Consider the following 56329-nt stretch of genomic DNA (forward strand, 5'->3'; position numbering starts at 1 on the left):
TCCGCGGTTACGCAAGCTCACCTTCACCGGGTCCACTCCGGTCGGTAAGAAGCTCGTGGAGCAGTCCGCGCACGGTCTGCTGCGCACCTCCATGGAGCTCGGCGGCAACGCACCCTTCGTGGTCTTCGACGATGCCGATATCGACGCGGCCGTACAGGGCGCGGTATTGGCCAAGCTGCGCAACGGCGGTGAGGCGTGCACCGCGGCCAATCGATTCCATGTGCACAACTCGGTGCGCGCGGAGTTCACCCGGAAACTGGTGTCCGCCATGGCCGAATACCAGCTCGGACCAGGCACCGATCCGGCCACGACGCTCGGCCCGCTCATCAATCAGGACCAGTTGGAGACCGTGACGGACCTCGTCGACGACGCCGTTTCCGTGGGCGCGCGAATCGAATTGGGCGGCAAAGCACCTGGTGGACCCGGCTGGTTCTACCCGGCCACCGTGCTCACCGACCTCCCGCCGCAGGCCCGCATCCTGAGCGAAGAGGTGTTCGGCCCGGTCGCCCCGATCGTCGGTTTCGACACCGAGGAGGAGGGCCTGGCAGCCGCGAACGACACCGAATTCGGCCTGGTCGCATACGTTTACACGCAGAGCCTGGACCGCGCGCTGCGAGTCGCCGAGGGACTCGAGACCGGCATGGTCGGCGTCAATCGCGGTGTCATCTCCGATCCGGCCGCGCCCTTCGGCGGAGTGAAGGAATCCGGCTTCGGGCGCGAGGGCGGCTCCGAAGGCATCGAGGAGTACCTCAACACCAAGTACATCGCCCTGCCCTGACCCGGAAAATGAAGAACCGCCCCGGGGTATGACACCCGGGGCGGCCTCTTGGAAAGCTCGACTCGCTCGCACGAGTGTCGCGTGGTTTATGTGGTTGCCTGCTCGGCACACCGACCGTTGTATCGGCACGAGTGGTGCCCAGCGTTAGCACTAAGTGCCGAATTGGTGACTGAGCGGCGAATTCTCAGCGATACAGCTACGGAAACCCGCCCCCAAGCCCCAAGTTCGCGGCCCGCCCGGGTCTGGACTGACGGAGCGGGGGAGCGAAGCGGAGGAGCCGGGTAACAGGGCCGCGAACCCGCCGAAGCGGAGCGTAGGCCAATATTTCAGTGCCCGAGGCGGCCGCGGCCGAGGCGCAGCAGCAGCATGGCGAGGGTGTGACCCTCCTGGCCCAGCTCGCTGAAACGCTCCAGCACCTTCATCTCGCGAGAGTGCACGAGCTTGGTGCCGCCATTGGCCATGCGGGTCCGCCCGATGATCCGGGAGACCTCCGTACGGCGCTTGATTGCCGCGAGAATCTCGGCGTCGAGCTTGTCGATTTCCTTGCGCAGCTTGTCGATCTCCGCTTCCGAGGGCAGCGCACCCGTGGGGGCGGGCGCGGCTTCGGCGGGCTTGGCGGAGTCCGCTCCGGTGGCAGGCTCGGATTGCCCCGTCGTCGAGATGCTCATACTTTCAACTCCTCGTGGTCCAGAACGTCGATCGGCAGGCGGCCCCGACCCGTTACCGATCGGTTCTTCACCAAGAATGTGACCTCTTGCGCCCTACATTGTCCCCCGCGGGGCGCGCTCAGGTGTATTCAGTCGCCAAAGCGCCGGTCATGAGGCCAGTGTGCCACGTGGTGCGAGCAAACCAAAACATGATCGTTTGTGAATCTCCTGAGTTTTTCGGCCCCCGCGGTTCCCCTGAAGTTCGCCGCACCGGCACTTATCGGACACCTTCTGCCGCCGGACTGCGTACCTGTCGGTGGACGCCGGTAGCGTGGTTGGGCGATGAAGACGACGGTGGCGCAGGACGAGAAGAAGACCGAGCAATTGCTCGAGGGTTTGAATCCGCAACAGCGCGCGGCGGTGGTGCACACCGGAACTCCGCTGCTGATCGTGGCGGGCGCGGGATCCGGCAAAACGGCTGTCCTCACCCGCCGCATCGCCTACCTACTGGACGCCCGCGGCGTCCGTCCGGGCGAAATCCTGGCCATCACCTTCACCAACAAGGCCGCCGCCGAAATGCGGGAGCGCGTCGCCGGGTTGGTCGGCCAGCGCGCGGCCGGGATGTGGGTCTCCACCTTCCACTCCAGCTGCGTGCGCATTCTGCGCACCCAGGCGTCGCTGGTGGCCGGGCTCAACTCCAACTTCTCCATCTACGACGCCGACGACTCGCGCCGGCTGCTGGCCATGGTCAGTCGCGACTTCGATCTCGACGCCAAGAAGTACACGCCGCGCCTGCTCGCCACCGCTATCTCCAATCTCAAGAACGAGCTTGTCGATCCCGCCCAGGCCGCTGCCGACGCGGAGAGCGATGAGACCGAACTGCCGCGCCTGGTCGCCCGCGTCTACGACGAGTACCAGCGGCGGCTGCGCGCGGCCAATGCCATGGACTTCGACGACCTCATCGGCGAGACGGTGGGCATGCTGCAGCGGCATCCGCAGGTGGCCGAGTACTACCGGCGGCGGTTCCGGCACGTCCTCGTCGACGAGTACCAGGACACCAACCACGCGCAGTACACGCTCGTGCGGGAACTGGTCGGCCATCACCGGACCACGTGGGGTGACGACGACACCCTCACCCAGGATGCGGTGCCGCCCAGCGAGCTCTGTGTGGTCGGCGACGCGGACCAGTCCATCTATGCCTTCCGCGGCGCCACCATCCGCAATATCGAGGAGTTCGAGCGCGACTTCCCCGATGCGGAAACCATTCTGCTGGAACAGAACTACCGCTCCACCCAGCACATTCTGGCGGCCGCCAATGCGGTCATCGCGCGCAATGAGAACCGGCGCGACAAGAAGCTGTGGACCGATGCGGGTGACGGCGACCTGATCGTCGGCTACGTCGCCGACAACGAGCACGACGAAGCCTCGTTCGTGGCGCGCGAGATCGACCGGCTGGTGGACGCGGGCGACGCCAACTACAACGACATCGCGGTCTTCTACCGCACCAACAACAACTCCCGTGCGCTCGAAGAGATCTTCATTCGAATGGGGTTGCCGTACAAGGTTGTCGGCGGTGTCCGGTTCTACGAGCGCAAGGAGGTCCGCGATATCGTCGCCTACCTGCGTGTGCTGCAGAATCCGGACGATGCGGTGAGCCTGCGCCGCATTCTCAATACGCCGCGGCGGGGCATCGGTGATCGTGCCGAAGCCTGTGTCGCCGTGCACGCCGAACAGCGCAATATCGGCTTCGCACAGGCGCTTCGCGATGCCGCCGGCGGGACCGTGGCGCTGCTCAATACTCGCGCGCAACGGGCCATCGCCGGATTCGTGGAACTGCTCGACGATATTCGGGCCGCGGGCGTGCAGGACGATCTCGACTTCCCCGATGTCGGCAATGTTGTCGAAGCCGTGCTCGACCGCACCGGTTACCGCCGCGAACTCGAGGCCTCCGACGATCCGCAGGACGGCGCGCGGCTGGACAACCTCAATGAATTGGTCAGCGTGGCACGCGAGTTCAGCTCCGAGGCCCGCAATAATGTGGAGGCCGCCGCTGCCGAAGGCATCGTGCCCGAGCAGGCCGAGGGCGAACCCGACCCCGGAACGCTCGCCGCCTTCCTCGAACGCGTCTCCCTGGTCGCCGACAGCGACCAGATTCCGGACGAGGGCACCGGCGTGGTCACCATGATGACCCTGCACACCGCCAAGGGGCTGGAATTCCCCGTCGTCTTCGTCACCGGCTGGGAGGACGGCCAGTTCCCGCATATGCGCGCGCTCGGCGACCCCGCCGAACTCGCCGAGGAACGCCGCCTCGCGTACGTCGGCATCACCCGGGCCCGCCAGCGCCTCTACCTGACTCGCGCGGTGGTCCGCTCCGGCTGGGGCCAGCCCGTCTCCAACCCCGAATCCCGCTTCCTACAGGAAATCCCGGGCCACCTGATGGACTGGCGCCGCCTCGAACCCGTCGTCTCCCAAACCGGCCGCAGCATGCGCCGCCGCGGGGACGACGACGGCCTCGACCGCGACTGGACCCGCGGCGACGGCTGGGAACCCCGCCCCGGCGTCCGCGGCGAACGCCGCCCAGCCCCCTCCGCCGCGGGCGGCACCGGCAAACGCAATAACTCCGGCTTGGTCCTCGCCGTAGGCGACCGCGTCAGCGACGACAAATACGGCCTCGGCCGAGTTGTAGCGGCCGAAGGCTTCGGCGCCCTCGCCACCGTCACCATCGATTTCGGCACCGCCGGCAAAATCCGCCTCATCCCCAGCTACAGCCGCACCCTCGTCAAACTCTGAGTAGTGCACCGGAATACGGCCCTGCTGACTGAGAAGGCCGTCTGAAGCCGAGCGAGCCCGACTCCACCGGCGAAGCCATGCGCCGAGTTCGAGTTGCGCACATCGGCCGTGAGATCGGGCAGGCAACGCCCGTCGTCCCGGCATGCTTTTGGCCGGGATCCACACCGGCAGTGCTCCAGTGGGTTCAGTGGATCCCGGCCAAAAAAGGCGCCGGGATGACGAAGGGCCGCGCCCTGGAAACAGGAACTGCCCACCCGATCGAATTCGGATGGGCAGTTCGCTTATGCGTTGTCTCAGTCCCGCTCTACGCCGAGGGAGATGCCTCGGGAGGCGAGCCAGGGGAGGGGGTCGATTTTGTTGGAGCCATTGAGCCAGACTTCGAAGTGACAGTGCGGGCCGGTGGAGAAGCCGCGGTTGCCGACGGTGGCGATCTGGTCGCCTGCCATGACGCGCTGACCGACCGAGACGACGGCCGTGTCGACGTGGCCGTAGACGGTGATGGTGCCGTCATCGTGCAGGAGCCGGACCCACATGCCGAAGCCGGAGGCCGGACCGGCGTCGATGACATTGGCGTCGGCTACGGCGTAGATGGGGGTGCCGATGGGGGCGGCCACGTCCACTCCGAGATGTTCTACGCCCCAGCGGGTACCGAAGCCGGAGGTGAAGGTGCCGCTCGCGAATTTGGTGAACAGCGGGCGGAGTTTGGAGTCCGCGGCCGCGGTCAGGTCGGCCGCGTACTTCTGGCCCTTCTGCAGAATGTCGTTGAACTGGTTGACATCCGCCGCGGTGCCGACATTCAGGACCTGCGGGGCGCCGCTCGGCGCGTCGGAGGCGAGGTTCTGGGTCGCGGCGAGATCGCGAACCTGGGCGGCAGCCTGATATTCGACATTGTCGGCGTGCGGTGCGCTGGTCTCCAGACCGCTCTGCCCGGCGGCGACAACCGCGCCGGCGGCCACCGCCACCACTGCGGCGCGACCCTTGAGCGAGTGCGGCGGGCTGGGAACACGGTGCGTACCGGCCGCGCGGCGGCGACCGCCGGAGCGGGCCGGGGTCGGCTCGGCCGAATCGTTCTCGGACTCAGGCTGATCGACGCGGGCGCCGTCACCGGAGAAGTCGAGGCGGGCGCCTGAGGCGGTGCGGAAGCTGTAGACCGGCCGGTAATCGGCGGAGGGCGCCGGATCGGCGGGCGCATCCCAATCGGTGCGCGACTGCCCGGCCCATTCGCCCGGATCGGGCGCGGCCCAGCCGTCGGCGGCGGGAGTCGACCAGTTGTCGGCGCCGCGGGTGTCGGCGCTCGGCTCCCACTTGGCTTGCGCGGCCTGCCAATCAGGCTGGGGGTGCCGGGCCACCGCAGGCGCGTGCCAGGAGCGGGTGGCCTCCCAGTCGCCGTGCGAGACCTGCCCGCGTGTGGCCTGGGGTGCATCGAAATGTGTTGCGCCGCCGACGTTCTCGGCCTCATCGCGATAGCGGTGGCCGTGTTTGGCGCGCAGAGTTTCGGGGAATGGACCGTCGTTCATCGGAGTTGGTCCTGGTGAAGCCGCGGTGCTGACGGAGTGCCTGCGGAGCGAAGCTCTACCTGCGGAGCGCTGTGCTGCGTCAAGCCTGCCGTCCTCCTGTCGTGACCGGGTTGTGACATCGACCGCATCGACGGTAACGAAACGATTGCGGCTCAGCAAGCGATGGACATGGTTCGGCGCGCGTGTGTGACATTCATCACCTTGCCGTCAAGTATTTCCGCACTGTGCTGGGGGTAACCGAGTGCGTCTTGTCAACGACGACACGTAGTACCCCCTGTCACTCTCCAGGATTCGAGTGTCCTACCTGGCGCCCCGTCAACAAGCTACTCGCGAGTAGCATTGACAAGGCGTTTTGTAGGCACAGAGACAGTACCGTGACCTGCGCCACTTAGGCTGTATGCGGCTGATTTCGGCTTCGTGTGACTGATTAGAGTCCGACCCGACCCCCTGACCCTTTCGAGTGACCTGCAAGCAATCACTACGAGCCCTTTCGAGTGACACGCAAGCAGTCGCTACGGGCCGACCACGGGCCACCAACACAGACGTTGTCACAACAACGCAGACGAGACGGTGAGTACATGGATCTCTTCGAATATCAGGCGAAGGAACTCTTCGTGAAGCACGGAGTGCCTTCGTCGGAGGGCCGCGTCACCGACACGGCAGAGGAAGCGCGCTCGATCGCGGAAGAAATCGGCAAGCCTGTGATGATCAAGGCGCAGGTCAAGGCCGGTGGACGCGGCAAGGCCGGTGGCGTGAAGTACGCCGCCACCCCCGATGACGCCTTCACCCACGCCACGAACATCCTGGGCCTGGACATCAAGGGACACATCACCAAGAAGGTCCTGGTCGCCGAGGCCAAGGACATCGCTTCGGAGTACTACATCTCCTTCCTGCTCGATCGTTCCAACCGCAGCTACCTGGCCATGTGCTCGGTCGAGGGCGGCATGGAGATCGAAGAGGTCGCCGTCGAGAAGCCCGAGATGCTGGCCAAGATTCCGGTCGACGCCGTCAAGGGCGTGGATCTGGCCTTCGCTCGCTCCATCGCCGAGCAGGGCCACCTGCCCGCCGACATCCTCGATGCCGCGGCCGTGACCATCCAGGCGCTGTGGGAGGTCTTCGTCAAGGAAGACGCCACCCTGGTCGAGGTCAACCCGCTGGTCCGCACCCCGGACAACCAGATCCTGGCCCTCGACGGCAAGGTCACGCTGGACGAGAACGCCGAGTTCCGCCACCCCGACCATGCGGAGTTCGCGGATATCGACGCGACCGATCCGCTGGAGCTCAAGGCCAAGCAGAACGACCTCAACTACGTGAAGCTCGACGGTGAGGTCGGCATCATCGGCAACGGCGCGGGTCTGGTCATGTCGACCCTCGACGTCGTCGCCTACGCCGGCGAGAACCACGGCGGCGTCAAGCCCGCCAACTTCCTCGACATCGGCGGCGGCGCTTCGGCTGCCGTGATGGCCGCCGGTCTGGACGTCATCCTGAACGACGCCCAGGTCAAGTCCGTGTTCGTGAACGTCTTCGGTGGCATCACCGCCTGTGACGCGGTCGCGAACGGCATTGTCGGCGCACTGAACACGCTGGGCGCCGAGGCCAACAAGCCGCTGGTCGTCCGCCTGGACGGCAACAAGGTCGAAGAGGGTCGCCAGATCCTCGCCGACTTCGCGCACCCACTGGTGACGCTTGCTCAGACCATGGACGAAGGCGCCGACAAGGCTGCCGAACTGGCCGCCGCCAAGTAAAGGACACGAACCCAAATGTCGATCTTCCTCAACAAGGACAACAAGGTCATCGTCCAGGGCATCACCGGCGGTGAGGGCACCAAGCACACCGCACTGATGCTGAAGGCCGGCACCCAGGTCGTCGGCGGCGTCAACGCCCGCAAGGCCGGCACCACCGTGTCGCACACCGACAAGGACGGCAACCCCGTCGAGCTGCCGGTCTTCGCGACCGTCGCCGAGGCCATCGAGAAGACCGGGGCCGACACCTCGATCGCCTTCGTGCCGCCCGCCTTCTCGAAGGACGCCATCCTCGAGGCCATCGACGCGGAGATCCCGCTGCTCGTGGTCATCACCGAGGGCATCCCCGTGCAGGACTCCGCGTACGCGTGGGCCTACAACGTGGAGAAGGGCAACAAGACCCGCATCATCGGCCCGAACTGCCCCGGCATCATCACCCCGGGTGAGTCGCTGGTCGGCATCACTCCGGCCACGATCGCGGGCAAGGGCCCGATCGGCCTGGTCTCCAAGTCGGGCACCCTGACCTACCAGATGATGTTCGAGCTGCGGGACTTCGGTTTCTCCACCGCCATCGGCATCGGCGGCGACCCGGTCATCGGCACCACCCACATCGACGCCATCGAGGCGTTCGAGAAGGACCCCGAGACCAAGCTCATCGTCATGATCGGCGAAATCGGCGGCGACGCCGAAGAGCGGGCCGCGGCCTACATCAAGGCCCATGTCACCAAGCCGGTCGTCGGCTACGTCGCCGGTTTCACCGCGCCCGAGGGCAAGACCATGGGCCACGCCGGCGCCATCGTCTCCGACGGTGCGGGCACCGCCCAGGGCAAGAAGGAAGCCCTCGAGGCCGCGGGCGTGAAGGTCGGCAAGACCCCGTCCGAGACCGCCGCCCTGGCGCGCGAAATCCTGGAGAAGGCAAGCATCACCGCCTGAGCTCGCTGTCCCGCCTCCCCGCATCTTCAGCGCCCGGCCTGGGAGCCGTTGGCGTTGGGGACGCGTGGTGCGGTTCGGGTGCGACACCGATTTCGTGGGTACCCGGGGAGTTACCCCGAACTCGCGAAATCAGTTGTCGCCATCGCTGTACGAGCCTCGAAGGCCGCCTCCCCGCTGGGGAGGCGGCCTTCGTCGTATTCGGGTCGTGGGGGCGGGCGGGGCCGAATCCGACTGTGCGCACAGGGAGTTTCGCCTATTGCGGAATGGGCACGGCCGGTGGTAGGTGGTGCTCTCGGCGATGGAGTGCAGTAGCGTCGGTGGGAGTTCGTGAACGACTCGATAGGAGACGACGACATGTCATACCCGACCGGGGGCTCGGGATACAACGGGCCCGCGCAGACGCCTTCCAACACGCCTGGATATGGCTCGCAGCCCACGGGTGGTCCCGCAGCAGGGTCGAGTACGACGGCCGCAACAGGCAAGGGGCTCCCCTTCTTTCTCACCGTCGGCATTGCCGCCCTCGGTGTCATCAACTTCCTGCTCGGGTTCGCGCCGTACGTCGGCAGCAAGCCGATCGATGTGGGCGGCCAGACGATCAGCAGCAGCGAAACCTTCAGTCTCTTCGCAAACGGCGGCGCGGCCCTGCTGGGCCTGACACTTTTTGCGGGCGTGCTCGCCGGTCTGTCGCTGCTGCCCAAGCAGGACTGGGTCGTGGTCGCAGCCGCGGCGGCGGTCACCGGTTTCCTGGCGATGCTGTTCCAGTCCTTCAGCCTCAACGACCACGAGTCGTTGAAGTGGGGCGGTTGGGTACTGGTCTTCCTGACCTTCGTGCAGGCGATCGTCGCCGCTGTGGCGGTGCTGTTGGAGATGGGCATCATCAAGCCGCCGGCGCCGAAGCCGGCTGCGCCGCAGCAGGGTTACGGCCAGCAGTTCGGTCAGGCAGGCGGGCAGTACCCGGGTTACGGACAGCAGGGTTACGGCCAGCCGGGTCAGCCGCCCGCGTTCGGTCAGCCGGCTCAGCCTGCTCAGCAGGGCGGCCAGCAGCCGGGCTACGGCACGGGTGGTCAGTACCCGCAGCAGCCGTCCTACGGGCAGCCGCCCGCAGGCTATGGCACCGGTTCGCAGCAGCAGCCGACCTACGGGCAGCCGCCCGCGGGCTACGGTCAGCCGCCGAGCGGTGGTTTCGGCCAGCAGCAGTACGGCCAGCAGCAGCCCGCCGGTGGCGACGCCGCCCCGACTCAGCACTTCGGCGCCCAGCCGGCCGCGCGTCCGGCGCAGCCGTTCGGCGGCGAGCAGGCCGCCGACCCGTCCGCGGACGCGACCCGTTCGTTCCGCCCGGGTCAGGACGACAAGCAGTAGCGCTCGACAGACGAATACGCGAACGGCCCCCGGTACACACCGGGGGCCGTTTCGCATCCCGCTCCCGAATCCCGTCGATCCGCGCCCGCACCCCCGTCGACCCTGCGTCCACCCCGTCGACCCTGCGTCCACCCTCGTCATCCCGGCATGCTTTTGGCCGGGATTCACGCTGACCCATTCGATTCCGGTGGATCCCGGCCAAAAGCGCGCCGGGATGACGGAATTCGTGCGTCGGCATGACCCGCTCGGGTCCTTGCTCAACTCCGATGTCGGATGCTCCCCTGGCCGATGGGGCACGGCTGACCTGCTATGACCGTGCGAGTTCTCCGGCGCGCCTGCCACTTTCCGTTAGTGAGAGCTGCCACGCTGGTTTTCCATGAGTGCCCCGAGAACTACCCTGGCTCGCGTGACTGACGATCTGCGGGATGCGCCGCGTGGTCCGGTCTCGGCGGGTGGGGGCGGGTTCGGGTCGCTCACACCCGAGCGGGCCCGGGTGTTGTTGTTCGTGGCGGCGCGTGCGTCGGCCATTACGCTGCTGCTGATTTTCGCGGTGGTGTTCGGGACGCTGCTGGCGGCGGGGAGTGGGCTGTCCGGGGCGTCCGGAGCCATTGCGGCGAGCTGGCTTGCGGTGCATCAGGTTCCGCTGACGATCGGCCGGACGGCCATCGGACTGTGGCCGCTGCTGCCCACCGGGTTGATGCTGTGGTTGGTGGCGCGGGAGTGTGCGCGTGCCGCCGATCACTGTGCCGCCGAGGGGGAGTGCACGCCGACCGATCTGGCCTGGATCGCGGGTGCGGCGGTCGGTGGTCCGCTGCTGGTGACCGCGGTGTGCCTGGCCGTGGCCGATGACGCGTCCGCGGTGGTGGCCTTGCAGCCGCCGAATACCTCCGTCGCTTTCGCCTGGGTGATCGCGCTGCATCTGCTGGCCGTGATCGCGGGTGTGGGCTTGCGGCACTGGCGGGATTTCACCGATCTGCTGCCGATTCCGCTGCCGCACTGGGTGGTTCCGGGCGTGCGGGCCGGGTTCCGCGCGGTGTGGCGGCTGCTGGCCGTCGCGGCGGTGCTCACGCTGGTGTCGTTCCTGGTGCACTGGCCGCGAATCGGCGACACCTATCACTATGCCGGAAACTTCTGGGGCGCACTGGGTTTGACGCTGCTGTCGCTGGCCTACCTGCCGAACGCCCTGATCGGCGCGGTGAGTGTGCTGCTCGGCGGCGAGATGCACATCGGCGCCGGATCGCTGGGCGTGTTCGGTATCGACGGTGCGCCCGTGCCCGCGGTGCCATTGCTCGCGGCCGTGCCGTCGGGACCGGTCGCCGTGTGGTGGTTCGTGCTGCTGGTGGCTCCTGCCGCGGTGGGCGTGCTCGGCGGCCTGGAATGCGGCCGGAACACCGGCGACAGCCCCCGCGCGCCCTGGGCGACGCTGACCTCCGCCGGCGTCGCCGCCGTGCTGCTCACCGTGCTCGGCCTACCGGCCGGGGGAGACCTGGGCACCTTCGGCTGGATCGGCCCGAACGTCGCCGTCGCCGCGGCCCTCGCCTTCCTGTGGCTCGCCGTGCCCGGCTATGTGGGCGTGGTCGGCGCCCGCTGGTTCGCGCCCGCACCGCCCGCCGAATACGACTACGACGACGACGCAGGCTACGACGTCGAGTACGAGGACGACGCGTACGACGACACCGAGTACGAAGAGGACTACTACGAGGACGACGACGAATACGACTACTACGACGACGACCCCGGCCAGGTGGTCGAGGTCGACGGCGAACTCCTCGACGACGACCCCGAACTCTTCCGCGAAGTACATCGGGCACCCGACGACGACTCCGAAATTCTCGACGCCGAAGTAGTAGAAGGCGACCACTGATTTCGTGAGGTCGGGGTAACTCCCGGGGTACCCCCAGAACTTTCGGTGCACCTGACCGCACCACGCGAATGGGACCGGGTGGGCTCTCAGCCCGGCGCCAAAGTTCCGGGGAGGCGGAACAGGCCGCTAAAGTTCCGGAGAGGCGGCACAGCTAGGCTCTAGGGCAGGCGGCTGCATCCCGCCGTTCCCTTTCCACCCCGATACACAGGGAGTAGTGCGCTGAGTTCCACGCCTGCCCAGCTGCTACCGCCGAGTGCGCCCGCGACGGTTGTCGTGCTCGCCTCCGGTACCGGTTCGCTGCTGCGTTCACTGCTCGAAGCCGCTCGGAAGCCGGATTATCCGGCCCGGGTCGTCGCCGTCGGACTGGATCGTGACTGCGCGGCCGCCGATCATGCCGAGGCCTTCGATATTTCGTCGTTCATGGTCGAGCTGAGCGATTTCGAGGATCGGGCGGCCTGGGATCAGGCGCTCACCGAGATCGTCGATGCCTTCGCACCGGATCTGGTGGTGTCCGCGGGTTTCATGAAGATCCTCGGCCCGCGCTTCCTGGAGCGTTTCGGCGGCCGCATTATCAATACCCATCCCGCGCTGCTGCCGGCTTTCCCGGGCGCGCACGGGGTGCGGGACGCGCTGGCGTACGGGGTCCGGGTCACCGGTTCGACCGTGCACCTCGTGGACTCGGGTATCGATACCGGTGCGATCCTCGCGCAGGAAGCGGTGGCGGTGCTGCCCTCCGATGACGAGGCCACCCTGCACGAGCGCATCAAGGTTGTGGAGCGACGGCTGCTGGCGGAGGTTGTCGCCGCTGTCGCGAACCGAGGCATTGTCTCCGATGGACGAAAGGCAGTTATCCCAGATGAGGTTCTCCGGTGAGTGAACGTAAGGCCATCAAGCGGGCTCTGGTCAGCGTCTACGACAAGACCGGTCTGATCGAACTGGCATCCGGCCTGCATGCCGCTGGTGTGGAGCTGGTGTCGACCGGCTCGACCGCGAGCAAGATCGCCGATGCCGGTATCCCGGTCACCAAAGTGGAAGACCTGACCGGCTTTCCGGAGACCCTGGACGGCCGGGTCAAGACCCTGCATCCGCGGGTGCACGCCGGCATCTTGGCCGACACCCGCAAGGATGAGCACCTCGATCAGCTCGTCGAGCTCGGTGTCGAGGCCTTCCAGCTCGTGGTGGTGAACCTGTACCCGTTCACTCAGACCGTCGCCAGTGGCGCGAGCATCGACGAGTCGGTCGAGCAGATCGATATCGGCGGGCCCTCCATGGTGCGCGCCGCCGCCAAGAACCACCCGTCGGTCGCGGTGGTCGTCGACACGCGTGAGTACGACCGCGTGCTGAAGTCGGTGCAGGACGGCGGCTTCACCTTCGCCGAGCGGACCACGCTGGCGGCCAAGGCTTTCCAGCACACCGCCACCTACGATGTGGCCGTCGCCAGCTGGATGACCAGTGTGGCCGTCCCGGCCGCGCAGGTTGCCGAGGGTGTGGAATCTGATGCGGCACAGCACTTCCCGGAATGGGTCGGCGCGACCTGGAACCGTGACTCGGTGCTGCGCTACGGCGAGAACCCGCACCAGGGCGCCGCGCTGTACACCAGCGAGGCGGGACCCGCGGGCCTGGCGCAGGCGGAGCAGTTGCACGGCAAGGAAATGTCGTACAACAACTACACCGATGCCGATGCCGCCTGGCGTGCCGCGTACGACTTCGACGAGCCCGCCGTGGCGATCATCAAGCACGCCAACCCGTGTGGGGTGGCCGTGGCCGCGGATATCGCCGAGGCGCACCGCAAGGCGCACGCCACCGATCCGGTCAGCGCGTACGGCGGCGTCATCGCGGCCAATCGCGAGGTGAGTGTGGAGATGGCCGAGCAGGTCGCCGAGATCTTCACCGAGGTCATCGTGGCGCCCGGCTATGCCAATGGTGCGGTGGAAGTGTTGCAGCGCAAGAAGAATGTGCGCGTGCTCGTCGCCACCCCCGCGCAGCGCCAAGGCGCGGAACTGCGTCCGATCAGCGGCGGCCTGCTGCTGCAGGATCGCGATATCCTGCACGCCGAGGGCGACAATGCGGCCACCTGGACGCTCGCGGCCGGTGAAGCCGCTGATGTGGAGACCCTGGCCGATCTCGAATTCGCTTGGCGCGCTTGCCGGGCCGTGAAGTCGAATGCCATTCTGCTGGCCCACGACGGCGCCGCCGTCGGTGTCGGTATGGGGCAGGTCAACCGCGTCGACTCGTGCAAGCTGGCGGTGGAGCGGGCCGGTGAGCGCGCCGCGGGTGCGGTCGCCGCGTCCGATGCGTTCTTCCCGTTCTCGGACGGTCCGCAGATTCTGGTGAGCGCGGGCGTGCGCGCCATCGTGCAGCCGGGCGGGTCGATTCGCGACAAGGACACCATCGAGCTGTGCCGTGAGGCCGGTGTCACGCTGTACCTGACGGGTTCGCGGCACTTCGCGCACTGAGGCACAAAGAATTTCGGAGCCGGTTGCCGGTCGCTGCTGCGATCGGCAACCGGCTCCGTTGTTTTCGGGACTACCGGTACGGAACTATTTGCCGCTCAATACTTTCCGGTCGGCCAGTGGGGCCTTGAGCTGGACTTCCAGGGTGCCGAAGACGGCGATCATGGTGCACATGCGGCCGACCGCGTCGGGGAGGGTGCCCGAGCGCAGGTTGACGGTGACGGTCTTGTCGGTCTCGTTGGTGGTGGCGTCCACGCCGTAGCACTCGGGGGAGCCGGTGGTGAAGTTGACCGCGATCTTGTTGTCCGCGACCCGGGTCCAGCTGTCGAACTGCAGGGCGTGCGGGTTCACAATGGTCGGATCGGCGGTGAAGGGGCGGCCCGGCTGGCCCTGCGGGGCTTCGGTGGGGTCTTGGACGGCCGAGGTCTCGGTGCTCGTTTTCGGCTGGTCGGCAGTCTTTCCGGTGTCTCCGCAGGCGGCCACGGTCACGCTCAGGAGTGCGGCCGTGGTGGTGGCGATCAGGGCGCGGCGGCCCCAGGTCCCGTACATGGCCACCACCCTAACGGTCCGACCGGTCGGGGCGGATATGTCCGCGTGGCGAACACCCAGCGACAGTGAGCCAAATTATCCGAGGACTCGGCGCGTAATCACCACGCGGACCGGGGGCGGACCAGTAACCTCGATACCAGATGTGCGAATGCACTTACGCGCCATCGACTTATCTAATGATCTCCCCTTCCGGAAAGGACACACCGTGGGCGACGCATTGAAGGTTGGCGAAGAACTCGGTCTCGGACAGTCGCTCAAGGGCGGCGCTTATTCCCTGACTCTGCAAGATGATGGCAACCTCGTGTTGTCGGACCCCAGCGGCAAGGTCGAGTGGGCCTCTGGCACCAACGGCAAGGGTGTCACCCGCGCCGCGCTGCAGGCCGACGGCAACTTCGTCCTGTACAAGGAAGACGGCGGCGCCGAGTGGTCCACCAGCACCGACGGCAAGGGCGTCGAGCGCCTCGTCGTCCAGCCGGACCGCAATGTTGTGCTGTACGGCTCTGACGGCAGCGGCGTCTGGTCGACCGGCACCAATACCGACAGCCCGATCCAGGCCGAGACCGAGACGGTCGCCGCCGCGATCGACGAGCCCGCGCCGGCTCCGGTCGAGGCTCCGCCGGCCGCGCAGACCTACACGGTCGAGCCGGGCGACACCCTGTGGGCCGTTGCCGAGCGCTTCTACGGCGACGGCAACCGCTACCAGGAGATCGCCAACGCCAGCGGTATCTCCAACCCCGACGCCATCGACGTCGGCCAGGTCCTGACCATCCCGTAAATCGCGGATGCGTCACACCAACTGAATGCGAGTCCCCGAGTGCGATGCACTCGGGGACTCGCTGATTCCGGGAGAAACAACTCTCGCCCCCGAACCCCGAACCCCGAACCTGCTGGGTCTCGCGCCCTGAAGTCCTCGGGGGCCTTGGCTTGCTTCCCGCATACAAGCGCCCCAGATGCGAAAGCATCTGGGGCGCTTCAATTTTCGTCCAGTGGACGGGCCGGTAGCTACCGGCTCGTGAACGGCAGCAATGCCATTTCGCGGGCGTTCTTCACCGCGATGGCGACCTGGCGCTGCTGCTGTGGGGTCAGGCCGGTCACGCGGCGGCTGCGGATCTTGCCGCGGTCGGAGATGAACGTGCGAAGCAGGTTCACGTCTTTGTAGTCGACGATTTCGATACCGGCCGCGATGAGGGGGTTCTTCTTGGGCTTGCGGCCCGCTTCGGCCCGGACCTTCTTCGACGGTGCTCGCTTCACTGCCATGTCAGCGGTTCCTTACTCACGAGATCTGTGGATGGTTACCAGCTCGATTTGTGTACACCGGGCAATTCCCCGCGGTGAGCCATCTCGCGTACGCGTATTCGTGAGAGGCCGAACTTCCGGAGATGACCACGGGGGCGACCGTCCGTGGCGTCCCGATTGCGCAATCGTACCGGACTGGCATCCCGCGGCTGCCGGGCCAGGGCGGCCTGTGCGGTGGCCCGATCCTCCGCTGAGCTGGTGGGTTTGCGGATGATCTCCTTCAGTTCCGCGCGCCGCTCGGCGTAGCGGGCGACAATCTCTTTGCGCTCTTCGTTTTTGGCGATCTTCGATTTCTTGGCCATGTCACCGGCCCTCGCGGAATTCGACGTGCTTACGGACGACGGGGTCGTACTTGCGCAGCGTCATGCGGTCCGGGTTGTTGCGCCGGTTCTTGCGGGTGACGTAGGTGTACCCGGTCCCCGCGGTGGATACGAGTTTGACGATCGGCCGGAGTTCGGTCGATTTCGATGCCATCGGTGTCTCCTCAGATCTTCTGGCCGCGAGCCCGCAGCCGGGCTACGACCGCCTCGATGCCGTCGCGGTCGATGGTTTTGATGCCCTTGGCGGAGACGTTGAGCGTGATGCGGCGGCCTTCGCTGGGCAGGTAGTAGGTCTTGCGCTGGATATTGGGGTCCCAGCGCCGGTTGGTCCGGGTGTGTGAGTGCGACACGGACTTGCCGAACCCCGGCTTGCGACCGGTGACCTGGCAGATGGCCGACATGGACGCCCCTTTCTGATGATGACAATCGTTTTCGACAACGGGTTTATTCCAATGTACGCTGGGCCCTCGGTAAATGAAAATCATTGTCGAAAGGGGTACCGGTGCCATCTCCCACACCCGTGCTGGTCATTGCGGGACTCCCCGGCCGGGCCACGGACGGCGTGCGGCATGCGGCCCGCCGGCTGGGCGCGGAGCCCGGCACCGTCGTGGTCCGTCACGATCTGACCGAACTGCGCGAAGGCGTGGTGCGCCGCACGGTGTGCCACAGCGGTCGTGAGGAGGTGACCGTGCTGGAGCTCGCACATGGCTGCGTCTCCTGCACGCTGCGCGCCGATCTGCTGCCCTACCTGTGCCTGCTCGCGCAGCGGGATTCGGTGCGGCGCATAGTGCTTGCGCTGGATCCGGCCTTCGAGGCCGAAGCCGTCTGCCAGGCCATTCGCGATGTGGTGGTCACCGGCGTGGCCGGCCGGGTCGACGGACCGGCCGCGCGCAATGTGCGTATCGAAGCCGTGCTCACCTGCCTGGACGCCCGCGACTGGCTCGCCGACGCCACCGGTGACGAAACCCTCGCCGAGCGCGGCCATGCCACCGTCGACGACGATCGCACCATGGCTCAGCTGGCGGTCGGCCAGGTCGAATTCGCCGATGCCCTACTGGGTTTCGACGGCGGTGCGGATCCGGGCGAGCGCCTGCGGACGGCCGCGGTACTGGCCCGCCTGGCGCCCGGCGCACCCATCGCCTGGCTGGATGAGCCCGCATCGCTCGGCGTGCACGCGCCCTCCGAAATGCTGCGTGCCGACGCGCTTTTCGGCCTGCTCGACCGGATCCCGTCGGATGCGCGCCGGGGCGCGGGCTTCGATCCACACACTTCCCTGCTGCGCGGCCAACCGCCGCTGGAGCCGGATTGCGGTGTGGCACTGCTGGAATTCGACACCGACCGCCCCTTCCATCCCGACCGCCTGCACTCGGCCATCGATGTGCTGCTGGACGGTGTGGTGAGCGCCCGCGGCCGCGTCTGGCTGGCCACCCAGCCCGACGATGTGGTGTGGCTGGAGTCGGCGGGCGGCGGCCTGCGGGTCGGCGGCGCCGGAAAGTGGCTGGCCGCCATGACTTCCGGGGAACGCGCCGAGGTCGATCCCGAACGCGATCTCATGGCCGCACTGCGCTGGAACGAGCATTTCGGCGACCGGCACACCTCGCTGGTGATCCTGGTCCACGAGGCCGATGCCGAGGAGATCCGCCATGCCCTGCACTGGGCACTGGTGGACGACGACGAACTGCGGCAGGTGCGTTTCGCGCCGGACCGCGTCGCCGGCTGGCCGGACCCGTTCGGGGAACAGCACGAGGAGCCTTGCGACACAACCCGATCCACGCCGGTGACCGGCGACGGCGGTTCCCGCCAGAACGAAAGGTGATGCGATGAAACAGGGAATCCACCCCGATTACCATCCGGTGGTCTTCGAGGACGCGAGTACCGGAAAGCGTTTCCTCACCCACTCGACCGCGACCTCCGACCGGTCGGTGGAATGGGAGGACGGCAATTCTTATCCGCACATGATCGTCGATGTGACTTCCGATTCGCATCCGTTCTGGACGGGTTCACAGCGAGCCCTCGATACGGCGGGCCGCGTGGAGAAGTTCGAACGCCGATACGGCAAACGCATACGCGGCGAAAGTAATTCGACCGCAGGACAGGAGAACTGATATGGCTGTTCCGAAGCGGCGGATGTCGCGTTCGAATACCCGTAGTCGCCGTGCACAATGGAAGGCCACTCCGCCCGATCTTGTTCCGGTCACGGTGGCCGGCGTAGTGCATCGCGTACCGCGCAAACTGGTGCGCGCGGTGCAGCGCGGATTGATCGATCTCGACAAGCTCTGAGTGGTCCCGCGCAGGGACAACGCGGAGGCGCCGGGTGTTCTCGCGAACATCCGGCGCCTCTGCGGCAGGGGTCAGCCTTCCTTGGCTGCCAGGTCCGCGAGGGTGGCGGCGAGCCGGAAGTACTTGTTCTTGGCCAGGTCGGCGATGGTCTTCACACCGAGGGCCTCGAGCAGTTGAACGTCGTGCTTCTCGGTGAGTCCGGCCAGCGCCGACGGCGGGGCCGCGAGGATCTCCGCGAGGGTCTTGCTTTCGTACGCCTTGTCGAGAGCTTTGTCGAGTACCACGTTGACGGCCACTTGAGCCTCCTTCGATAGAGCACGTTCGGACCCAGCCGACGATAGTGGGAATGTCGCTGCGCCACCATAGATCTGCTCATGTGTTGCGCGGGGGCAGCTTGCCTGCCTTTGTGCGGTGGGTCGAAAAAGTCTTCTCAAAGTTGTGAATTCGTGCTGTTGCGGCGGTATCCTCGTGGCCGAGGGCGGGTTCTTCTGACAACAGAAGAACCCGCTCATCGCCACTTTCCGGGGAGTTCACGCGCATTGCCTGCCGGAGAAATTCCGACAAATCAACCAATTCGGTTGTCCACTGTGGCAACAGGACTGGCCGCTGTGGTGGTTTGTCCGTTCTTGGGGCTTTCGCCCCATCCGGGCAGCGGCAGTGCCGGCAGCAGCTGTTCCAGTCGCGCCAGTTGATCCGCGACGGCCATGGCGGGCCCCTCGATGAGCGAGAGCGGGAAAGGCCAATGGCTACCGCCGGACAGCCGAACCACCTCACTGCTCAGCTCGTGGGTCGTCGCCTCCAGATCGCTGATCTCCGTGCGCAGTTCGTCGATCTTGGCGAGTGCGGCGGCCAGACCGTCCACCACGGTCTTGTGCCGGCCGGCCGGATCGTCACCGAGTTGCGGCCAGCCGGTCAGTCCGGGGCCGCGCAGCTGGGTTTGGATATCACGCAGTATTTGGTCCTGTTCGGGCGTCAAGTCCTGTTCCTCCGGTTCGAAGTCCCATTGGCCGAAATCCATGTGGTCGGTTTCGTTCACATCGCACTGCACGTCGGCGACCGTGACCTGCGCCCCGGTCTGCAGCAGCTGCGCACGTGGCTCCCGATTGCTGCCCGACCACGCCACCGTCTGCCAGGCCCAGGCCGCCGCCCCGGCGTCGAGTGCCCGGCTCACCGGCCAATACCCACCGTAGATACCGACATTCGCGGGCCCCAGCACGGTGGCGGCGCCCTGGAGATAGGCATTGATGGCGGCCTGCTGCGACGGCGAGGCGTCGAAGTCCGCGGAGAAGTAGATGGGCCGATCCGGCCGCCCGCCGCAGCGCAACACCACGGCCAGCCCGGCGCGCGCATCGGTGACACCCGCGCCGAAACCATCGAGCATGCGTGCGGCGGTGGTCTCCCAGTTGGCCACGATCGACACCTGGTTCGCGCGTAGATCGTCGGCCTCGGCGGGCATGAGCAGCTTGCCCGGCAGGGTGGGTCCGCCATCGGAGAGATAGCGGATGACGAAATCGAAACCGGCCGCCCGGATGGCGCTCGCGGGGGGCCGACCTGCGGCGTAATCCAGCCCGAAACGCATGACAGTCACTGTAATTCGCGGGACATGCCGTGGGTGCCGCATTCCCGAAGTCGGGGGTCATCGACCGGCCGAACTCTCTGAATTTGTCGAGACGGAGTGGTTGACTGGGTGCGGTTGTGTGAGCGGCGTCACGTCAGCCTTTTCGTTTGCACTTACAAATGTCTTTGCATTACTTCAGAAACGGAGATAACCGATGCCTGTTCGCAACGAGGCGTGGCCCCCGGGTACACCGTGCTGGGTCGACTGCCAGGTCGACGATCCGGCCAAGGCCGGTGAGTTCTACGCGGAACTGTTCGGCTGGGACGTACACGGCGGCGGGGAAGACACCGGGGGATATCTGATGGCCCTGCGGAAGGGGCAGGCCATCGCGGGCGTCGGCCCGAAACCCGAAGCGGGCGTGCCCTCGGTATGGACCACCTACTTCGCGGTCGAGGACGCCGATGCCAGTGCGGCGCGCGTCACCGCCGCGGGCGGGCGAATGCTGGTGCCGCCCTTCGACGTCATGGAATTCGGCCGCATGTTCGTCGCCGCCGACGTCTCCGGCGCACCCTTCGCGGTGTGGGAGGCGCAGGCGCACAATGGCGCGGCCGTGCACAACGAGCACGGAGCCTACGTCTGGAACGATCTGCACACCGGCGACTACGAGGCCGCGAAGACGTTCTACTCCAGTGTCTTCGGCTTCAGCGTCACCGAATTCGACGATGCGGCAATGCGTTACGGCACGCTGGTGCCGCCCGGGGCCGTCGCGCCGGTCGCCGGCATCAATGACGACACCGTCAACGGCGCCGCACCCGAGCAGCCGTACTGGCTCACCTGGTTCCAGTTCGACGGACTCGACGAGGGCTTGCGCCGCGCCGAGGAGCTGGGCGCGACCGTGCTTCTGCCCGCCCAGGACGGACCGTTCGGCCACATGGCGATTCTGGCCGCGCCGCAGGGAGAGTTGTTCGCACTGCTCGACCCGAACAAGACGGTGGGGGAGACGTCCGCTCCGGAGGGCTGAACCGCGCGGGGCCGCATACGCCTCGGGCCGGATCACCTCGTCGGAACGACGGCAGATGATCCGGCCCGAGAGACGGTAGTGGTCGGCGTCAGCGCGCGGACACCTTGGTGCGACCGCTCTTTCGTGACGAGACCGCCAGCGAGGCGCTGTGCGCCAGATCGATATCGGCCGTGATCGGCGCCTGCCGGGCTTCCCGCCGGTCCGGCGCGACGAGGATCGCGGTGATCGGAACGGCAAGCGACAGTGAGCCGATGATGAAGAACGGCACGAAGAAGTTGAAGAGGTCGTCACCCTTCGGCAGCGACGCGGTCGGATCCACGTGTACCTGCAATCCGGTGAGTCCGGCGTAGTGCATGCCGGTCACCAGAATGGCGTAGGCCAGCGACCCTGCCATGAGCACCGGCACCGACTTCGCCCACAGGCTGAACCACAGCAGCAGCGCCGACAGCAGTGCCGCGATCACGTACACCGCGACCACCGACACCAGGCTGCGGTCGGTGGTGCCCTGCACGCGCACCGCCGAAAGCAGCAGCAGGTGAACCGATCCCAGTCCGCCCGCCGTGACCAGCGAGGCGGCTGTCAGTCGCCACCAGTTCAGGACCTTGCCCGCGATCACCAGGCCCGCGAACACCGTCAAACCCGACAGCGCCGAGAACAGCGTGGTCAGCAGGCTGTCATAGCGGACTTGGCTGCCCTTCACGCTGAAGCCGAGCATCGATACGAACACCGGCATGGCCATGCCGACGCCGCCGATGGAACTGGCGGCCACGAACAGCCACAGCAACCGGAATCGGAGCGTGACCGATTTGGTGGACTGGCGAATACACGCCAGCCCACACGACGCACCGGCCACCGACACGATCAGTGCCAAGCCGATGACCCAGTAGCCCATTGAGAAATAGATCACCCGGAAACCCCTGCCTACCTACGTAATCTCCAGCTGCGAGCGTGAATGTCTAGCTGCGGCGCGCTGTTTCGCGCTGTGCGTTCATCAGCCGTTCGATCGCGTACTCGGTGACCGCCGCCAGTGTCCGCCGGACCTCACCCGCGTCCCGCGCGTCGATGTCGACAATCGGCACCCCCTCGCGCACGCTGAGGGCCTCTCGCAGTTCGGCGACCGGGAAGCGCGGCGCGTTCGGAAAGCGGTTCACCGCAATGAGGAACGGCAGCGACTTGGCCTCGAAGAAATCGACCGCGGCGAAGCTGTCCTCGATGCGACGGGTGTCGACCAGCACCACCGCGCCGATGGCGCCCTTGATGAGGTCGTCCCACATGAACCAGAACCGGCGCTGGCCGGGCGTGCCGAAGAGGTACAGCACCATATTGCCGGGCAGGATGATGCGCCCGAAATCCATGGCCACCGTGGTGGTTTCCTTGCCCGGCGTGGCAGCGAGGTCGTCGACCCCGTCCGACATGGCGGTCACCATGGCCTCGGTGCGCAGTGGCACGATCTCCGAGACCGCGCCGACGAAGGTGGTCTTGCCGGCGCCGAAGCCGCCCGCCACCACGATCTTGGTGGAGGCGACGGTCCGGAACTCCTCGCCCGGACGGGGCGGGTACTGCTGCTGCGCTACACCCGGATTCGCGAACTGCTGGCCGGGATACTGGGGCCCGCCGTTGGGGTACTGCGGCGCACCCCCGTTGTAGCTCCCGCCGTCAAAGGGCGCGGAGTCCATGCAGGGTCCTCTCCATCAAAGAGCGGCGCTCGTCGAAAGTCGCCTGATCGCTCAGAGTCGAATGCACGCGGAGGGTCCCGGCGACGACGAGATCACCGATCACCACCCGGACCATGCCCAGAGGTCGCTGCAGGTGCGCCGCGATCTCGGCGACCGACAGCCGGGCAGTGCCCAGCCGCAGGATCTCGGTGCGGATATCACCCGCGGGCCAGTCGAAATGAGCGGTGTAGGAAAGTGTTTCGACGACCGCCTCGAGCGGCAGATCAACTGCCGGCTCGGTGCGGCCGGAGGTCAACGCATAGGGCCGGACACGGCTGGTGGGCCGAGTGCCTCCGACTCCTCCGTTCGGAGTTGTCATCGGCGGCTCATCAGGCAGTTCGGGCAGTGGCCTGCACCACCGACCCGACCCGGTCGACCAGCAGCGCCATCTCGTAGCCGATTCGGCCGATGTCGTGCTGTTTATTGGCCAGCACCGCCAGGTGCGAGCCGTTGCCGACGGTCATGACGAGCAGGTAGCCGCGCTGCATTTCGACGATGGACTGCATGACCTTGCCACCGTCGAAAAGCTGTGCCGCACCGGCCGAGAGGCTGGCCAGACCGGCGGTGACCGCGGCGAGCTGTTCGCCCCGATCGGCCGGCAGATGCGGACTGGTCGCCTGCATAAGTCCGTCGGCCGAAACCAGGACCGCATGCGAGACACCGGGCACTTCGCGGGTGAAGCGGGTGACCAGCCAGTTCAGATTCTCATCGGTGGTGGTGCGCTGGGAGTCGGTCATGCATGCCCTCCGTCTGTGTACTGCGAGTCTGCGCGTCCAGAGCGAACGCCACTGAGGTGCCTCGTCAAGCTGTTACGGATCTCATCCGGATTGCGGGCGCCGGTCTCGTCCTCCTGCGCCACCGCGCCGGGCACCAACTGAGCTCCCGGCCGCCGGATCGGCAAACCGCCCTGTGTTGTGGAACTGGAGGTCGGATTGGCGGCTTCCGCGGCGGCGGCCCAGCCGGCATCCGAGGTCGACGACCATTCCGCACTATCGTCCTGGCCACCACCGGAGGCCGGTTCCACCAGCCACTCCGAGACCATGCGCTGATAGATCGGGCTCCCCGACATGACGGCGTCACCGGCCGGGCGCTGCGCGGGCTGCGGTTGCTGTTGCGGCTGCTGCTGTTGCGGCTGGGGCGCTTGCCCCCGCTGCGGGAGCGGGGCGGCCACGGGCTCATTGCCGAAACCGTGGCTGTTGCCGTTGCCGTTGCCGAAACTGTTCCCGAGGCCGTTCACAGTGGCGCCGTTGCCATTACCTGCCGTGTCGCGGTAGGTATCACCGCTGGTCAGCCCGTTTGCATTGGCCACGTTGCCATTCGGCTCGGTACCGGCCGGGCTGCCGCTGTCGTTCCCGAACGCGCTGTAACCGTTCGCGAAGTAGCTGCCCGTGTCCTCGTCGCCGGTGCTGCCGGCGTCGTAACCGTTCCCATTGCCGCCGTTGCCGTTACCGTCGTTGCCCACCGGTGCGGCCGGGCTCACGGGGGCAGCCGGCTCGGGCTGCTGTATCTCGTGCTGTCCGGTATCGCCCCAGAAGTCGACCGGCGGTTGCGTCTGCGGACCCACGACGCTGTAGGTCGCGGTGGGATCGCCGGCGCCCGCGAAGGCATCGACGAAATTGTCCGTATACGGCTTCTCGGCACCGAAACCGGTGATGACGGGCTGCTCGCCGGTATCGCCGGGCGTCTTGCGCTGCGGCAGTCCGGAGCTGGTGACCCCGAACCGGCCGGTGGTCACGACCTCCGGCGGATTCGGCACCGGCATCAGCCGCGGCGGTGCGATAACAGGCTGCGGTGCGGACGCCGGAGCTTGCGGCAGCGTCGAGACCGTGGCGCCCGGAGCCACCGCCCCGGGCGCCACGGGCAGTGCCGCGGTGACCGGGAACTGACCGGTATTGCCGGTATCGCCGCCACGTTCCGGCGCGGGCGAGACCAGGGTGCCCGGCAGATGCACGCTGGCGGTGATGCCCGGCTGCTGCACCATGGCCGAGGTGCGGCGCAGGCTCACGGTGATGTTGTGCCGCTTGGCGAGCCGGCCGACGACGAACAGACCCATGCGGCGGGCGGTCTCGACATTGACCTCACCACCGGAGGCGAGCCGGTCGTTGATGGACTGCAGGTCTTCGGCATTCATGCCGAGGCCCCGGTCGGTGATCTCGATGAGGTAGCCCCCGTCCACGGCGCGCGCCACGGACACCGCCACCGGAGTGGACGGCGGGGAGTAGCGCAGTGCGTTGTCGATCAACTCGGCCAGCAGGTGTTCGATATCGACGGCCGGTTCACCGGCGACGATGCCGTCGGGCACGGTGCCGATCTCCGCGCGCTGGTAGTCCTCGACCTGCGAGACCGAGGACCACAGCATGTCGGAAAGCGGCACCGGTGTGAGATGTCCACGGCGCAGCGCGGTTCCGGCCAGCACCAGCAGGTTGTCGCCGTTGCGGCGCATGCGGGTGGCGAGGTGATCGAGGCGGAACAGGCTCTGCAGGCGCTCGGAGTCGTCCTCGTCGCGCTCCAGCTCCTCGATCAGCGTCAGCTGCTGTTCGACGAGCGATTGGCTACGGCGGGACAGGGTCTCGAACATATTGCCGATCTGCAGTCGCAGCCGGGCCTGTTCGGCGGCGAGGTGCAGCGCCTGGGTGTGGATATCGTCGACGGCGCGGGCCAGCTGCCCGATCTCCTCGGTGGTGTGCACGTCGACCGGAGTGATCTCGGGGGTGGCGCCGCCATTGCGCACCACTTCGAGTTCCTGCGGCAGGTCGATGTGCGCGACCTGGAGGGCATCCCGGCGCAGGCGCCGGACCGGCACGACCAGTGAGCGCGCCACCACCAGGGCGAGCGCCAGACCGGCCAGCAGCATGCCGATAACGATGGAGGTATCGCGCAGCACCGTATTGCGGGCATCGGTGCTGAGCTGAGCGAGCTTGGCGTCCAGCGCGATTCCGATATCGGCCATAACCGAGTGGTAGCCGTTGAGGCTGGCATTGACCGCGTCGCTCATGGCCGGGACCGCGGACGGATCAGGCACGCCCTGAGCCAGGATGCCGATACGGACGTTCGCGGCGTCCCGGAGTCCGCCGTCGCCCTGCGCCGCATCCGGGTACAAGCTGTGATAGACCTCGAGCAGGGTGATCTCGGCGCCGATCGAGGTGAGCAGCCGGACCTTCAGAGCCTGATTGGTCGCGATCCCCGGGGTGGCCAGCATGGTGCGTTCCTGGGTGAGCAGGCGCCCGGCGGTCATCAGGGTGCCCTGCTGCAGGAACAGCTGCTGCACACGCAGATCCGAGACCGACTGCGAGGTCGAGAGCGCGGACTGGATCTTCTGCGAGACCGCCTCCGACTGGTCGGCCACCGCCTGCGCGGAGCCGCTGTGCCGGTTGTTGCGCATGGTCTTGGCCATGGTCATGGCCTGTTCCAGCTGCTGCACGATGGTGGCGTCCACCTTGGAGGCGCGTAGCAGCATATCGAGGTCCGCGGCGGCCTGATCGAACTTTCCGGCGGCGGCGTCGATGACAGGATCAGCGTCCGGGTTGCCCCAGCCGTCGATCGTCTGCACGGCGAGTTCCTGTGTTGCGGACTCGAATTTGATTGTTGGGCCCATTACGGCGGCCTGTTCCGTACCGGCGCTCAGGTTGTTGATCGTTTGCAGCTCGGAGTTGATGCGCAAGACCGCGAAGGTCGAGGCGAGCAACACCGGGAGCACCAGAACGATGCCGACCTTGCGTGTGACGGGCCAGTTGGACAGGCTGAATTGCCAGGACCGGGGTGTCGCTTCCATCCCGCTGCCGTCGCCTCCGCTTTTCACGAGTGACCCCCAGGTCGTATGCGGTTGTGCGGCGTAGGGCAGAACCCCGCGCGGAACCAACTAGAGGTCTTCTTTTCCGGCCTGCAACATACCGCGCGGGCTGTGTAACGGCAATTCGAGCAACTCGCTGTACACGACTCCGAATACAGCCGCGCGCAACGTTTTTCGAATACCGAAAGCCGGCCTCGTACCCCGCGTTCATCGGAGCCCCGTGAAACTCGCTGGTCACCGCCGGATCCTGTCCGGCGTGTCGAAGGGGCCCTTCTCAGTCACCTCTCAGTCGCTGTGGGCAGACTGGAGGCCATGCGGATTTTGGTAGTCGACGACGACCGCGCGGTCCGGGAGTCGCTGCGTCGCTCGCTGACCTTCAACGGCTACACCGTCGAGCTCGCGGTCGACGGTGTGGACGCACTCGAGAAGACCACCAGCTCGCGACCCGATGCTCTGGTACTCGACGTGATGATGCCCCGCATGGACGGGCTCGAGGTGTGCCGCCGGCTCCGCAGCACCGGCGATGATCTGCCGATTCTGGTACTCACGGCACGGGATTCGGTCTCCGAGCGGGTAGCCGGACTCGATGCCGGCGCCGACGACTATCTGCCCAAGCCGTTCGCCCTGGAAGAGCTGCTGGCCCGGCTGCGGGCGCTGCTGCGCCGCACCACCGTCGACCAGATGGAGGGGTCGGAGGCCATGCAGTTCGCCGACCTGTCGCTGGATCCGGTCACCCGCGAGGTGCTGCGCGGCGAACGGTCGATCAGCCTGACCCGCACCGAATTCTCGCTGCTGGAAATGCTGATGGCCAATCCGCGCCGGGTGCTCACCCGCAGCCGCATTCTCGAAGAGGTCTGGGGCTACGACTTTCCGACCTCCGGCAATGCGCTGGAGGTGTACATCGGGTATCTGCGCCGCAAAACCGAAGCCGAGGGTGAGCCGCGACTCATTCACACCGTGCGCGGCGTCGGGTACGTGCTGCGCGAGACCCCGCCGTAGGGGCCGGGTTAGTGGGCAGAAGTATTCCGCGGCGGCCGCTGGTCGCCGGACTCGGCAATTCGCCGGAACCCGATATGCGCCCGCCGATGCCGTTGACACGTTCGGTATCGCTGCGCTGGCGGGTGACGCTGCTGGCCGCCTCCGTGGTGGCCGTCGCCGTCGCCTTCACCTCCATTGCCGCCTATGCGATGGTGGCGCGCTCGCTGTACGCGGATGTGGATTCGCAACTGCGCGCACGGGCTTCGCTGATGATCGACAACAACTTCGATTCGCTCGGCTTCCAGTCGATCGTGCTGGCCGGGCTGTACTCGAATGATGTCGGTGTGGCGCTGATCTTCCCGGACCTGTCCCCGTATGTGCCGCCGCAGACCACGAATCCGCCGGTGGGCAAACAGGAATTGGCAGTGGCACGCGGGGAGATCGGCTTCTCGCTGCGCACCGTCGACAATCAGCGAGTACTGGCGCGGCGCACGCATTCCGGTTCCACCCTGGTGGTTTCGCAGCGACTGCAGCCCACTCGGGAGGTGCTGGATCGGCTGGCGTGGTTGCTGTTCGTGGTCGGCGGTTGCGGGGTCATGCTCGCCGCGGCCGCGGGAACAGCGGTGGGCCGCACGGGTTTGCGGCCTATCGCCCGGCTGACCGCAGCCACCGAACGAGTGGCCCGCACCGATGACCTGACTCCTATTCCGGTGACCGGTGATGATGAACTCGCCAGGCTCACTGAGAGTTTCAACACGATGTTGCGCGCGCTGACCGAATCTCGTGAGCGGCAGCGGCGTTTGGTGGCCGATGCCGGTCATGAGCTGAAGACGCCATTGACGTCTTTGCGCACGAATATGGAGTTGTTGATCGCTTCGTCGCGTCCGGGTGCGCCGAGTATTCCGGATGAGGACATGGTCGAGTTGCGTTCGGATGTGATGGCGCAGATCGAGGAGTTGTCCACGCTGGTGGGCGATCTGGTGGACCTGGCGCGCGAGGACGCCCCCGATCTCGTCTACGAGCAGGTCGATATCGGCGAAGTGGCCGAGCGCTCACTGGAACGGGCGCGGCGCCGGCGCAGCGGCGTCGAATTCGATGCCCAGCTGCTGCCCTGGTTCGTCTTCGGCCACGAGGCCGGGCTCGAGCGTGCCATCCTCAATGTGCTCGACAATGCCGCCAAATGGAGTCCGGCGGGCGGCACGGTGCGAGTCACCATGCGCGAGGCCGGGCGCGGACTGCTGGAGCTGGCCGTCGACGATGCCGGACCCGGCATTCCGCCGGCCGAGCGCGAGCTGGTGTTCGAACGCTTCTATCGGACCATGACCTCGCGCTCCATGCCCGGCTCCGGCCTGGGCCTGGCCATCGTGAAGCAGGTGGTGACCAAGCACGGCGGCACCATCAGCATCGATACTTCCGACCGCGGGGGCGCTTTGATCCGTATCGTGCTGCCTGGAGAAGGCACACCCTTCGCGGTCCCCGAGACCTGATTTCCGGAAAGCCTCCGGAAAAAACCAGCACGGTCTCAGTCCGCTCTCAGTCGTCACCGCCACTCTTGGCTACGAGACTCGAGGAGAAACGAGAAACATGACCGAGGATTCGAAGCGGGGCACCGAACCAGGCGCCTCCTCTGCGCAGCCCGACCACCGCGATGTGCAGCCCGACCCCCGCGATGCCGACCGGTCGTTCGTCGACCCGTCCGCCTCTCCCGCGTCCCCGGCTCATGGTGGCTCCGACTCCGGCACGTCCGCACCGTCCGCCGAATCGGCCACGCCGCTCGCCGCTCCCGCCGAGGGCGCCTCCGCAGAGCCTGCCGCGGCCCCCAGCGCACCGGCACAGCCCTATCAGGATTCGGCCTGGGCCCGCGGCGGCCAGAGCTCCGGTGCGCCCTACCCGGGCTACCAGGCGGGCCAATCCGCTCCCGGCTTCGGCGGCCCGAGCGGTTCCGGCTACGGACCCGGCCCGTCCGCACCCCAGGGCTACCCCGCCCCGGGCTTCGGCGGCCAGCCCTACGGCGCGGCTCCGGCCGGCTACGGCGGCGTGGATCCCTCGGGAGTGCATGCCACAGAACAGTTTCCGGCCTCCGGCACCGAACAGCTTCCGGTAGGCGCCTACGGACAGCCGTACGGTCCTGCCGGGTATGCGCAGGGCGGGCATCCGCCCACCGAGCCGATCTTCGGCGGCCCGATCGGCCCGGGTGGGCCGCCCAACGGTCCCGGCGCCGGATACCCCGGTGCACCCGGTGCGCCCGCACCCAAGCGGCCCTTCCGGACCGGCCTGGTGGTGGGCGCGGTGGCGCTGGCGCTGCTGAGCGGTGGCATCGGCGGGGCGGTCGGCTCGCTGGCCACTCGCGACAACAACGGCAACTCGCTGACCAATGCCCTGGACGGCCCGCAGCCGAAGGTGAACACGGTGGCCAATGCGCCCGCCGGTTCGGTACAGGCCGTCGCGCAGAAGGTGCTGCCGAGCGTCGTCATGATCAAGGTGGCCAGCAGTAAGGCCGAGGGGGAGGGGTCCGGCGTGATCCTGTCCACCGACGGCCTGATCCTGACCAACAATCACGTCGTCAGCGGTGCGGGGCCGAACGCGCAGATGCAGGTGGCCTTCAGCGACGGCAGCCTGGTCACCGCGAAACTGGTGGGCGCGGATCCGGTCTCGGATCTGGCGGTCGTCAAGGTCGACGGTAAGCAGGGCCTGACCCCCGTCGAACTCGGTGCGTCGGCGAGCCTGCAGGTCGGCCAGTCGGTAGTGGCGGTCGGTTCACCGCTCGGACTGGCGGGCACGGTGACCACGGGCATCGTCTCCTCGCTCAACCGGCCGGTATCGACCAGTGGTGAGCCGGGTTCGCAGGGCACGGTCATCGACGCCATTCAGACCGACGCCGCCATCAACCCGGGCAACTCCGGTGGTGCGCTGGTTGATATGAACGGCAAGCTGATCGGCATCAATACCGCCATCGCCACCCTCGGGACGTCGGAGGCCGCGGGTGCACAGAGCGGGTCCATCGGTCTCGGGTTCGCCATTCCGGTCGATACCGCGCGCCGGGTGGCCGATGAGCTGATCAAGAACGGCAAGGCCACCTACGCACAGATCGGTGTGAAGGTCCGCGCGCAGGACGACGCCAACGGGGCTCGCGTCCTCGAGGTGACCGCGGACGGTCCGGCCGCCAAGGCCGGTGTCCCCAACAATGTGATCGTCACGAAACTCGATGACCAGGTTATCGATTCGGGCAATGCACTGATCGCCGCGGTGCGCTCGCACCGGCCGGGCGACAAGGTCAAACTGACCTTCACCGATGATCAGGGCAAGAATGCCAAGACCGTCGATGTAACCCTCGGAGAGGCGGCATCCTGATGCAGCACGAGACCGGACAGACCCCGATGCCGGCGATTCGGGTCACCGCGGAAGGCGGCTGGGAGCTGTTGTCCGACAAGGGTGCTCTCTTGTCGGGCACGGGCGACGTGTTGTCGGGCGGGGACGCTACGGTGAGCACCATGGAAATCGATGCCGCTGTGGCGGGCCGTGCTCTTGTCGTGGTCGTCGACGACCGAACCGCCCACGGTGGCGAGGACTCTTTCGGTCCGCTGGTCACCGAACTACTCACCGAGGCGGGGTTCCTGGTCGATGCTTCGGTCTCCGTTCAGGCCGATGAGGTGGAGATTCGCAATGCGCTCAACACCGCGGTCATCGGTGGTGTCGATCTGGTGATCTCGGTCGGCGGCACGGGTATGTCGCCGCGCGATGTCACGCCCGAGGCCACCGAGGAGGTGCTGGACCGGTTGCTCCCGGGTATCAGCGAGGCGCTGCGCGCGTCCGGGCTGTCGTCGGGTTCGCTGGAGGCCGGCCTGTCGCGCGGTCTGGCCGGCGTCTCGGGCAGCACGCTGGTGGTGAACCTGCCGGGTTCGCGGGCCGCGATCCGCGACGGTATGGCGACCCTGGGCCCGCTGGCCAGCAAGGTCATCGACGAGCTCTCCGGTCTGGCGGAATGACCTCCGAGTCCGACCGTTCTTCCGACGAACCCCGCCCGGCAGCGCGCCGAGCGGGGTCTCGTCGTTTATCGGCGGCCGATGCCGCCAAGCTGGCGGCCGTCTTCGGTGATGCGCTGCCCACTACCACCGGTGACGAGCGCACGCCCGAACCGGATTCGGGTCAGTCGGGGGATGACTGGCTGCGTTCCCAGGTGCCCCCGCATCACGGCTGAGTTCGCTCAGCGCTGAGTTTGCTCACGGCTGAGTGCGCTCATAATCGCATTCGAAACTCTTTCCCGGCGGCCTCGCGCCGTTCGGCGGCATAAATCACATTTGCGACAAATCATCGCCGTATTCGCATGCCGCATCGGTGTTGCCAAATAGTAACCATTGTGGTTATTGTCTCCCGCAGGTCGATAAAACCACTAGTCCAAGACGTTTGAGCAGGCTGCTTGAGTTTTGCTCGCTCGGGAGATTGGGCGTTGTGGCGACCTCGTCGGCTTCGGTGGTCGGAGCTGACTGCGAGACAACCTGATGAGGGAAAGAATGAGCGAGAACCGCACCAGCGGTGTCCGTCGCGCCGTCCGCATCGCGGGCTTCGGCGCAGCCACCGCCGTAGCGCTCGGTCTGCTGTCGACCGGCGCCGCCAATGCCGACACCTTCGTACCGTTGCCGGACGGCACGAAGACGAGTCCGGCGGGCGTGACCATCACCCGGATCGGCGAGCACGCCGTCGTCTCGCCCTCGATGGCGGGCAATGGCGCCGGTCGTACCGCGTGGCTGTCGGGCAAGACCTTCGCCGACGTCACCGCGACCCCGGACGGCACCGTCGGCCCGAACAACGGCCCGGCCAATGGTCAGGGCAGCAACAACTCCTCCACCCACGGCGCCTCGCAGCTGAACACCGGCTATATCGTCGGCTGCCAGGTGAGTCTCGCCGACAATGCCGTTTCGGCCGGCGTCTCCGGTGGCGTGAATCTGTCCGGTGGCAGTCTGGGCGGTTCCGTCGGCCTGAATCTCGGCCCGGGCGAGGTCAAGATGGTTCAGATCAATGCCAAGGACATCCTGAAGCCGGGCACATACTCGGTCGAGTACCAGGACGTGCCGATCGAGATCCAGGGTTGCGCCGGTTATGCCCAGGCGCGCGCCTACTCCGTTGTCGAGATCATCGGCGACAACTACTCGAAGACCACCCTCTACGGGCAGCCGTTCAGCCTCGGCTGACGCTGCATGTCGCGGCACCGCGCCGTGAACGCCAATTCATTCCTCGCATAAGCGAATTCGACCCTAGAGGGAAAGAACGATGAACCTTCGAAAGACCATGGCCCGGGCCGCCGGTATCGGCGTCGCCGCTACCGCTGCCCTGGGTTTGCTGTCCACCGGCGCGGCCAATGCCGACACCTTCGTCCCGCTCGCGGGCGGCACTCTCACCCAGACCCTGTCCGACGGCACCGTGGTGACGGTCGACCTCGTCGGCGAATCCGCGAACATCAACCCGTCGATGGGTTCCACCCCGCTGCACCGCAATGCGTGGGTCACCGGTAGCGCGCAGGTCCGGCTGTCCGGCACCAACGGCGCCGTCGGCGGCAAGATCGTCCCCGGTTACGTGGTCGGTTGCCAGGTCAACATCGCAGGTGGCGGCGCCAATGGCGGCGCGACCGGCGGCGCCGACTTCGGCGCGAACGGACCGTCGGTGAACGGCGGCAACACCGGCGGCACCGCCGGTGGCAACCTGACGCTCGGCCCCGGTCAGTCGAAGGTGTACTACCTGCTCGATGAGGAAGCCCCCGACGACTACGGCAACGAAGATCACTACACCCGCAACAATTTCAAGGGTTCGAACGGCTCGGTGACCTGGTCCGACGAGACCATCAACCTCAACGGTTGCGGCGGATACGCTCAGGCCCGCGCCTTCGTCGCGGTGCAGATCGAGACCCCGAACGTCATTACCGCTGTCACCCTGTGGGGGCAGCCCTTCAGCCTCGGCTGATTCGTTCGTTTCAGCAGAACCCCCAGGGGCCCGGCGCGATTAGCGCCGGGCCCTTTTTGCTATCCATAGCATTCTCGGCATAGCGCCTCGATCTTGTGTTGTTGCACTGGATCCTCTTCTCTCACACCTCATAGCTCACAGCGGTGATGTAAAGTGCCCAGCGTCGCAGCATGAAAGAAATTGTTAGCAGTAACACAGCGGCAACAATGTGGCGACAAACTTACCGGGGTCCGCAAGGACCCACATGCTGGGTTCGAAAGAACCCTTTTCAGCCTCGGTGGTCGAGGCTGATCGCTAGAAACCTGATGAGGGGAAGTATGAGCGAGAACCGCACCCACGGTCTGCGTCGTGGTGCCCGCATTGCGGGTATCGGCGCGGCCGCGGCCGTGGCCATCGGCCTTTTTTCGACTGGGGCAGCTAATGCCGATACCTTCGCACCGTTGCCGGACGGTCAGAAGGTGTCCCCGAGTGGGACAGTTACCATCACCCGTACGGGTGAGCACGCCGTCATTTCGCCGTCGCTGGCGGCCAACGGCGCTGGTCGCGTTGTATGGGTCTCGGGCAACGCTGTTGCCGATGTGACCGATACCCCCGCCGGCACCGTCGGTCCGAACAACGGCCCGACGAACAACCCGGGGTCCAACAACTCCTCCACCCACGGCGCCTCACAGCTGAGCACCGGCTACATCGTCGGCTGCCAGGTGAGCATCGGCGAGGACGCCATCTCCGCCGGAATCTCCGGTGGCATCAGCCTCAACAGCGCGAACCTGGGTGGTTCCCTCGGTGTCAACCTCGGCCCTGGCCAGGTGGCGTTCGTTCAAATCGATTACAAGGACATCCTGAAGCCGGGTACCTACTCGGTCGAGTACCAGGATGCCGAAATCCAGGTTCAGGGTTGCGCGGGTTACGCCCAGGCGCGGTCGTACACAACCGTCGAGGTCATCGGCGATAACTACTCGAAGACCACCCTGTACGGCCAGCCGTTCAGCATCGGCTGATTGTGGTAACCCCCGCCAAAATCACTTCTCGCGCAAGCGAACTCAACCCTGAGGGACAACTGTTATGAACATCCGTAAGTCTGTGGCACGGGTGGTCGGTGTCGGTGCCGTCGCAACCGCCGCCTTCGGCCTGCTCTCCACCGGCGCCGCAAACGCCGATACCGTCGTGGAACTGCCGGGCGGAGAACTCACCAAGACGCTCTCCGACGGCACCGTAGTGAATGTCAAGCTGGTCGGCGAGTCCGCCAACATCAACCCGTCCTTGGGTGACACTCCGCTGCACCGCAATGCCTGGGTCTCCGCCTCGGCGCAGGTCCAGATCTCCGGCAACAACAGTGACGTGGGCGGCAGCATCTACCCCGGCTACGTTGTCGGTTGCCAGGTCACCATCGATGGCGGCAACACCAACGGCGGCGTCAGCGGTGGCGCTTCGTGGGACAGCTCGGGCAACGTCACCCCGAGCGCCGGCGCCACGGGCGGCGGCAACCTGACCCTCGGCCCCGGCCAGGCCAAGTCGTTCTACGTCCTCGACCGGGAAATGCCCGATGACTTCGGCAACCCGACTCACAAGACCAAGAACACCTTCAAGAATGGGGCCGGCTCGGTCACCTGGGCTGACGAGACCATCGGCCTGAACGGTTGCGCCGGCTACGCCCAGGCGCGTGCCTTCGTCAACGTCGAGATCGAGACCGACAATGTGATCACCTGGACCACGCTGTGGGGCGCACCGTTCAGCCTCGGCTGATCGGACTCAGCCTCGGCTGATCGGACTCAGCTTCGGCTGATCGTGCTCGACTGATTGCAAGACCGTAAGACGAACGGGCCCGGCGCATTTCGCGCCGGGCCCGCTTTCGTTTCAGTACACTTCCAATATCTCTGTGCAACTTCAGTTTTCGTGCTTGCCGCCGCCGGTGCCTTTACCACCCTCGGCGAGCAGGTCCCGAATCTGTACCAGCAGTTCGTTATCCGACAGCGGTGTCTCTTTGGCACCCCAGCGCGACTTGGCCCGGTTGGCCGGGATCACCAGGATGAAGTACAGCAGCGCCGCGATAATGACGAAATTGATCGCCGCCGTGATGATCGGCCCGATGGCGATGAAGGTCGCCGGTTTATCGGCGATCAGCTGGAAGCCGAGGCCGAGGTTGCCGGTGTTGCCGAACACCGCGAGCAATGGAGTGATGATGCCATCGCTGAAGGCGGTGACGATGGCGACGAATGCGGTACCCATGACAACGGCGACCGCCAGGTCGACAACATTGCCGCGAAGTAGAAAGTCCTTGAAACCCTTGAGCATTGCCGAAAACTCCTCTACGTGATTGGCCCACGCGAGCGCGGGCCGGATAGCGAGTCGGGCGGAGTTCATGCTGCGGTTCTTCATGAACGCGTGGTTATCCGGCGATGGTAGTTCATCGTTCCGCGAGGTCGTGGAACATCCGTATCGGTGTGGCACGAGGGGCGCCGGTCAGTGGAAAACCACGGTGAGCGCCGTGCGCAGCGAGGCGGCGGCCACCGCGGTCGCACGCCGGGAGTCCAGCGCCACCAGTACCAAGCGCTCGTCCCGGCCACGCACGGTGCTCGCGCCCGGAGCCAGGACGACCGCGGCGTCGGCGGCCAGTAGCCGGGCCGGACGCCCGCCGGCGCCCGGTTCCTCGGCGGCCACCACATCGACCCGGTCCCCGGCGCGCAGTATGTCGGCAAGGCCGTTGTCCGCCAGGCGGATCGGAACGATACGGGCATCGGGGGAGTGGGCGGCGACGGCCGCCAGCCGCGGGCCGACCACTCGCAGTTCGGTGAGTATCTCGCCCGCGGTCACCGCACCGGTGAGGGTGGCCCCGCGCAGTCGATCGGGTTCGCGTATCGCGCCGTCGGGCAGGGTGGCGCTCTCGCGCGGTGCGGCGCGCAGATCGTCGTCGCCGAGGACATGCCCGGGTGGCAGCTCCCGCGTGGCGACGAGGACCTCGGTGTGCCGGGCCGCCGGATCGCCGCGCACCGCGAGGACGGCGGCGAACACCAGTAGCGCCACCGCCGCGATGCGGCGCACCAGGGCGCCGTCGGCCCAGGGCGGGCGCAGGCGCGCAGCGAACTCGAAGCGGGAATCGTGGCCGAGATCGGCGTCCCGGCCGCCGACCGTGCGGAATCGCATCATGCGGTCAGACTATGGCCGCACAATGATCGGCCGACCCTGGAAAAGGGTCGGCTGTGGATAACGAAAACTATGTGGAAATCGCCTGGTGCAGAACGCGAATCAGGCGGCGGACGTGCTGTTCGACGTGCTCGACTTGGACGGGGTCGACGGCGTCGTGGTGCTCGCGGGCGTGCTCGCGGGAGTAGTGCCGCTGCCGGAGCCGTTCTCGCCGGACGGCGCCTTGGCGGGCTCGCTCGAGGTGGAGCCGTTGCGGCTGTCGGTGCGGTAGAAGCCGCTCCCCTTGAAGACGATGCCGACCGAGTTGAAGAGCTTGCGCAGCTTGCCGTTGCAGCGGTCGCAGGTGGTCAGCGCGTCATCGGAGAAGGACTGCACGATGTCGAACTTGTTGTCGCACTCGGTGCACGCATACGAGTAAGTAGGCATCGGGGTTATCCTCCACGCTCTTTGTCGAATTAGCACTCTACAGCTGGCAGTGCCAACGCTGCCAATCGGGTGTCAATTCCCGGCGGGTTCTTCCAGCTTGTACAGCCCGCCGAACGGAGTCAGCGCCCACCTCATTCGGTGGTCGTGTGGCTCCTCCGGCAAATGGTCCACGAGTTCATCGTCCCGCACGACTGCGACCAACCGTACATCCGATCGGGACGCGCCCAGACTGCGGTCGTAATAGCCCGCTCCGCGCCCCAATCGCACACCGCGCCGATCCACCGCCAAGGCCGGCACCAGAATCACCTCGGCCGACGCCAAAGCGTCCGGCACGATGTCTCCCGCCGGCTCCCGCAGTCCGAACCGCCCCCGCCGCAATCCCTCCGCCCCGGTGTACTCCGCCCACTCCAGCGGACCGAGCTCGCCGGTAACTGGCAGCAGCACCCGGGCCCCACCGGCCCGCAGCACGTCCAGCATGGCGAGCGACCCAGGTTCGCCTCCGACCGCCACGTAGGCGCACACCCACTCGCTCGCCCCGAGCTGCCGGACACCCTCGGCCAGCGCCGCGGCTTCCCGCGCCCGCACCTGGTCCGGCACCGCCTTCCGCCGCGCGAGAATCTCCTCCCGCCAAGCCCGCTTATCCCGCCCGCCGCTGTCGCTCACGCCTTCACGATAAGCGCCGCGACCAACGCGACTGCCCGTTCGGCACCTCGTCGCCCCGGCAAGCCGCTCGTCATCCCGGCATGCTTTTGGCCGGGATCCACACTCGGCGTTGCATCCCGGCCAAGAAGCGCGCCGGGATGACGAGGACGCTGCCTACCGATCAGAGCGGGGGCGGGTGAGGGTGAATGTGTCGATGGCCTTCAGCTCGCTGGTGGGGCCGGTGAGGGCGTAGTAGGTGGCGGTGATGGTGGTGTTGCCGCCGGGGTTGCCGGGGTCGACGTCGAAAGAGCAGAAGCCGTAAGGGTGTTCGGCGTCTTTGAAGGCGGACCAGGGTGCGTCCTCCATGACGTAGACGGGCGTCTTCTTGCCGGTGACGGGGTCGACATCGCCGACGGCGGTGATGACCCGGCACTTGTCGCCGGGGAAGAACAGCGCGTTGGACGGCGCCGAGGTGCCGCCGCCGCCGATCACCAGGTGCACGGTGCCCTCGGTGGTGTCGATGAGGTCCTTGCGGGTGTCGGCGGGCTTCGGTGTCAGCGTTTCGGTGCCGAGCGTGCCGCGGACGGGATGTGAACGCTCGTAATGGTGTTCGTGCCCGCACAGCACCAGGTCGACCTGGTACCTGTCGAACAGCGGCAGCCAGTCCTCACGGATGGCGCGGTCGGCGCCGTTGAATTTGTCGGCCGAGGAGATGGCGGTCTGGTGCATGAACACCACCACCCAGTCGATGCCGCGATCGTCGCGCGCCTTCGCCAGTTCGCTTTCCAGCCAGCGCTTCTGGGCGCCGCCGGAGTAGCCGCGAATGTAGCTGTTGCCCGCGTCCTGGTAGCAGATGTCGTCATTGGCGACCGCGATCACGCGCACGCCGCCGACGGTGAAGGAGTACCAGAGTCCCTTCGCGTGCTCCTCGCTGCCGGAGTCCGGCACGGTGAAGTACGTCTGGAAGGCCGCATAGCCGATGGGCCCGTTGCCGAGTTCGTTCTCGTGATTGCCGGGTGCGGGCATCCAGGGCCGGTAGCGGGCCGAGCGGGAGTTGTTGGCCCACCAGTCGTTCCAGGTGCGCAGCCGGTCGGTGGATAGGTTGGCGTAGCAGAGGTCGCCGTTGACGAGGTTGAACAGCGGTGCGAGCTGTTCGATCCCGCCGGTGACGTCACCGGCGAACGGTGAGCCCAGATTGTCGTTGAGCCACTGGCCGTTCACCACCTTGCCGACCGTCGGTGTGCCCTGATCGCCGAAGCTGGTGAACCGGAACTTCGCCCGTCCCCCGGGCGCGGTGCGCAGCGTGCCCAGCTCCGGCGGCGCACCGTCGTGCCCGGCCGCGTAGACGTAGTCGGTGTCCGGGCTCAGCCCGGTCAGCCGGGCATGGTGCGCCTGAATTTCGATGCCGGACTTGGCATCCCGATAGGTCCGCGTCTCGGCGTCCGCGGTCTTGCCGAAGCCGTCGGCGGCGGTCCCGTAGCGCACCACCGGTTTGCTGACCGAGCCGGCGGTGTGCCAGGACACCACGGCCTCGCGGGCGGCATCGGCGCCGTACTGCAGGTGCAGTCCCGAAACCCGGGGCGCGGCAGCCTGATCCGGCGCCGTCACCAATTCGGCCGAGCGCGGCCAGAGCTCGGCGGTGGATCCATTGCCGCGCAGGGCGACCGCCCCGCCCGCGCCGACCGCGAGCCCGGCCAATGCCGCACCCGCGGATGCGCCGAAGAGCCGGCGCCGGCTGACTCCGCCCGGCGTTGCGCCGGGAGTGTCACCGCCCTGGGGAGTGTCGGGGCCGCTGCTGTGGGAATCCTCACGCTCGCTCATGGCTGCCAGCTAACCTCGGCCGGGTTCGCGACAAGCCACGGCGCGGCGAACGATACGTGAACACGTCGGCAGGCCCGCGTATTCGGCGCCGGTGGCGGTGTACACGGTTTGCACTACCCCGCACCGGGTACGAACTGATAGCCCCGGTATCTCCGGGGTGTTCCGCACTTCACGCCGTTCGCACTGGTAGCAGCCGGTTCGCTGCGGCGTGACGGGCGCGCAGCCGTGGCCTCGGTCGAGCGTTCGGTGCGCTACCTGCGCTGCGGACCTTTAGGCTCTCGTGGATATCGGAGCGGTGTTCGGGCCGCTTCGATAGATGAGACGGATGGATAGGGTGAGTTCATGACAGCTAATGGCGGCGGAACCGAGTCGTGCTTCCGCACCGCGGTGGTGCCCGCGGCGGGACTCGGCACGAGGTTTCTGCCCGCGACCAAGACGGTCCCCAAGGAGCTGCTGCCGGTGGTCGACACCCCGGGCATCGAATTGGTCGCCGCCGAGGCCGCGGATTCCGGCGCCACTCGGCTGGTGATCGTCACCTCGCCCGGAAAAGACGGTGTGGTAGCGCATTTCGTCGAAGATCTGGTGCTGGAGGGCACGCTCGCGGAGCGCGGCAAGTTCCATCTGCTGGAGAAGGTGCGCAAGGCGCCGGGGTTGCTCGATGTGACCTCGGTGGTGCAGGAGGAGCCGCTCGGCCTGGGTCATGCGGTGGCACAGGCGGAATCGGTGCTGGACGCAGACGAGGACGCCATCGCGGTGCTGCTCCCCGATGATCTGGTGCTGCCCAGCGGTGTACTGACGGCGATGTCCCGCGTGCGGCAGATTTACGGCGGTTCGGTGCTGTGCGCCATCGACGTGCCGAAGGAACTTGTCAGCGCGTACGGCGTCTTCGATGTCGAGGTGCTGCCGGGCGCGTCCGCGGATGTGCTCAAGGTCAACGGCATGGTGGAGAAGCCCGCCCTGGACGAGGCGCCCTCCACTTTCGCGGCCGCCGGCCGATATCTGTTGGACCGCGCCGTTTTCGACGCACTGCGCCGGATCACGCCCGGCGCAGGTGGCGAATTGCAGTTGACGGACGCCATCGCGCTGCTGATCTCGGAAGGACATCCGGTGCACGTGGTTGTCCATCGCGGGTCGCGACACGATCTGGGCAACCCGGGCGGATATCTTCGTGCTGCGGTCGATTTCGCTTTGGAACGAGAAGAATACGGACCCGCCCTGCGCAAGTGGCTCGAGCAGCGGCTCAGCCCAGGCTGGAATCCGGAGCTCACCTCGTACGAGTGACTAATACCGTGACGAGGTGTGCAATGCGCGAGACCAGGGAAGGGCGGCATGCGCTCGGTTGAGGATCAGCAGATCAAGGTGACCGCGGCGGCTGTTGCGCCGCGGCCCGTCCGGGTCGCGATCTCGGAGGCCCAGGGACTGCTGTGTGCTGAGGACGTGGTGACCGAACGCCCGCTACCGGGTTTCGATCAGGCGGCCATCGACGGCTATGCCGTGCGCAGTGTGGATGTGTCCGGTGCGGGCGCGGATATTCGCGGTGAGGACGGCGAGCCCGTCGAGTTGACGCTGCCGGTGGTGGGTGAGGTGGCGGCCGGTTCCCGGCAGCCGATTCGCCTGCAACCGCGCCAGACGGTGCGGGTGGATACCGGTGCACCGCTGCCGACCCTCGCGGATGCCGTTCTGCCGCTTGACTTCACCGATGGCGGCCGGGCCCGGGTGAAGGTGTACGAGTCGGTGCGCTCAGGCGATTACGTGCGCCGCATCGGCGACGATGTGCAGCCGGGTGATCTGGCGGTGCGTGCGGGCACGATTATCGGCCCGGCCCAGGTCGGCCTGCTGGCGGCGGTCGGTCGCGACAAGGTGCTGGTGCATCCGCGGCCGCGACTGTCGGTGCTGTCGGTCGGCGGCGAGCTGGTCGATATCGACCGCACCCCCGGCCCGGGCCAGGTCTACGACGTGAACTCCTATGCTCTCGCCGCCGCGGCGCGCGATGCGGGCGCGGATGTGAACCGGGTCGGCATTGTCAGCGGTGACCCCAAGCGCCTGCGAGATGTGGTGGAGGGCCAGCTGGTTCGCTCCGAGGTCGTGGTGATCGCGGGTGCGGTCGGCGGCTGGGCGTCCGAGCAGATCCGGGAGGCCCTCGAGGGCCTGGGCGAGCTGGAGATCACCCGTGTCGGCATGCATCCGGGTTCGGTGCAGGGCTTCGGCCTGCTCGGCCGCGATGAGGTGCCGACCTTCCTGCTGCCGTCGAATCCCGTTGGCGCACTGGTGGTTTTCGAGGTCATGGTGCGGCCGCTGATTCGCATCGCACTGGGTCGCCGCCATCCCATGCGGCGGGTGGTGCGGGCCCGCACGATTCTGCCCATCGCCTCTATCCCGGGGCGGCGCGGCTATCTGCGCGCGCAACTCATGCGTGACGAGCAGACCGGTGACTATCTGGTGCAGCCCCTCGGCGGACCGAACGGGGCGTCCTCGCATCTATTGGCAACCATGGCGGAGGCGAACAGCCTCATCGTGATCGATCCCGATATCACCGAGGTACGCACCGGTGACGAGGTTCGGGTCGCCTTCCTCGCACAGCGAGGGTGAGGCGTTGGACATGAACGTATTCCGGGCGGCCCAGCATCCGGGCTGGCCCGCGCATCTCGGCCCGGTACGGGTCGGGGCCGGCATGGTCACCTTGCGGCCCATCAGATTGCGAGATGCCGGGGCGTGGAGCAAGATCCGCACCCGCGATCGGGAGTATCTGGAGAAGTGGGAGCCGACCGGCCGTGGGGCCTGGGAGGCGCGCAATCATGCCGGGAACTGGCCGTCGCTGTGGTCCAGCCTGAAGGCGGAAGCCCGTCGGGGCGCGATGATTCCGCTGGTCATCGAGGTGGACGGCTATTTCGCCGGACAGCTGACGATCGGCAATATCGTGCGTGGCGCACTGCGTTCGGCCTGGATCGGCTACTGGGTGTCGGAGAAGATCAGCGGTCAGGGCGTGGCCACGGCCGCACTGGCGCTGGGCCTGGACCACTGCTTCGGTGAGGTCGGGCTGCATCGGGTGGAGGCCACCGTGCGGCCGGAAAACCTTGCGAGCCAGGCGGTACTGCGCAATGTGGGGTTCCGTGAGGAGGGGCTGCTGCGCCGCTACCTGGATGTGGACGGGGCGTGGCGCGATCACCTGCTGGTGGCCCTGACAGTCGAAGAGGTGTCGGGCACCGTGGTGGACAAGTTGATTCGAGCGGGGCGCGCTTCTCAGACCTGAGGGGTGGCTGTGAGATCTGTATTGCTCGTGACTTGTGTGACTACTGTGGCAGGTGTTGACGGCGCGCCTGCCGGTGATCACTGAGGTGTCGAACTAGCCTACGGACGTCGGTGGTGCGTCCTCGTACCACCGGTAAGTGCTGAAGGGATGAGAGCCAGGCGGGGACGGAGGTGTAGAGCGCGATGCCGAATTCGATCTTGTGGATTGGTCTTGTCGTGCTCTGGGTATTCGTGCTGTTCCCGATGCTGGCCAACCGGCATCCGCGGGTTCGCCAGCACACCGACGCCGCCTTGGCCACGCGGGTACTGCATCGCGGGGATGCGGAGCCGCGCACCAGAAAAGGTCCGGCTTCCGGACACGACACCGATCCGGACTACGTGCCGGTTCGCAGGAAGCATCACCACGATGATCCGGAGGATCGGATGACCAGATCGGACGACAGCACCACAGCTGAATCGGACGACGAGGATTTCGACACCGACCGCGAACGCGATACGGCGAGCACCATGTCCGTGCCTGCGGACACCGACCTGAACGCCGAGACCGAGTCGAAGGCGGATCCGGTAGCCGCGGAGGAGAGTGTCGAAAAGCCTGTCGAGGCTGAATTCGATTCCGAGACAGTAGATTCCGGGCCAGCGGTAGAGCGTGCCGCCCCGCAGTCCGAGGATCGGCAGGCCGCTGCCGCCATCGACCCCGACGAGATGCCCGTGCAGGGCCGTCGCCGTCCCGAACCGGCGCAGCGCACCCGTGTCCCCGCACTCCGGGAGTGGGATGACGAACTCGACCCGGACGACCCGGATTTTGTGCCCTCCCGGCGTGGCCGTGGCGGCTACGACCCCGAGGCCGATGCCATTGCCCGTGCGGCCCGCTACACCTTCCGCCAGCGCGCGGTGCTGGGCCTGGTGCTGAGCGCGCTGATCTTCGCCGGTGGCGCGCTGGCAATTTCGGCCGCCATGTGGACGCTGTGTGCGCTCGCGGCCATAGTGCTGGTCGGCTATCTCGCGTACCTACGCCGCCAGGTCCGCCTGGAGGAGGACATTCGCCGCCGCCGGATGGCCCGGCTGTCCCGGTCGGACGAGGAGCAGGGCGATGCGGAATCGGCTCCGGAGCCCGAAAGCCCGCGCCCCGATCGGGAAGCCGCCCGTACGCAATTGCGCCGCGCGGTCCTGGTCGAACCGGATGACGAAGACCCAGTCTTCGAGAATCTCGAACTGTTCGATGCCGCGACCGCTCGTGCCGCCCGGGAACGCGCCGCCGGGCGGGTCCGCCGCGCAGTCGGCGAATAGCGGTCCGAAGACCGACGGAGTAGTCACACAGGAAGGGCCCGGCAGCTGCCGGGCCCTTCCTGTTCGAGTGAGCGAACCGCTAGTGGTTCGCAGGCATTCGCGGAGTTATCGGCAGCTGCTTCTCGATGAGTTCGGCGAGCGTGCGCAGCTTCGCCGCGAATTCGCGTGCGGCTATCGGATCACCGCTGGAACCCTGCACCACCTTCGGGGTGAGCGCGGCCAATCGCGATTCGGCGGTGCTGAATACATCGGGAACGTGCGGATTCTCTTCAGTCAGATCGCCGCGCATCCAGGACTGCAGTAGCTCGACGACCGCACTCCGGTCGTAGGCGGCGGGCAGCACCGCCACCGCCTCCCGGAGTTTGCCGGCCGTGACCTTCAGATCGGCGGCGAGGGTGGTGTACACGGTCACCGCCGCATCCTCCCCGTGCGCCGCCACGATGGGGAGCAGCTCGCGAATCTGCCCCTCGTTGATGGACGGCGCCAGTGGATGCAGCCGGGCGGCCAGCGGCCAGGCGCGGATCAGCTTGTGCGCGTACGACCGCTGCATATCCCAGCGCTTCTCCACATACTCGTCGAAGGTGGTGTGGTCGGCCCGATAGAGCCGGCCGTCGCGCACGATCTGCAGCGCCCGCCCGGCCACCCAGAACGCCACCCGCAGTGCGTCGATGGAGGACTCGCACAGATCGAGCTGTTCGAGCTCGCCCGCATTGAGCGGTCCATCGCCTGCTGCGGGCAGCGGCATGGTGAGCACGCTCGGCGAGGCGGTCGCCGCCCCGCGCAGCGTCGATCCCACGCTGCGCAGTGCCGGGTCGATGCCGCGCGGCGTGGGAGTGTGGACACGGGGCACATTCGTAGCCGGCGTGACGGTAACCGGTGGCTCCGGCATCGGGTCCGCCTCCACCACCGGCGCGTCCGCTACCGCCACCGCGATGGAACCCGCTGTGCCGCCATGCCATTCGGCATCGCGCAGTGGTGAGACCGGGGGAGTGTGTTCGGCTTCGTCCGCTAACGGATTGCGGGTCGGCGCGGCCGGTCCGCCGCCGATGGAACTCTTGCGTCGTTGCGGTGGCATCAGGCGGGCACCTCCAGTGCGCTGGGAAGAGTGGGGACGCGGTCGTTGTCGGCGGCGTCCAGGTACGGCCGGATGAGTTCCTCCCCGACCTGCCGGTATTCGGCGATGTCGGCGATGGGGTTCTCCGCGCCGTCGCCGACTTCGCCGTCGGCGGCTTCCCGGTACCACTTCCAGCCGCTCACATAGGACTCGAACACGTCGTATCCGGCGTCTTCGAGATTGCCGCGCTGCGAACGGTATTCGGTGGAGACATTGATGCCGTTCTTCATGGTGACCGGCACCTTGGTCATGAGTACGCGTACCCGAATGGCCCGCGAGCTTTCCGCCGCGGCTTCCTCGGCGGCGCGATAGGTACTGGGCACGCGTTTGACCTCGGAGGGGCTCACGCTGGTGACCAGGATCAGTTCATCACTCTCCGGTACGGCGGCCTTGAAGATATCGGCGGATTCGCCGCCGGCGTCGACGATGATGACGTCGAATTTCGCCGCATTGTCGGTAATGCAGTCGTTGACATGCCGGGACGGGAAGGCAATGAGCTCGAAGGGGATGTCGACATTCTCCTTCTGCAGCCGCCGATACCAGGAGTAGCCGGTCTGGCTCAGTGGGTCGGCATCGATGACGAGGACTCGAAGTTGGTGCACGGTGGCGAAATACGAGGCGAGGAAGAAGGCCGACGTCGTTTTACCCACGCCGCCTTTCAGATTCCCCAGGGTGACCACCAGCGGCTCGGGAAGTGGGGGCAGCGCAATGGAATCGGTCATGGACAATCCTCCGGATTATGAGGAGGGAGCTCGTGCGCCCAGTCTCACACGAGACGCTGTTCAGCCCCCGGATTGGTTCCGCTGTTTCGCGAAAACGGCGCGAAATCGACGCGAAAAAGGCGTGAAATCAGGCTGTGTCCAATTGGACTCAGAGGCTGATGTTTACAATTCCGTTATGAATAACACGCGTGTCATTCGATGCACCCGCGGTGATCGGGCGAACTATGCAATGTGGATCCACTCGCTGTACCGAGATGTTCGTGACGGAAACCGGATAGCTAACGCTTGATCGGAGGACCGCATCATGGAAAGTATCGGTGATAAACAGGTGGTTCGACCCCTTCTGCTGACGTGGAAGGGTTTGGCAACAGGCGTTCTCTGCGCAGCCGCCCTCGGCGCGGCCCTGCTGTACACAGCGGGTGAAGCAGACGCAACACCGGTGGACGTTCCCGGTATCGGGCAATTCGAGATCGCCGACGCACTCGCCGCGCAGCTCGGAATTCCCGCCGCCGCTCCGGAGCTCGCTCCCGCACTCGCTCCCGATCTCGTGCCGGCCGAATCTCCGGCCGCGGAGCAATCGGTGCTCGAGGCCTTCGAATTCCGTCCTGTGACGATTCCGGGTGTGCGTACCGCAGAGGTACCGGCCGTTATTGTCATTCCGCACGCGGCCGCTCCGGCCACGGTCCCGGAACTCCTTCAGGCCCCGGAGATTTCGGCCCCCGTTCCCGCGCCTGCCGCGGTTCCGGATTCCCGCCAGGTGACGCTGGCCGGTCTGGGCGATTTCTTCGTCCCGAACTTCCTGCCCCCACTCGCGGGCATTCCCGGCCTGACCGATGCCGCCGTTGCGCAGCCCGCACCCATGCCCGCCGCTATGCCGAAGAAGTCCGTCGGTCAGCGCGCAGTGGACGCGGCCCGCACGCGATTGGGCGCCGGCTACAGTTCCGGCGCGGTCGGACCCGACGCCTTCGACTGCTCGGGTCTGGTGCAGTGGTCCTACCGTCAGGCCGGTGTCGAAGTGCCGCGCACGAGTTATTCGCAGCTGTCGGCAGGCACCCCGGTCTCGGTGGATGAATTGGAGCCCGGCGATCTGGTGTCCTTCTACGGCGGCGGCCACTCCGCGCTGTATGTCGGTGACGGCCAGGTTATTCATGCCAGCACTTACGGCTCCGGCGTGAAGATCTCGCCCATGGACAATATGCCGGTGACGGGAGCACGCAGGTTCTGAATTGAACCTGTCGTGCGCGTGCTACGTCATAGGATGTAGGGCAATGCCCCCGGAATGCGGCGGGAGAATCTCGTTGTGCGGGAAGATGCGAGGTGAGAAATGAATAAGCGAAAATCAGCGGCGCTCGCGCTCGCGACGTTCACCTTCTCCGCCTTCTCGACGATCGCGGCCGCCCCCGCGAATGCCGCACCGGTCTGTCCGGGCGCGGGCCAGCCGACGATTCCGGCGGCCTCGGTGCCGGGTGCGGCGCTGGAGGGCATCACGGTCGACGGCGGCGGGCGCGCTTTCGTCACCGATCTGGTGAGTGGCCGGGTCTTCCGGATCGACGCACCCGGTGCGCCACCGATCGCGATCGCCACGGTGCCCAGTGGCGGCGGCGGTGCGCTGGCCTGGAGCACGGATGGAAAGCTGCTGGTCGGGTACGGCGCCGATGCCCGGGCGGTGGTCGACGATACGCTGCGGCAATCCGGAATCGTGAAGGTCGATCCGGATACCGGTGCGGTGCAGCCCTTCGCCGCCGGCTTGAGCGCGGCCGATGGCATGGATGTCGCTCATGACGGAACCGTCTACGCCACCAATGATTTCGGCAGCCTGGTGGGCCGCGTCTATCCGAACGGTGTGGTGCAGGCGGATTGGGGGAACTTCCCCAGTGCGAATGGTGCGGTGCTCAGCCGGGACAACGAGTTCCTCTATGTATCGCGGACATTCGTCAATCCCGGGGTGAGCCGGATACCCACGGCCGCCCCGTGGGCGCCGCAGTCCCTGCTCGATCTCGGCCCGCTCGATGCGCCGGACGGCCTGACGCTGGATTCCCTGGAGCGCCCGGTGGTTCCGTTCAATCCGTCCGGACAGGTGGTGCGGATCGATGCTCCCGGGCAGTACTGCGCACTGGGCTTCGGCCCGCAGCTGACCAGCGAGGTCATCTACGGCCGTGGTGGCCAGGGCTTTTCGGCCGGTCGGCTGTTCGGTATCACCTTCACCGGCCTGGTCTACGAGATCCCCGGTGGCTTCGACCCGAATGCCGTGACCCCGACACCGTGACCCGGAGTCGTATTCGGAACGGGGCGAACGCTACGTTGCGTTCGCAACCGGGGGTAATCGCCGAATGCACTCGGAAACTGGATAATACCAACGCAATTCGGTACACCTCCGCCAGTGGCGTTATATCCCAATGCAATTGGGTGGCCGCTGTGTTGCAATAACAGGGACGAAGGAGGTGTCCCGATGCCCGGAGGACGACTCACCCCGGATGACCGTCAGCGTATTGCCATGGGTCTGACGCAGGGGCTCGGGTATGCCGAGATCGCCCGCCAACTCGGCCGGCCCACCTCCACGGTGAGCCGTGAGGTGACGCGCAACGGCGGCCCGGGCAGCTATCGCGCGGAGGCGGCGCACGCTGCCACCGTGGTCCGCTCGCGACGCCGGGTGCCGCGCCCCAAACGGGTCGAAAAGCCGGTCGGCACAGATGAATACGGCCGCGCCCCCGAGCTGGTCGCCGAATTCAGCGCCCAGTTCGCCGAGCTCTTCGCCCGAACCGGCTTCCCGCGAATGCCCGCCGCCGTACTGGCTCGCCTGTACGCCGCGGATTCCGGCAGTGTGACCGCCGGTGAGCTGGTCCGTCATCTGCGCGTCAGCCCCGCCACGGTCTCCGCCGCCGTCGGTTACCTGGAGGACCAGGAGCTCATCCGCCGGGAACGGGACGGTGGCACGCGCCGCGACCGCTACTTCGTCGATGAATCGGCCTGGTACCGAACCACTCTCGCCGGAGCGCGGGCCAATGAGCTGCTCGCGGCGAAGGCCCGCGACGGCGCCGACTCCCTCGGTGCGACCACGCCTGCGGGGAGCCGGCTACTGGGCATGAGCGAGTACCTGGAGAAGGTCGGGCTCGATATGGTCCGTTCCGCCGAGCGCTGGCGGGCGCAGCTCCGCGGGTGACCGTCGCGGTGAATATCGCCGATATCATAGACATACATACGGTATGTATGTAAAAGTGGGGAGGTCCCACAGGCATTGGAGAAACGATGGCAACAAGCACATCACTCGGCCGTACCCACGAGGTGGAGCTGCCCGGCGGCCGCATCAGATACCACGAAACCGGGGAGGGGCCGCCGGTGGTTTTCGTCCACGGCCTGCTCGTCAACGCCGATCTCTGGCGCAAGGTGGTTCCGGAGATCGCGGCGGCGGGATACCGCTGCCTGGCCCCGGACTGGCCGCTCGGATCTCATGAAATCCCGGTTCCCGCAGCAGATCTGACACCGACGGGCGTAGCGGATCTGATCGCCGCCTTCCTGGAGCGGCTCGATCTGCACGATGTCACCCTGATCGCCAATGACACCGGCGGCGCGATCACCCAGGTGTTGCTGGCACGCAACCGTTCTCGCATCGGCCGCGTGGTGCTGACCTCGTGCGACAGCTACGAGGACTTCCTGCCGAAACCGCTGAACGCACTGCCGATTGTCGCGCGCATTCCCGGTTCTGTCCGATTGCTGACCGAGACCATGCGCATTCGCGCCCTGCACCGCCTGCCGATCGCCTTCGGCTGGGTCACCAAGCGCCCGGTGCCCCGGGAGTTCGTGGACTCCTACCTGCTGCCCAGCCGCAAGTCCGCCGCCATCCGCCAGGACCTGCGGCGTGTGCTGAAGACGCTGAACCGCAGCTACACCTTGGCAGCCGCCGAGCATTTCAGCGAGATCGACCTCCCGATACTCGTGGTCTGGGCCGCCGAGGACAAGATCTTCGCGGTCGCCAATGCCGAACGATTGGTCCGCGACCTCCCGAACGCGACGCTGCAGCTCATCGACGATTCCTACGCATTTCTCTCCGAAGACCAGCCCGAGTTGCTCTCCGCCGCGATCCTGGAGTTCACTCGGCTGCATGCCACGCCGTAGCCAGGAGGACCGTTCGCGCGCCACCAGGGCCGCGCTCGAGGAGGCCGGACGCCGGCTCTTCGCCGAGCGCGGCTTTGCCGGTACCTCGGCGGAGGATCTGGTCTCCGCCGCAGGAGTCACCCGGGGCGCGCTGCATCACCACTACGGTGACAAGCGCGGCTTGTTCCTGGTCGTACTCGAGCAGATCGAGAACGAGACCACGGACGAGATCGAGAGTTCGATCGCAACAGTCGATCCCGACAATATTCTGGGCGGAATGGCCGTCGGACTCAGTGTCTTCCTGGAGATTTGCCGTCGGCCCGCCATGTTGCAGATTGTGCTGACCGATGCTCCTACGGTGCTCGGGTGGAGTGCCTGGCGAGAGTTCGAAACGGCGCACAGTCTGGGGTTGATCACCGCACAGCTCGAGCGGGCCCGGGAGGCGGGGTTGATCGCCGAGGTCCCGATTCCGGTGTTGGCGCAGTTGCTCATCAGCGCCTTGAGTGAGGCGGCGCTGATTGTGGCTCATGCCGAGGACCCCGAGGTCGCTCGGGGGGAGGCTCAGGAGGCGTTGATGGTTTTGATCGGGGGGATTGTTCGCGGGTGAAAGACGAAAAACAAAGACGCCTGGACAAGAAGAAGAGAAACGACCAAAGAGCAAGACAAGAAAAGAACAAGGACGCCGAAAGAGGCTGGTCGGTCCGTCGGTCTGAATATCCTTATATCACAACCTATTTCGCCTTTCCGGGCCTGTTCTTCGGCGGTAAAATAGAGGCATGAATCCAGGGGGAGGAACCGCAACTGCTGTCAGTGCACACGCACTGACAGCAGCGGTCGATCACCTCCTGAACGCATCCCTGGTCCCGCTGCACGATGATGAATTCATTGCGGTGATGCGGGAAGTGGAAACCTGTAAGCGCAAGCTCCAAGCGGTCGAGACCCGGTATGTCATCGAGACCACCACCCGTGGTCTGGCCCAGCGTGGCGGGGTCGCGACTCCGAAAGTGTTTCTGCGCCAAACCCTGGGCATCTCCCGCGCCGACGCCGCATCCCGGGTGAACATCGCCGTGGAGACCGGTCCGCGCATCGTGTCCGGTGTCGAGCTGGAACCGACGTTGGCGCATGTGGCGGCCGCGCACCGCGAAGGTGTGATCGGGGTCGATCATGTGCGGCGCATCATGACGGTCATGAACCGCTTGCCCGGTTGTCTCGACGCGGACGTGCGCGAAGCCACCGAACTGCAGTTGACCGAGTTCGCCCCCACCGGGTACCCGGAAGGGTTGCCGGTCATGGGCGAAGTGTTGTTGGCGGGTCTGGATCCGGATGGCACGTTGAGTACCGATGCCGATCGGGAGCGGATGCGTGGGCTGACCCTCGGTGCCGAACGCGCCGACGGGATGTCCCCGTTCGTCGGGGAGATCAACCGGAAATTGAGGTCGGTGTTGGAGCCGATGTTCGCGAAGCTGGCCCGCCCGGGGATGTGCAACGCGAAGGACCCGCAGAGCCCGTGGGTGGCTGATCACAAACTCACCGTGCAGGAGTTGGCGGCGTGCGCAGAACGCGACACCCGTACCCCGGCGCAGCGCAATCATGATGCGTTGCTGGCGTTCCTGCGCCCGGAGTTCGGTGGCGCGAAGAAGCTCGGTAAGCATCGTGGCTTGCCGGTGTCGGCGATCGTCACCATGAGTGTGGCTGATCTGGAAGCGCGGGCGGGTGTGGCGACGATGGCGTCCGGTGGGATCGTGTCGATCCCGGAGGCTTTGGAGTTGGCTGCCAAGTCCAGCAAGTACCTGGCGGTGCTGAACCCGGTGGGTTTGCCGTTGTATCTGGGTCGCGGCGACCGCCGGGCCGACCTCGAACTCTCCCAGCGTTCACCCGACACCGATCGAGGCCCGCGCGCCTCTGGCACCGAGTGTGATACCGGGTCAGCGGTTCTCGGCGACGACGCTCGCCCCGACCATGGTCCGCGCCCCACCAGCCCCGACCGTGGTCCGGGTTCGGCCAGCTGTGCTCGGGAGCTGCGCTCATCCGGTACCGAGTGTGACACCGGGGCAGTAGCTCTCGGTGACGGTTCCCTCCTCGCCGGTCCCGAGCGTGGTCCGGGTTCGGCCAGCTGTGCCCGGGAGCTGCGCTCATCCGGTACCGAGTGTGACACCGGGGCAGTAGCTCTCGGTGACGCTTCCCTCCTCGCCAGCCCCGAGCGCGGTCCGCGTTCGGCCAGCCCCGAGCATGATGCACATTCACGCAGCTCCGAGAATGGTCCGGGTTCGGTCGTTTTCGACCAGGAGCCCCGGTTGGCCAGTCTCGCGCAACGACTGGCGCTCATCGCCTCGGAGAAGGGCTGTACCCGGCCCGGGTGTGACGCGCCTGCGACTATGTGCGCGGTGCACCACATTGTGGAGTGGGCCAAGGGCGGGCGGACCGATATCGACAACCTCACCCTGGTGTGCGACCACTGCCACGCCCAGGTCCACGACGGGCCCGGCGGATGGAAAACCGTTGTCATGGGACCGGATTCGCAGTTCCCCGGGCGGACCGGGTGGATCGGACCCCCGCACATCAACCCGACCGGGACACCGCAGGTGAACCACCTGCACCACCCTTTCGAGCAGAAGGCCGCTGCCCTGGCCCGCATCCAAGCCCGCAACGAGCGGGAACGGCAACGCTACCGCCAGTAGGTCCGCACCCACCCCTCGTAGACACTGTCAGGCTGGTCCTGACGGTGCTACAAGGCGTTGCCCACCAAGGTTTTCGTGGCCGTAAGGTTTTCGTGGCCATCGACACCGATCACCAGACCCGGGAACAGCGGCAGACGTGGGTCGATGCCCGCAAAACCACCCCGACCCCCACCCGCGAATAGGGAACCCCACCCCTCGTAGACACTGTCAGGCTGGTCCTGCCGGTGCTACAAGGCGTTGCCCGGCGTGGTTCTTCCGTTTCACCGCGCCCCTGCGGGACTGGTTTCGCCCCGCCGGCCCGTCATACCGCCGCCGCGATAAGAGGTTCCCCCGCCCCCGGTGCCACCGACAGCTTCGCCCCGCCGGTGCTACAACCGTTGCCCGGCTTGGTTTTCGGGTCTTGTTCGTTGGGTTCTTGCTCTTTTCGTTCTTCGTGTCCGGGCGTCTTTCGTCTTTCTCTTTTCGTCTTTTCGTGTCTCTGCAACCGGACCACAACCAGTCGACCGAGCTGGAACCGCAGATCCCTCCCCGACTGCGGGAGGTAAGCCGGGTACCCCTCCCGACGTCACCAGCACGGCCATCTCGGGCTCTGCCCGCACCCGGAGACCCAACACCCTCTTTCGACGCAAGCAACCCAGGTGCACCGACTTCTCGCGGCCTCGAATCCCCCCGAAGCGGGCACCGCACAGCCCTTCTCCCGCACCGCACAGCCGGTGTCCGTGCGGCACAGACCTGATAACCGTTGTGCCGCCGAGACACCCGCTGTGTCGTTCCCCGGCACCCCGATGGTTTCTATGCCGAAACGGTCGGTGCACCTGGGTTTCTTGCCTCGGGGGAAGGGTTGGTGTGGCAGGGGGTGCGAGCAAAGCTCGAGATGGCCGTGCTGGGCACGTTGGGAGAGGTACCCGGTTTACCTTCCGTTTACCTTCCGCAGTTGGGGGGAAACTTGCGGTACCGGCGGGGTCGACCGGCTGTGGTGCCGTTCTCGAGAACAAGACACGAAAGGCGAAGACTCACTTTGGTTTTCGGGAACGACAGACCTGTCGACAGTTGATGAAGCGGAAGCAGGTTCTGCCCGGTCAGCAGATTGCCGATCTCATTGCCCAGATCCAACGCGGGGTGATGACCTGGCCCGCCACCCAGCGCACCACGTCTCGGGCAGATAGATCTTGCCAGCCAGCGGAATACCCCGGGAGTTCACCATTTTGAACTTCTCGACCGTCCCGAGTTCGAAGTCGGCGCCGGAATCGGTTGCCGTACAACTGCCGTCGCGGGTCTCGAAGGGACGCTGCCGTCCGGATTGATACACGGGTACCGGAATTGCGCTTCCTGATACTGCGGATCGTCGTAGTTGTCGTCGAGCATCATGTCGGAGGTCGGCGATAGCACGAATTATCCTGCGGTGTCGTCGATCCCGCATTTGCCGTCATGATTCCAGTCCGGCTGATACGCGGGATTCGAGGGCAGGCCGAGATTGAACGGCGGCGTGTGACTCAGGGCGTCCTAGAGCTTCTGCGCGCCCGCCGGCACCTGGGATTGCCCATCGCTGGTGCCGTAGCTATCCGGTTCGGTCAGCTCCTGGAACGGCTGGGTGAGTTTGCCCGGCGAGGTGAATATGCCTGCCTTGACGAAGTAGTCGAGCATGCCGGGCTCGGTGGCGTCCTCGATGGTGCCCTGCAGCAGCGTGAGAATCGAGGTGAGCGGGTAGGTCGGATCGAGCGGTTGGGGTGTGGGATAGGGCTCGCCGGTGTTACGGCGGCGGGCCTGCCGGTGGGGCGCCCGCGATCCGGGGTATGGCAATTCCGGGGAAGCGGCGCTGAATTCGATCTACGCACCGGCGTACCACCGCCAGGTCGCCATTGATCGATTGCCGGATATCCGGTGTGCCGGCCGTCTGTAGTCTTCGGGCGAGAGTTACCGCATGCTTTTCCAGCTCTGACAAGAAGACTCTGGCCTGCGCCAATTCCGGATCATCGGCGGAATCGTAGCTATCGAACACGGTTTCCTCGGATCATGCGGTTCGGGAGGACCTTACGGCCGCTCGACCCCCTGGTCTGCATAGTGCCGAAGTATTCCACGCACATACCGTCCACGCTGCCCGAATGGTTGGCGTTCGCCCGGAAACCGCCGATCAGTCACGCGAGTTCTGTTGCAGGAACACATGTGCCGCCTCGAATACCCCGCGCGGATCTTCGAGCTGGGGCCAGTGGCCGATTTCGGGGAGGCTGACGATATCGGGATTGGGCACGATTTCGCGGTAGCGGGCGGCCATATGCGCTCCCGAGTTCGGGTCGAGCGGGCCGTTGATCATGCGCATCGGCACGGTCTCGTGCACCAGGGGTTCGGCCCAGCGGTCGCGGAAGGTGACGCGCTCGTCGATGAAGCGCCCGACCAGGTGTGAGACGAAGCGGCCGCGGTTGTAGAACAGGACCTCCAGCAGCACCCGCATCTCGTCATCGGTGGGTTTGGTGGCCGGGCCGAACATCTCCCGCACCGACGCCTTGACCAGACCGTCGGTCATGAGCGGTCCCGCGACATTGCCCAGCGGCGAGGTCAGCAGCTTCTGCACCAGCCTGGGCCGGTAGGCCTCCGCGAACAGTCCGCCATTGAGGAACACCACCCCGTCGATGCCGGGCGCCTCCGAGCCGTCGACGCGGCGGGCCAGCAACTCCTGTGCCACGCTGACGCCGAGGTCGTGCGCGAGCAGCAGCGTGTGCGGCACCTCCAGATGCCGCAGCAGCGCATCGTGCCGGGAGGCGTGTTCGAGCACGCTGTATCGGTGCCGGATCGGCTTGTCGGAGAAGCCCATGCCGAGCATGTCCGGGGCGATCACGTCGTAGTGCGCGGTGAGATCGGGCCAGATGCGGTGCCAATCATAGGAGTTGAACGGGTAACCGTGGATGAGCAGCAGCGTGGGTCCGCTGCCCTCGCGAATGTAGAAGGTGCGGTGCCCGTCGTGCTCGAAGTACCGGCCGCGTGCCAGCCAATCCGTCAGTTCGGGTCTCATGGCCATCTCCTACTGCTGCGGTCGAGGCAGGGTGTACTCCAAGAACGGACATATCGATCTTGCCTCATCCACCGCCTGTGAGCAGTCGCTCGGGTGATCGAGTAGCCTCCCGAAGCGAGTAGCCTCGACCGGTTTCGAGGTGGCCCGACCGCTCGCCGCTCCCCGACAGGAATTCGTATGGCCATCAGCTACCTGGAATCGATCGTCGTCGGCGCGCTCCAGGGGGTGAGCGAGCTGTTCCCGGTATCGAGTCTGGGGCACAGCATTCTGCTGCCCGCCCTGGTGGGCGGAAAGTGGGCCGACGACTTGAATATGTCGGCCAAGGATTCGCCGTATCTGGCATTGCTCGTCGCCATGCATGTCGCCACCGCCATCGCGCTGGTCGTCTTCTTCTGGCGTGACTGGGTGCGCATTCTCACCGGGCTGTGGGATGTCGCGCGGAGCCGGCAGATTCGTTCCCCCGAAGCACAATTGGGGGTGCTGCTGATCATTGCCACCATCCCGGTCGGCCTGGCCGGGCTGGTGCTGGAGAAGGCGGTGCGCAATTATCTCGGCACGCCGATACCCACCTCGGCGTTCCTCGCCCTCAATGGCGTGGTGCTGCT

Annotated in this window: 57 protein-coding genes (2 of these 57 running past the window's edge); 34 read left to right on the forward strand and 23 right to left on the reverse strand. The window is 66.5% G+C overall.

The window, feature by feature from the left end; genetic code table 11:
• Window positions 1-778, forward strand: the 3' portion of a protein-coding gene (locus JWN03_RS10730) for an NAD-dependent succinate-semialdehyde dehydrogenase (protein WP_297613373.1). The gene continues 674 nt to the left of window position 1, outside the view; the window shows 778 of its 1452 coding nt (coding positions 675-1452); its start codon lies beyond the left edge, outside the window; it ends in the stop codon at window positions 776-778.
• A 326-nt stretch (window positions 779-1104) separates the two neighbouring features.
• Here the strand turns inward: JWN03_RS10730 and JWN03_RS10735 are convergent, their stop codons facing one another.
• Window positions 1105-1446 carry a chorismate mutase gene (locus tag JWN03_RS10735; RefSeq protein ID WP_297613375.1) on the reverse strand — a complete coding sequence of 114 codons (342 nt, stop codon included), beginning with the start codon at window positions 1444-1446 and terminating at the stop codon, window positions 1105-1107.
• Between the two features lie 321 nt (window positions 1447-1767).
• On the opposite strand from JWN03_RS10735, the gene pcrA reads away from it, so the two are divergent.
• Window positions 1768-4215 carry a DNA helicase PcrA gene (pcrA, locus tag JWN03_RS10740; protein WP_297613377.1) on the forward strand — a complete coding sequence of 816 codons (2448 nt, stop codon included), beginning with the start codon at window positions 1768-1770 and terminating at the stop codon, window positions 4213-4215.
• A 293-nt stretch (window positions 4216-4508) separates the two neighbouring features.
• Here pcrA and JWN03_RS10745 read toward each other — a convergent pair whose 3' ends face one another.
• Window positions 4509-5732: a M23 family metallopeptidase gene (locus tag JWN03_RS10745; RefSeq protein WP_297613379.1), complete on the reverse strand. Its 1224-nt coding sequence runs from the start codon at window positions 5730-5732 to the stop codon at window positions 4509-4511.
• 578 nt (window positions 5733-6310) lie between these two features.
• Between JWN03_RS10745 and sucC the strand changes: the two genes are divergently transcribed.
• The 6 genes from sucC (at window position 6311) to purH (ending at window position 14086) form a co-directional block, all read left to right on the forward strand.
• Window positions 6311-7477: an ADP-forming succinate--CoA ligase subunit beta gene (gene sucC, locus JWN03_RS10750; RefSeq protein ID WP_297613381.1), complete on the forward strand. Its 1167-nt coding sequence runs from the start codon at window positions 6311-6313 to the stop codon at window positions 7475-7477.
• A gap of 15 nt (window positions 7478-7492) precedes the next feature.
• Window positions 7493-8407: a succinate--CoA ligase subunit alpha gene (gene sucD / locus JWN03_RS10755; RefSeq protein ID WP_297613383.1), complete on the forward strand. Its 915-nt coding sequence runs from the start codon at window positions 7493-7495 to the stop codon at window positions 8405-8407.
• Window positions 8408-8761: 354 nt separating this feature from the next.
• Complete coding sequence (locus JWN03_RS10760) at window positions 8762-9766, forward strand: DUF5336 domain-containing protein (protein ID WP_297613385.1); 1005 nt, start codon at window positions 8762-8764, stop codon at window positions 9764-9766.
• 406 nt (window positions 9767-10172) lie between these two features.
• Window positions 10173-11630 (forward strand): cell division protein PerM, encoded by a 1458-nt coding sequence (locus JWN03_RS10765; RefSeq protein ID WP_297613387.1) that lies wholly within the window; start codon window positions 10173-10175, stop codon window positions 11628-11630.
• Between the two features lie 219 nt (window positions 11631-11849).
• Window positions 11850-12503, forward strand: a complete 654-nt coding sequence (purN, locus tag JWN03_RS10770; RefSeq protein WP_297613532.1) for a phosphoribosylglycinamide formyltransferase — start codon at window positions 11850-11852, stop codon at window positions 12501-12503.
• Window positions 12500-14086 (forward strand): bifunctional phosphoribosylaminoimidazolecarboxamide formyltransferase/IMP cyclohydrolase, encoded by a 1587-nt coding sequence (gene purH / locus JWN03_RS10775; protein WP_297613389.1) that lies wholly within the window; start codon window positions 12500-12502, stop codon window positions 14084-14086. Before purN ends, purH begins: the two co-directional genes overlap by 4 nt.
• An 84-nt stretch (window positions 14087-14170) precedes the next feature.
• Here the strand turns inward: purH and JWN03_RS10780 are convergent, their stop codons facing one another.
• Window positions 14171-14632 carry a hypothetical protein gene (locus tag JWN03_RS10780; RefSeq protein ID WP_297613391.1) on the reverse strand — a complete coding sequence of 154 codons (462 nt, stop codon included), beginning with the start codon at window positions 14630-14632 and terminating at the stop codon, window positions 14171-14173.
• Window positions 14633-14837: 205 nt separating this feature from the next.
• On the opposite strand from JWN03_RS10780, the gene JWN03_RS10785 reads away from it, so the two are divergent.
• Window positions 14838-15407 (forward strand): LysM peptidoglycan-binding domain-containing protein, encoded by a 570-nt coding sequence (locus JWN03_RS10785; RefSeq protein WP_297613393.1) that lies wholly within the window; start codon window positions 14838-14840, stop codon window positions 15405-15407.
• A 227-nt stretch (window positions 15408-15634) separates the two neighbouring features.
• Here JWN03_RS10785 and rpsR read toward each other — a convergent pair whose 3' ends face one another.
• The 4 genes from rpsR to rpmB are packed head-to-tail and all read right to left on the reverse strand — an operon-like array spanning window position 15635 to window position 16649.
• Window positions 15635-15889 (reverse strand): 30S ribosomal protein S18, encoded by a 255-nt coding sequence (gene rpsR, locus JWN03_RS10790; protein WP_297613395.1) that lies wholly within the window; start codon window positions 15887-15889, stop codon window positions 15635-15637.
• A 35-nt stretch (window positions 15890-15924) separates the two neighbouring features.
• Window positions 15925-16230 carry a 30S ribosomal protein S14 gene (gene rpsN / locus JWN03_RS10795; protein ID WP_297613397.1) on the reverse strand — a complete coding sequence of 102 codons (306 nt, stop codon included), beginning with the start codon at window positions 16228-16230 and terminating at the stop codon, window positions 15925-15927.
• A gap of 1 nt (window position 16231) precedes the next feature.
• Window positions 16232-16402, reverse strand: coding sequence for a 50S ribosomal protein L33 (gene rpmG / locus JWN03_RS10800; protein WP_297613398.1), 171 nt, complete (start codon window positions 16400-16402; stop codon window positions 16232-16234).
• A 10-nt stretch (window positions 16403-16412) separates the two neighbouring features.
• Window positions 16413-16649 carry a 50S ribosomal protein L28 gene (gene rpmB, locus JWN03_RS10805; protein WP_297613400.1) on the reverse strand — a complete coding sequence of 79 codons (237 nt, stop codon included), beginning with the start codon at window positions 16647-16649 and terminating at the stop codon, window positions 16413-16415.
• A gap of 101 nt (window positions 16650-16750) precedes the next feature.
• Between rpmB and mrf the strand changes: the two genes are divergently transcribed.
• The 3 genes from mrf to rpmF are packed head-to-tail and all read left to right on the forward strand — an operon-like array spanning window position 16751 to window position 18528.
• Window positions 16751-18064, forward strand: coding sequence for a ribosome hibernation factor-recruiting GTPase MRF (gene mrf / locus JWN03_RS10810; protein ID WP_441342965.1), 1314 nt, complete (start codon window positions 16751-16753; stop codon window positions 18062-18064).
• Between the two features lie 4 nt (window positions 18065-18068).
• Window positions 18069-18353 (forward strand): type B 50S ribosomal protein L31, encoded by a 285-nt coding sequence (locus tag JWN03_RS10815; RefSeq protein WP_297613402.1) that lies wholly within the window; start codon window positions 18069-18071, stop codon window positions 18351-18353.
• 1 nt (window position 18354) lies between these two features.
• Entirely contained in the window at window positions 18355-18528 is a 174-nt protein-coding gene (rpmF, locus tag JWN03_RS10820; RefSeq protein WP_297613404.1) for a 50S ribosomal protein L32, read from the forward strand.
• Between the two features lie 71 nt (window positions 18529-18599).
• On the opposite strand, the gene JWN03_RS10825 is transcribed toward rpmF, so the two are convergent.
• Both JWN03_RS10825 and JWN03_RS10830 read right to left on the reverse strand, forming a co-directional pair.
• Window positions 18600-18824 carry a hypothetical protein gene (locus tag JWN03_RS10825; RefSeq protein ID WP_297613406.1) on the reverse strand — a complete coding sequence of 75 codons (225 nt, stop codon included), beginning with the start codon at window positions 18822-18824 and terminating at the stop codon, window positions 18600-18602.
• Between the two features lie 269 nt (window positions 18825-19093).
• Window positions 19094-20107, reverse strand: a complete 1014-nt coding sequence (locus JWN03_RS10830; RefSeq protein WP_297613408.1) for a DUF1906 domain-containing protein — start codon at window positions 20105-20107, stop codon at window positions 19094-19096.
• A gap of 193 nt (window positions 20108-20300) precedes the next feature.
• Here JWN03_RS10830 and JWN03_RS10835 point away from each other — a divergent pair, with 193 nt between their 5' ends.
• Entirely contained in the window at window positions 20301-21107 is an 807-nt protein-coding gene (locus JWN03_RS10835; RefSeq protein ID WP_297613410.1) for a VOC family protein, read from the forward strand.
• 88 nt (window positions 21108-21195) lie between these two features.
• Here the strand turns inward: JWN03_RS10835 and JWN03_RS10840 are convergent, their stop codons facing one another.
• From JWN03_RS10840 to JWN03_RS10860, 5 genes are read right to left on the reverse strand one after another with little or no spacing between them, the layout of a single operon-like run.
• The gene (locus JWN03_RS10840; protein ID WP_297613412.1) at window positions 21196-22014 is read right to left on the reverse strand and encodes a hypothetical protein; all 819 of its coding nucleotides are present in this window, start codon (window positions 22012-22014) and stop codon (window positions 21196-21198) included.
• 49 nt (window positions 22015-22063) lie between these two features.
• Window positions 22064-22783 carry a GTP-binding protein gene (locus JWN03_RS10845; protein WP_366914384.1) on the reverse strand — a complete coding sequence of 240 codons (720 nt, stop codon included), beginning with the start codon at window positions 22781-22783 and terminating at the stop codon, window positions 22064-22066.
• Window positions 22764-23141 (reverse strand): DUF742 domain-containing protein, encoded by a 378-nt coding sequence (locus tag JWN03_RS10850; protein ID WP_297613414.1) that lies wholly within the window; start codon window positions 23139-23141, stop codon window positions 22764-22766. Before JWN03_RS10850 ends, JWN03_RS10845 begins: the two co-directional genes overlap by 20 nt.
• A 10-nt stretch (window positions 23142-23151) precedes the next feature.
• On the reverse strand, window positions 23152-23559 hold the full coding sequence (locus JWN03_RS10855; RefSeq protein ID WP_297613417.1) for a roadblock/LC7 domain-containing protein: 408 nt from the start codon (window positions 23557-23559) through the stop codon (window positions 23152-23154).
• The gene (locus JWN03_RS10860; RefSeq protein ID WP_297613419.1) at window positions 23556-26594 is read right to left on the reverse strand and encodes an ATP-binding protein; all 3039 of its coding nucleotides are present in this window, start codon (window positions 26592-26594) and stop codon (window positions 23556-23558) included. The genes JWN03_RS10855 and JWN03_RS10860 overlap by 4 nt, the downstream gene beginning before the upstream one ends.
• Before the next feature lie 330 nt (window positions 26595-26924).
• On the opposite strand from JWN03_RS10860, the gene JWN03_RS10865 reads away from it, so the two are divergent.
• From JWN03_RS10865 to JWN03_RS10905, 9 genes are all read left to right on the forward strand, one after another.
• Window positions 26925-27611 carry a response regulator transcription factor gene (locus tag JWN03_RS10865; protein ID WP_297613421.1) on the forward strand — a complete coding sequence of 229 codons (687 nt, stop codon included), beginning with the start codon at window positions 26925-26927 and terminating at the stop codon, window positions 27609-27611.
• A gap of 74 nt (window positions 27612-27685) precedes the next feature.
• Window positions 27686-29077, forward strand: a complete 1392-nt coding sequence (locus JWN03_RS10870) for a HAMP domain-containing sensor histidine kinase (protein WP_297613536.1) — start codon at window positions 27686-27688, stop codon at window positions 29075-29077.
• A gap of 550 nt (window positions 29078-29627) precedes the next feature.
• Entirely contained in the window at window positions 29628-30941 is a 1314-nt protein-coding gene (locus tag JWN03_RS10875; protein ID WP_441342967.1) for a S1C family serine protease, read from the forward strand.
• 140 nt (window positions 30942-31081) lie between these two features.
• Window positions 31082-31576 carry a MogA/MoaB family molybdenum cofactor biosynthesis protein gene (locus JWN03_RS10880; RefSeq protein ID WP_297613539.1) on the forward strand — a complete coding sequence of 165 codons (495 nt, stop codon included), beginning with the start codon at window positions 31082-31084 and terminating at the stop codon, window positions 31574-31576.
• Window positions 31573-31788, forward strand: a complete 216-nt coding sequence (locus JWN03_RS10885; RefSeq protein WP_297613423.1) for a hypothetical protein — start codon at window positions 31573-31575, stop codon at window positions 31786-31788. The genes JWN03_RS10880 and JWN03_RS10885 overlap by 4 nt, the downstream gene beginning before the upstream one ends.
• 313 nt (window positions 31789-32101) lie before the next feature.
• Window positions 32102-32779: an MspA family porin gene (locus tag JWN03_RS10890; protein WP_297613425.1), complete on the forward strand. Its 678-nt coding sequence runs from the start codon at window positions 32102-32104 to the stop codon at window positions 32777-32779.
• A gap of 79 nt (window positions 32780-32858) precedes the next feature.
• Entirely contained in the window at window positions 32859-33545 is a 687-nt protein-coding gene (locus JWN03_RS10895; protein ID WP_297613427.1) for an MspA family porin, read from the forward strand.
• A 317-nt stretch (window positions 33546-33862) separates the two neighbouring features.
• Window positions 33863-34543, forward strand: coding sequence for an MspA family porin (locus JWN03_RS10900; RefSeq protein WP_297613429.1), 681 nt, complete (start codon window positions 33863-33865; stop codon window positions 34541-34543).
• Window positions 34544-34607: 64 nt separating this feature from the next.
• A complete protein-coding gene (locus tag JWN03_RS10905) occupies window positions 34608-35288 on the forward strand; it encodes an MspA family porin (protein WP_297613431.1) in 681 nt (226 codons plus the stop codon).
• A gap of 141 nt (window positions 35289-35429) precedes the next feature.
• Here JWN03_RS10905 and mscL read toward each other — a convergent pair whose 3' ends face one another.
• The 5 genes from mscL to JWN03_RS10930 all read right to left on the reverse strand — a co-directional run bounded on the left by mscL (window position 35430) and on the right by JWN03_RS10930 (window position 39575).
• Window positions 35430-35837 carry a large conductance mechanosensitive channel protein MscL gene (mscL, locus tag JWN03_RS10910; RefSeq protein ID WP_297613542.1) on the reverse strand — a complete coding sequence of 136 codons (408 nt, stop codon included), beginning with the start codon at window positions 35835-35837 and terminating at the stop codon, window positions 35430-35432.
• A 168-nt stretch (window positions 35838-36005) separates the two neighbouring features.
• Window positions 36006-36689, reverse strand: a complete 684-nt coding sequence (locus JWN03_RS10915; protein WP_297613433.1) for an SAF domain-containing protein — start codon at window positions 36687-36689, stop codon at window positions 36006-36008.
• A 99-nt stretch (window positions 36690-36788) separates the two neighbouring features.
• A complete protein-coding gene (locus tag JWN03_RS10920; RefSeq protein ID WP_297613435.1) occupies window positions 36789-37112 on the reverse strand; it encodes an FmdB family zinc ribbon protein in 324 nt (107 codons plus the stop codon).
• A 72-nt stretch (window positions 37113-37184) separates the two neighbouring features.
• Window positions 37185-37775 carry a 5-formyltetrahydrofolate cyclo-ligase gene (locus JWN03_RS10925; RefSeq protein WP_297613437.1) on the reverse strand — a complete coding sequence of 197 codons (591 nt, stop codon included), beginning with the start codon at window positions 37773-37775 and terminating at the stop codon, window positions 37185-37187.
• Between the two features lie 153 nt (window positions 37776-37928).
• Window positions 37929-39575 (reverse strand): purple acid phosphatase family protein, encoded by a 1647-nt coding sequence (locus JWN03_RS10930; protein ID WP_297613439.1) that lies wholly within the window; start codon window positions 39573-39575, stop codon window positions 37929-37931.
• Between the two features lie 342 nt (window positions 39576-39917).
• Between JWN03_RS10930 and JWN03_RS10935 the strand changes: the two genes are divergently transcribed.
• The 4 genes from JWN03_RS10935 to sepX all read left to right on the forward strand — a co-directional run bounded on the left by JWN03_RS10935 (window position 39918) and on the right by sepX (window position 44111).
• Window positions 39918-40856: a UTP--glucose-1-phosphate uridylyltransferase gene (locus JWN03_RS10935; protein ID WP_297613441.1), complete on the forward strand. Its 939-nt coding sequence runs from the start codon at window positions 39918-39920 to the stop codon at window positions 40854-40856.
• Between the two features lie 48 nt (window positions 40857-40904).
• Complete coding sequence (gene glp, locus JWN03_RS10940) at window positions 40905-42164, forward strand: molybdotransferase-like divisome protein Glp (RefSeq protein ID WP_297613443.1); 1260 nt, start codon at window positions 40905-40907, stop codon at window positions 42162-42164.
• Window positions 42165-42174: 10 nt separating this feature from the next.
• Window positions 42175-42825, forward strand: a complete 651-nt coding sequence (locus JWN03_RS10945; RefSeq protein ID WP_297613445.1) for a GNAT family N-acetyltransferase — start codon at window positions 42175-42177, stop codon at window positions 42823-42825.
• A 182-nt stretch (window positions 42826-43007) separates the two neighbouring features.
• Window positions 43008-44111 carry a divisome protein SepX/GlpR gene (gene sepX, locus JWN03_RS10950; protein ID WP_297613447.1) on the forward strand — a complete coding sequence of 368 codons (1104 nt, stop codon included), beginning with the start codon at window positions 43008-43010 and terminating at the stop codon, window positions 44109-44111.
• A gap of 79 nt (window positions 44112-44190) precedes the next feature.
• Here sepX and JWN03_RS10955 read toward each other — a convergent pair whose 3' ends face one another.
• A complete protein-coding gene (locus JWN03_RS10955) occupies window positions 44191-45186 on the reverse strand; it encodes a hypothetical protein (protein WP_297613449.1) in 996 nt (331 codons plus the stop codon).
• Window positions 45186-45947, reverse strand: coding sequence for a ParA family protein (locus tag JWN03_RS10960; RefSeq protein ID WP_297613451.1), 762 nt, complete (start codon window positions 45945-45947; stop codon window positions 45186-45188). Before JWN03_RS10960 ends, JWN03_RS10955 begins: the two co-directional genes overlap by 1 nt.
• Window positions 45948-46251: 304 nt before the next feature.
• On the opposite strand from JWN03_RS10960, the gene JWN03_RS10965 reads away from it, so the two are divergent.
• From JWN03_RS10965 to JWN03_RS10995, 7 genes are all read left to right on the forward strand, one after another.
• Entirely contained in the window at window positions 46252-47172 is a 921-nt protein-coding gene (locus JWN03_RS10965) for a C40 family peptidase (RefSeq protein ID WP_297613452.1), read from the forward strand.
• A 99-nt stretch (window positions 47173-47271) separates the two neighbouring features.
• Window positions 47272-48213 (forward strand): SMP-30/gluconolactonase/LRE family protein, encoded by a 942-nt coding sequence (locus JWN03_RS10970; protein ID WP_297613454.1) that lies wholly within the window; start codon window positions 47272-47274, stop codon window positions 48211-48213.
• Window positions 48214-48396: 183 nt separating this feature from the next.
• A complete protein-coding gene (locus JWN03_RS10975; RefSeq protein ID WP_297613456.1) occupies window positions 48397-49107 on the forward strand; it encodes a GbsR/MarR family transcriptional regulator in 711 nt (236 codons plus the stop codon).
• 86 nt (window positions 49108-49193) lie between these two features.
• Window positions 49194-50060: an alpha/beta fold hydrolase gene (locus JWN03_RS10980; RefSeq protein ID WP_297613458.1), complete on the forward strand. Its 867-nt coding sequence runs from the start codon at window positions 49194-49196 to the stop codon at window positions 50058-50060.
• Window positions 50047-50646, forward strand: coding sequence for a TetR/AcrR family transcriptional regulator (locus JWN03_RS10985; RefSeq protein ID WP_297613460.1), 600 nt, complete (start codon window positions 50047-50049; stop codon window positions 50644-50646). The genes JWN03_RS10980 and JWN03_RS10985 overlap by 14 nt, the downstream gene beginning before the upstream one ends.
• Window positions 50643-50819 carry a hypothetical protein gene (locus tag JWN03_RS10990; RefSeq protein ID WP_297613462.1) on the forward strand — a complete coding sequence of 59 codons (177 nt, stop codon included), beginning with the start codon at window positions 50643-50645 and terminating at the stop codon, window positions 50817-50819. The genes JWN03_RS10985 and JWN03_RS10990 overlap by 4 nt, the downstream gene beginning before the upstream one ends.
• Window positions 50816-52717, forward strand: a complete 1902-nt coding sequence (locus JWN03_RS10995; protein WP_297613464.1) for an HNH endonuclease signature motif containing protein — start codon at window positions 50816-50818, stop codon at window positions 52715-52717. The genes JWN03_RS10990 and JWN03_RS10995 overlap by 4 nt, the downstream gene beginning before the upstream one ends.
• A 1503-nt stretch (window positions 52718-54220) precedes the next feature.
• Here JWN03_RS10995 and JWN03_RS11000 read toward each other — a convergent pair.
• Window positions 54221-54517 carry a hypothetical protein gene (locus JWN03_RS11000; protein WP_297613466.1) on the reverse strand — a complete coding sequence of 99 codons (297 nt, stop codon included), beginning with the start codon at window positions 54515-54517 and terminating at the stop codon, window positions 54221-54223.
• Between the two features lie 331 nt (window positions 54518-54848).
• Window positions 54849-55724, reverse strand: a complete 876-nt coding sequence (locus JWN03_RS11005; protein ID WP_297613468.1) for an alpha/beta fold hydrolase — start codon at window positions 55722-55724, stop codon at window positions 54849-54851.
• 171 nt (window positions 55725-55895) lie between these two features.
• On the opposite strand from JWN03_RS11005, the gene JWN03_RS11010 reads away from it, so the two are divergent.
• Window positions 55896-56329: the 5' portion of an undecaprenyl-diphosphate phosphatase gene (locus tag JWN03_RS11010; protein WP_297613544.1), read on the forward strand. Its footprint extends 526 nt past the window's final position; 434 of the gene's 960 nt are visible here — the first part of the coding sequence; the start codon lies at window positions 55896-55898; its stop codon lies off the right edge, out of view.

Source organism: Nocardia sp., from assembly GCF_025465275.1.
Classification (GTDB): Bacteria; Actinomycetota; Actinomycetes; order Mycobacteriales; family Mycobacteriaceae; genus Nocardia.

Coding starts and splice junctions, on each gene's coding strand:
- JWN03_RS10915 (WP_297613433.1), bottom strand. CDS start 36,689: ATGATGCGATTCCGCACGGTCGGCGGCCGGGACGCCGATCTCGGCCAC.
- JWN03_RS10870 (WP_297613536.1), top strand. CDS start 27,686: ATGCGCCCGCCGATGCCGTTGACACGTTCGGTATCGCTGCGCTGGCGG.
- mscL (WP_297613542.1), bottom strand. CDS start 35,837: ATGCTCAAGGGTTTCAAGGACTTTCTACTTCGCGGCAATGTTGTCGAC.
- JWN03_RS10975 (WP_297613456.1), top strand. CDS start 48,397: ATGCCCGGAGGACGACTCACCCCGGATGACCGTCAGCGTATTGCCATG.
- JWN03_RS10845 (WP_366914384.1), bottom strand. CDS start 22,783: ATGGACTCCGCGCCCTTTGACGGCGGGAGCTACAACGGGGGTGCGCCG.
- JWN03_RS10960 (WP_297613451.1), bottom strand. CDS start 45,947: ATGACCGATTCCATTGCGCTGCCCCCACTTCCCGAGCCGCTGGTGGTC.
- JWN03_RS10930 (WP_297613439.1), bottom strand. CDS start 39,575: ATGAGCGAGCGTGAGGATTCCCACAGCAGCGGCCCCGACACTCCCCAG.
- JWN03_RS10745 (WP_297613379.1), bottom strand. CDS start 5,732: ATGAACGACGGTCCATTCCCCGAAACTCTGCGCGCCAAACACGGCCAC.
- JWN03_RS10965 (WP_297613452.1), top strand. CDS start 46,252: ATGGAAAGTATCGGTGATAAACAGGTGGTTCGACCCCTTCTGCTGACG.
- rpsN (WP_297613397.1), bottom strand. CDS start 16,230: ATGGCCAAGAAATCGAAGATCGCCAAAAACGAAGAGCGCAAAGAGATT.
- JWN03_RS10995 (WP_297613464.1), top strand. CDS start 50,816: ATGAATCCAGGGGGAGGAACCGCAACTGCTGTCAGTGCACACGCACTG.
- rpmF (WP_297613404.1), top strand. CDS start 18,355: ATGGCTGTTCCGAAGCGGCGGATGTCGCGTTCGAATACCCGTAGTCGC.
- JWN03_RS10890 (WP_297613425.1), top strand. CDS start 32,102: ATGAGCGAGAACCGCACCAGCGGTGTCCGTCGCGCCGTCCGCATCGCG.
- JWN03_RS10920 (WP_297613435.1), bottom strand. CDS start 37,112: ATGCCTACTTACTCGTATGCGTGCACCGAGTGCGACAACAAGTTCGAC.
- rpmB (WP_297613400.1), bottom strand. CDS start 16,649: ATGTCGGCCATCTGCCAGGTCACCGGTCGCAAGCCGGGGTTCGGCAAG.
- JWN03_RS10880 (WP_297613539.1), top strand. CDS start 31,082: ATGGAAATCGATGCCGCTGTGGCGGGCCGTGCTCTTGTCGTGGTCGTC.
- JWN03_RS10900 (WP_297613429.1), top strand. CDS start 33,863: ATGAGCGAGAACCGCACCCACGGTCTGCGTCGTGGTGCCCGCATTGCG.
- JWN03_RS10935 (WP_297613441.1), top strand. CDS start 39,918: ATGACAGCTAATGGCGGCGGAACCGAGTCGTGCTTCCGCACCGCGGTG.
- sepX (WP_297613447.1), top strand. CDS start 43,008: ATGCCGAATTCGATCTTGTGGATTGGTCTTGTCGTGCTCTGGGTATTC.
- JWN03_RS10945 (WP_297613445.1), top strand. CDS start 42,175: ATGAACGTATTCCGGGCGGCCCAGCATCCGGGCTGGCCCGCGCATCTC.
- JWN03_RS11005 (WP_297613468.1), bottom strand. CDS start 55,724: ATGAGACCCGAACTGACGGATTGGCTGGCACGCGGCCGGTACTTCGAG.
- sucD (WP_297613383.1), top strand. CDS start 7,493: ATGTCGATCTTCCTCAACAAGGACAACAAGGTCATCGTCCAGGGCATC.
- JWN03_RS10955 (WP_297613449.1), bottom strand. CDS start 45,186: ATGCCACCGCAACGACGCAAGAGTTCCATCGGCGGCGGACCGGCCGCG.
- JWN03_RS10855 (WP_297613417.1), bottom strand. CDS start 23,559: ATGACCGACTCCCAGCGCACCACCACCGATGAGAATCTGAACTGGCTG.
- JWN03_RS10735 (WP_297613375.1), bottom strand. CDS start 1,446: ATGAGCATCTCGACGACGGGGCAATCCGAGCCTGCCACCGGAGCGGAC.
- JWN03_RS10815 (WP_297613402.1), top strand. CDS start 18,069: ATGAAACAGGGAATCCACCCCGATTACCATCCGGTGGTCTTCGAGGAC.
- JWN03_RS10905 (WP_297613431.1), top strand. CDS start 34,608: ATGAACATCCGTAAGTCTGTGGCACGGGTGGTCGGTGTCGGTGCCGTC.
- JWN03_RS10865 (WP_297613421.1), top strand. CDS start 26,925: ATGCGGATTTTGGTAGTCGACGACGACCGCGCGGTCCGGGAGTCGCTG.
- glp (WP_297613443.1), top strand. CDS start 40,905: ATGCGCTCGGTTGAGGATCAGCAGATCAAGGTGACCGCGGCGGCTGTT.
- JWN03_RS10780 (WP_297613391.1), bottom strand. CDS start 14,632: ATGTACGGGACCTGGGGCCGCCGCGCCCTGATCGCCACCACCACGGCC.
- JWN03_RS10980 (WP_297613458.1), top strand. CDS start 49,194: ATGGCAACAAGCACATCACTCGGCCGTACCCACGAGGTGGAGCTGCCC.
- rpsR (WP_297613395.1), bottom strand. CDS start 15,889: ATGGCAGTGAAGCGAGCACCGTCGAAGAAGGTCCGGGCCGAAGCGGGC.
- JWN03_RS10860 (WP_297613419.1), bottom strand. CDS start 26,594: ATGGAAGCGACACCCCGGTCCTGGCAATTCAGCCTGTCCAACTGGCCC.
- JWN03_RS10885 (WP_297613423.1), top strand. CDS start 31,573: ATGACCTCCGAGTCCGACCGTTCTTCCGACGAACCCCGCCCGGCAGCG.
- sucC (WP_297613381.1), top strand. CDS start 6,311: ATGGATCTCTTCGAATATCAGGCGAAGGAACTCTTCGTGAAGCACGGA.
- JWN03_RS10895 (WP_297613427.1), top strand. CDS start 32,859: ATGAACCTTCGAAAGACCATGGCCCGGGCCGCCGGTATCGGCGTCGCC.
- JWN03_RS10830 (WP_297613408.1), bottom strand. CDS start 20,107: ATGCGTTTCGGGCTGGATTACGCCGCAGGTCGGCCCCCCGCGAGCGCC.
- JWN03_RS10970 (WP_297613454.1), top strand. CDS start 47,272: ATGAATAAGCGAAAATCAGCGGCGCTCGCGCTCGCGACGTTCACCTTC.
- JWN03_RS10760 (WP_297613385.1), top strand. CDS start 8,762: ATGTCATACCCGACCGGGGGCTCGGGATACAACGGGCCCGCGCAGACG.
- JWN03_RS10985 (WP_297613460.1), top strand. CDS start 50,047: ATGCCACGCCGTAGCCAGGAGGACCGTTCGCGCGCCACCAGGGCCGCG.
- JWN03_RS10850 (WP_297613414.1), bottom strand. CDS start 23,141: ATGACAACTCCGAACGGAGGAGTCGGAGGCACTCGGCCCACCAGCCGT.
- rpmG (WP_297613398.1), bottom strand. CDS start 16,402: ATGGCATCGAAATCGACCGAACTCCGGCCGATCGTCAAACTCGTATCC.
- JWN03_RS10835 (WP_297613410.1), top strand. CDS start 20,301: ATGCCTGTTCGCAACGAGGCGTGGCCCCCGGGTACACCGTGCTGGGTC.
- pcrA (WP_297613377.1), top strand. CDS start 1,768: ATGAAGACGACGGTGGCGCAGGACGAGAAGAAGACCGAGCAATTGCTC.